Annotated in this window: 32 protein-coding genes and 1 pseudogene; 11 read left to right on the top strand and 22 right to left on the bottom strand. The window is 59.1% G+C overall.

Going from position 1 to position 43,061, the window contains the following annotated elements; all coding sequences use genetic code 11:
• Window positions 1–270: 270 nt before the first annotated feature.
• The 9 genes from hutH (F8N21_RS22400) to hutC all read right to left on the bottom strand — a co-directional run bounded on the left by hutH (F8N21_RS22400) (window position 271) and on the right by hutC (window position 11,620).
• Window positions 271–1,803, bottom strand: a complete 1,533-nt coding sequence (gene hutH, locus F8N21_RS22400; RefSeq protein ID WP_150644192.1) for a histidine ammonia-lyase — start codon at window positions 1,801–1,803, stop codon at window positions 271–273.
• Window positions 1,804–1,926: 123 nt separating this feature from the next.
• Window positions 1,927–3,450 (bottom strand): histidine ammonia-lyase, encoded by a 1,524-nt coding sequence (gene hutH, locus F8N21_RS22395; RefSeq protein ID WP_150644191.1) that lies wholly within the window; start codon window positions 3,448–3,450, stop codon window positions 1,927–1,929.
• Window positions 3,451–3,651: 201 nt separating this feature from the next.
• The gene (locus F8N21_RS22385) at window positions 3,652–4,482 is read right to left on the bottom strand and encodes a quaternary amine ABC transporter ATP-binding protein (RefSeq protein ID WP_150644190.1); all 831 of its coding nucleotides are present in this window, start codon (window positions 4,480–4,482) and stop codon (window positions 3,652–3,654) included.
• Window positions 4,479–5,330 carry an ABC transporter permease gene (locus F8N21_RS22380; RefSeq protein ID WP_150644189.1) on the bottom strand — a complete coding sequence of 284 codons (852 nt, stop codon included), beginning with the start codon at window positions 5,328–5,330 and terminating at the stop codon, window positions 4,479–4,481. The genes F8N21_RS22385 and F8N21_RS22380 overlap by 4 nt, the downstream gene beginning before the upstream one ends.
• 71 nt (window positions 5,331–5,401) lie before the next feature.
• Entirely contained in the window at window positions 5,402–6,370 is a 969-nt protein-coding gene (locus F8N21_RS22375) for an ABC transporter substrate-binding protein (protein ID WP_150644188.1), read from the bottom strand.
• A 69-nt stretch (window positions 6,371–6,439) separates the two neighbouring features.
• The gene (locus tag F8N21_RS22370; RefSeq protein ID WP_150644187.1) at window positions 6,440–7,912 is read right to left on the bottom strand and encodes a purine-cytosine permease family protein; all 1,473 of its coding nucleotides are present in this window, start codon (window positions 7,910–7,912) and stop codon (window positions 6,440–6,442) included.
• A gap of 166 nt (window positions 7,913–8,078) precedes the next feature.
• Window positions 8,079–9,758: a urocanate hydratase gene (gene hutU, locus F8N21_RS22365; protein WP_150644186.1), complete on the bottom strand. Its 1,680-nt coding sequence runs from the start codon at window positions 9,756–9,758 to the stop codon at window positions 8,079–8,081.
• A 511-nt stretch (window positions 9,759–10,269) separates the two neighbouring features.
• Entirely contained in the window at window positions 10,270–10,842 is a 573-nt protein-coding gene (locus tag F8N21_RS22360) for a HutD family protein (protein ID WP_150644185.1), read from the bottom strand.
• A gap of 67 nt (window positions 10,843–10,909) precedes the next feature.
• On the bottom strand, window positions 10,910–11,620 hold the full coding sequence (gene hutC, locus F8N21_RS22355) for a histidine utilization repressor (protein WP_191624378.1): 711 nt from the start codon (window positions 11,618–11,620) through the stop codon (window positions 10,910–10,912).
• Window positions 11,621–11,765: 145 nt separating this feature from the next.
• On the opposite strand from hutC, the gene F8N21_RS22350 reads away from it, so the two are divergent.
• A complete protein-coding gene (locus tag F8N21_RS22350; protein ID WP_150644183.1) occupies window positions 11,766–13,130 on the top strand; it encodes a formimidoylglutamate deiminase in 1,365 nt (454 codons plus the stop codon).
• Window positions 13,131–13,231: 101 nt separating this feature from the next.
• On the opposite strand, the gene F8N21_RS22345 is transcribed toward F8N21_RS22350, so the two are convergent.
• Complete coding sequence (locus tag F8N21_RS22345) at window positions 13,232–13,801, bottom strand: lipocalin family protein (RefSeq protein WP_150644182.1); 570 nt, start codon at window positions 13,799–13,801, stop codon at window positions 13,232–13,234.
• 35 nt (window positions 13,802–13,836) lie between these two features.
• A complete protein-coding gene (locus F8N21_RS22340) occupies window positions 13,837–14,091 on the bottom strand; it encodes an outer membrane protein assembly factor BamE (protein WP_150644181.1) in 255 nt (84 codons plus the stop codon).
• Window positions 14,092–14,374: 283 nt separating this feature from the next.
• Between F8N21_RS22340 and F8N21_RS22335 the strand changes: the two genes are divergently transcribed.
• The 3 genes from F8N21_RS22335 to F8N21_RS22325 all read left to right on the top strand — a co-directional run bounded on the left by F8N21_RS22335 (window position 14,375) and on the right by F8N21_RS22325 (window position 16,965).
• Window positions 14,375–16,267: a methyl-accepting chemotaxis protein gene (locus F8N21_RS22335; RefSeq protein ID WP_224788270.1), complete on the top strand. Its 1,893-nt coding sequence runs from the start codon at window positions 14,375–14,377 to the stop codon at window positions 16,265–16,267.
• 96 nt (window positions 16,268–16,363) lie between these two features.
• A complete protein-coding gene (locus F8N21_RS22330; protein ID WP_150644179.1) occupies window positions 16,364–16,636 on the top strand; it encodes a type II toxin-antitoxin system Phd/YefM family antitoxin in 273 nt (90 codons plus the stop codon).
• Complete coding sequence (locus tag F8N21_RS22325) at window positions 16,633–16,965, top strand: type II toxin-antitoxin system RelE/ParE family toxin (protein WP_150644178.1); 333 nt, start codon at window positions 16,633–16,635, stop codon at window positions 16,963–16,965. The genes F8N21_RS22330 and F8N21_RS22325 overlap by 4 nt, the downstream gene beginning before the upstream one ends.
• Window positions 16,966–16,978: 13 nt before the next feature.
• Here F8N21_RS22325 and F8N21_RS22320 read toward each other — a convergent pair whose 3' ends face one another.
• The 5 genes from F8N21_RS22320 to F8N21_RS22300 all read right to left on the bottom strand — a co-directional run bounded on the left by F8N21_RS22320 (window position 16,979) and on the right by F8N21_RS22300 (window position 26,525).
• Window positions 16,979–17,581 carry a DUF924 family protein gene (locus F8N21_RS22320; RefSeq protein WP_150644177.1) on the bottom strand — a complete coding sequence of 201 codons (603 nt, stop codon included), beginning with the start codon at window positions 17,579–17,581 and terminating at the stop codon, window positions 16,979–16,981.
• 4 nt (window positions 17,582–17,585) lie between these two features.
• Window positions 17,586–18,596: a class 1 fructose-bisphosphatase gene (locus F8N21_RS22315; protein ID WP_150644176.1), complete on the bottom strand. Its 1,011-nt coding sequence runs from the start codon at window positions 18,594–18,596 to the stop codon at window positions 17,586–17,588.
• 300 nt (window positions 18,597–18,896) lie between these two features.
• The gene (locus F8N21_RS22310) at window positions 18,897–20,270 is read right to left on the bottom strand and encodes a DUF3999 domain-containing protein (protein WP_150644175.1); all 1,374 of its coding nucleotides are present in this window, start codon (window positions 20,268–20,270) and stop codon (window positions 18,897–18,899) included.
• Window positions 20,267–23,878 (bottom strand): DUF2339 domain-containing protein, encoded by a 3,612-nt coding sequence (locus F8N21_RS22305; protein ID WP_150644174.1) that lies wholly within the window; start codon window positions 23,876–23,878, stop codon window positions 20,267–20,269. Before F8N21_RS22305 ends, F8N21_RS22310 begins: the two co-directional genes overlap by 4 nt.
• A 196-nt stretch (window positions 23,879–24,074) precedes the next feature.
• Window positions 24,075–26,525, bottom strand: a complete 2,451-nt coding sequence (locus tag F8N21_RS22300) for a glycogen/starch/alpha-glucan phosphorylase (protein WP_150644173.1) — start codon at window positions 26,523–26,525, stop codon at window positions 24,075–24,077.
• Window positions 26,526–26,790: 265 nt separating this feature from the next.
• On the opposite strand from F8N21_RS22300, the gene F8N21_RS22295 reads away from it, so the two are divergent.
• Window positions 26,791–27,231 (top strand): YkgJ family cysteine cluster protein, encoded by a 441-nt coding sequence (locus F8N21_RS22295; RefSeq protein WP_149416955.1) that lies wholly within the window; start codon window positions 26,791–26,793, stop codon window positions 27,229–27,231.
• 160 nt (window positions 27,232–27,391) lie between these two features.
• On the opposite strand, the gene typA is transcribed toward F8N21_RS22295, so the two are convergent.
• Window positions 27,392–29,212, bottom strand: coding sequence for a translational GTPase TypA (gene typA, locus F8N21_RS22290; protein WP_150644172.1), 1,821 nt, complete (start codon window positions 29,210–29,212; stop codon window positions 27,392–27,394).
• A 139-nt stretch (window positions 29,213–29,351) separates the two neighbouring features.
• On the bottom strand, window positions 29,352–30,806 hold the full coding sequence (thiI, locus tag F8N21_RS22285; protein ID WP_150644171.1) for a tRNA uracil 4-sulfurtransferase ThiI: 1,455 nt from the start codon (window positions 30,804–30,806) through the stop codon (window positions 29,352–29,354).
• A 331-nt stretch (window positions 30,807–31,137) separates the two neighbouring features.
• On the opposite strand from thiI, the gene glnA reads away from it, so the two are divergent.
• From glnA to ntrC, 5 genes are all read left to right on the top strand, one after another.
• Entirely contained in the window at window positions 31,138–32,544 is a 1,407-nt protein-coding gene (glnA, locus tag F8N21_RS22275) for a glutamate--ammonia ligase (protein WP_150644170.1), read from the top strand.
• A gap of 376 nt (window positions 32,545–32,920) precedes the next feature.
• Window positions 32,921–33,439, top strand: coding sequence for a DUF4124 domain-containing protein (locus F8N21_RS22270; protein ID WP_150644169.1), 519 nt, complete (start codon window positions 32,921–32,923; stop codon window positions 33,437–33,439).
• Window positions 33,436–34,065, top strand: coding sequence for a DUF4124 domain-containing protein (locus F8N21_RS22265; protein WP_150644168.1), 630 nt, complete (start codon window positions 33,436–33,438; stop codon window positions 34,063–34,065). Before F8N21_RS22270 ends, F8N21_RS22265 begins: the two co-directional genes overlap by 4 nt.
• Window positions 34,066–34,326: 261 nt before the next feature.
• On the top strand, window positions 34,327–35,412 hold the full coding sequence (glnL, locus tag F8N21_RS22260) for a nitrogen regulation protein NR(II) (RefSeq protein ID WP_150644167.1): 1,086 nt from the start codon (window positions 34,327–34,329) through the stop codon (window positions 35,410–35,412).
• Window positions 35,409–36,848, top strand: coding sequence for a nitrogen regulation protein NR(I) (gene ntrC / locus F8N21_RS22255; RefSeq protein ID WP_150644166.1), 1,440 nt, complete (start codon window positions 35,409–35,411; stop codon window positions 36,846–36,848). Before glnL ends, ntrC begins: the two co-directional genes overlap by 4 nt.
• Before the next feature lie 488 nt (window positions 36,849–37,336).
• Here ntrC and F8N21_RS22245 read toward each other — a convergent pair whose 3' ends face one another.
• The 3 genes from F8N21_RS22245 to F8N21_RS22235 all read right to left on the bottom strand — a co-directional run bounded on the left by F8N21_RS22245 (window position 37,337) and on the right by F8N21_RS22235 (window position 42,092).
• Window positions 37,337–41,011 carry a dermonecrotic toxin domain-containing protein gene (locus F8N21_RS22245; protein WP_412071660.1) on the bottom strand — a complete coding sequence of 1,225 codons (3,675 nt, stop codon included), beginning with the start codon at window positions 41,009–41,011 and terminating at the stop codon, window positions 37,337–37,339.
• Complete coding sequence (locus F8N21_RS22240; protein WP_150644163.1) at window positions 40,926–41,516, bottom strand: hypothetical protein; 591 nt, start codon at window positions 41,514–41,516, stop codon at window positions 40,926–40,928. Before F8N21_RS22240 ends, F8N21_RS22245 begins: the two co-directional genes overlap by 86 nt.
• Before the next feature lie 135 nt (window positions 41,517–41,651).
• The gene (locus F8N21_RS22235; RefSeq protein WP_150644162.1) at window positions 41,652–42,092 is read right to left on the bottom strand and encodes a hypothetical protein; all 441 of its coding nucleotides are present in this window, start codon (window positions 42,090–42,092) and stop codon (window positions 41,652–41,654) included.
• Here F8N21_RS22235 and F8N21_RS22230 point away from each other — a divergent pair.
• Entirely contained in the window at window positions 42,091–42,546 is a 456-nt protein-coding gene (locus tag F8N21_RS22230; RefSeq protein WP_150644161.1) for a tRNA (cytidine(34)-2'-O)-methyltransferase, read from the top strand. The two genes, F8N21_RS22235 and F8N21_RS22230, sit on opposite strands and share 2 nt — an antisense overlap.
• Before the next feature lie 92 nt (window positions 42,547–42,638).
• Here the strand turns inward: F8N21_RS22230 and F8N21_RS22225 are convergent.
• Window positions 42,639–43,061 (bottom strand): annotated as a pseudogene (locus F8N21_RS22225) (IS4 family transposase); the annotation flags it as partial.

Below are 43,061 nucleotides of genomic sequence, written 5' to 3'. Positions count from 1 at the left end.
CACCCTACCTGTGGCGAGGGGGCTTGCCCCCGCTGGGTCGCGAAGCGGCCCTAAAACCGGCTATCGCGGTTTTCCAGGTAGAACGCATCCGCCGGTTTTACGACTGCTGCGCAGCCGAGCGGGGCGGTGCGGCGTTCCGACAAGCCCCCTCGCCACAGTATTTGGCAGCCCTTAAAAGATGTGTAGATATCTATGCCCCCTTGGGGAGAGGGTTGGGGTGAGGGGTGGTTTTCGAACGCAACACTAATGTCACGCCAGCCCACCTCACAATCACAAGCTCGGCAGCAACTTCGCCAGCACCAACTCATTCAGGCAGCGCGAAGCCAGCAACTCGCTCGCGGCATTGATGTCCGGCGCAAAGAAACGGTCCTTCTCGTAAAACGGCACTTTGCTGCGCAGGATGCCGCGGGCTTCTTCAAGTTTGCTCGAAGTCTTCAGACCGTCGCGCAGGTCCAGGCCCTGGCAAGCGGCGAGCCATTCCACAGCGAGAACGCCACGGGTGTTTTCGGCCATTTCCCAGAGACGCTTGCCGGCGGCAGGCGCCATGGAAACGTGGTCTTCCTGGTTGGCGGAGGTCGGCAGGCTGTCCACCGAATGCGGATGCGACAGTGCCTTGTTTTCGCTGGCCAGGGCTGCAGCAGTCACCTGGGCGATCATGAAGCCGGAGTTGACCCCGCCATTGGCCACCAGGAACGGCGGCAATTGCGACATGTGCTTGTCCATCATCAGCGAGATGCGGCGTTCGCTCAGCGAGCCGATTTCAGCGATGGCCAATGCCATGTTGTCCGCGGCCATGGCGACGGGTTCGGCGTGGAAGTTACCGCCGGAGATCACGTCGCCTTCAGCAGCGAACACCAGCGGGTTATCCGACACGGCGTTGGCTTCGATGCTCAGCACTTCAGCCGCCTGACGGAACTGGGTCAGGCAGGCGCCCATGACTTGCGGCTGGCAGCGCAGGGAGTATGGGTCCTGGACCTTCTCGCAGTTCTGGTGAGAGTCGGAGACTTCGCTGCGCTCACCCAGCAGATCACGATAAGCCGCAGCGGCGTCGATCTGCCCGCGTTGACCGCGAGCATCGTGAATCCGCGCGTCGAACGGCGAGCGCGAGCCCAGTACCGCTTCAACGGTCAAGCCGCCACAGGTCACTGCCGCGGCGAACAGGTCTTCGCCTTCGAACAGGCCACGCAGAGCGTAGGCGGTGGAGACCTGGGTCCCGTTCAGCAAGGCCAGACCTTCTTTGGCCGCCAATGTCAGCGGTTGCAGACCGGCTTGTTTCAGGGCGCTCACCGCGTCCAGCCATTCACCTTTGTAGCGTGCCTTGCCTTCGCCCAGCAGCACCAGCGACATGTGGGCCAGTGGCGCCAGGTCGCCGGAAGCACCGACCGAACCTTTAAGCGGAATATGCGGGTAGACCTCGGCATTGATCAGTGCGATCAGCGCATCGATCACCTGACGGCGGATCCCGGAGAAACCACGGCTCAGGCTGTTGACCTTGAGCACCATGACCAGGCGCACCAGCGCGTCGCTGATCGGCTCGCCGACACCGGCGGCGTGAGACAGCACCAGGGAACGCTGGAGGTTTTCCAGGTCTTCGCTGGCGATGCGGGTCGAGGCCAGCAGGCCGAAGCCGGTGTTGATGCCATAGGCAGTGCGGTTTTCAGCGAGGATCTGTTCCACACAGGCCACACTGGCTTCGATCTGCGCCGAGGCGCTGTCGTCGAGGCTGATTGTTACCGGCTGCTGGTAGACGGTCCGCAGCTGGGCAAGGGTCAGTTGGCCGGGAATCAAGTTTAGCGCAGTCACTTTTATGCTCCTTTTGAGAGTTTTATTAACTAGCCAGTCGCTCCGGATGATTCCGTTGTCCGTCGCTGCCCGCTTTGTGAGGGGGGTGGCGCCTTGGCACGCTGGCTTTTGTGGAAACAGGTTTCAGTGCAAATTCGGTAATGCTTTGTGCAGCAAGTGCGGGTCTTTGAGTACCGACGCGGCGCTGGCGATATCCGGCGCCAGCCAGCGGTCCTGGTCATAGGCCGCAACGCGCTCGCGCAGCAGTCGCCAGGCGATGTCGGTGCCGGCACCGAAGCGCTGTGCTTTCAGGAACTCGAAGGCCTGGGCCGCCAGCAGGTATTCAATGGCGAGGATCTGCGTGCAGTTTTCCAGCGCCTGATGCAGCTTCAGCGCGGCGTTGGTGCCCATGCTCAAGTGGTCTTCCTGCAGGCCCGAGGTGACGTAGTTATCGAGCACCGCCGGTTGCGCCAACTGGCGGTTTTGCGCGCAGAGCGAGGCGGCGACGTACTGGACGATCATCATCCCGGAGTTGACCCCGGGGTTGCTCACCAGAAACGCCGGCAAGCCGCTGACATGCGGGTTGATCAAACGGTCCAGGCGACGCTCGGCAATCGAACCGATTTCCGCCATGGCGATGGCCAGCAGATCCGCCGCCAAGGCCACCGATTGCCCGTGAGGGTTAGCCTGGGACATCACCCGGAAGTTCTCCGGCGTACCCAACAGCAACGGGTTATCGGTCACCGCGTTGAGTTCGATTTCGATCTGCCGCGTGGCGTGTTCGAGCTGATCTCGGGCCGCACCGTGCACTTGTGGAATCGAACGAATACTCAAGGCATCCTGAGTACGGATGCCTTTGCTGCTGGCGATCACTTCGCTGCCATCGAGCAGGCCGCGCAGGTTGATACCCACTTGCTGCATGCCCGGATGGGGTTTGAGGGCGATGATTTGCGCGTCGAAGGCGTCGATCTGACCACGCAGGGCTTCGAAACTCATGGCGCTGATCACGTCGGCCCACTGAATCAAGCGGCTAGCGTCGGCCAGGGCCAGGCAGCTCAGGCCGCTCATGCACGGCGTGCCATTGACCAGGCACAGACCGTCTTTCGCGCCGAGTTGCACCGGCTTCAGGCCTTCTTCAGCCAAGGCTTGCTCAGCGCTGACGATCTGCCCGCGATAACTGACCTGGCCGACACCGAGCAGGCTGATGCCGATATGCGCCATGTGGGTCAGGTAACCGACCGAACCCTGGGACGGCACTTGCGGGGTGATGCCATGGTTGAGCAAGGCCAGCAGCGCCTCGACCACCTGCCGATGCAGGCCGGATTTGCCCTGACTGAAGTTGATGATCGCCGCGCACATGATCGCCCGCGTCTGTTCGTCGGTCAGTGGAGCGCCGACGCCACAAGCGTGGCTGAGCAAGGTATTGCGCGACAACTGGCTCAATTGTTCGCCTTGCAGCGAGACATTGCACAACGCGCCCAGGCCGGTGTTGACGCCATAAGCGCGTTCACCGCTGACGACGATGCGCTGGACGATGGCCTGGGCATTGTCGATCCGCGCCCAGGTCTGAGGCGACAGTTCAAGCACAGCACCCTGCCGGGCGACTGCGACCACATCCTGCCAACGCAAGGGTGCATCGGCGATAACGATTTTTTCAGCTTGGGACATCTGAAGCCTCACACAAATTTTGTTGACGAGTTACACCTGTGGCGAGGGGGCTTGCCCCCGTTCGACCGCGAAGCGGTCGCAAAACATACCCGCGGGTTTTGCCTGACACACCTCAACTGCAGGTTTTGGGGCTGCTTCGCAGCCCAGCGGGGGCAAGCCCCCTCGCCACAATGGATATGCGTCTTCCAGAAGGACTCATTCTCAAACCACCGCAGCCCGCCGCTGGACGAAACGATCCACATACTCGTCGGCAGGCGAATGGAGGATCTCTTTCGGCGTACCGACCTGGATCAACCGGCCATCCTTGAGAATCGCAATGCGGTTACCAATGCGCACGGCTTCGTCGAGGTCGTGAGTGATGAACACGATGGTCTTGTGCAGGGTCTTTTGCAGCTCGAGCAACTGGTCTTGCATCTCGGCGCGGATCAGCGGATCGAGGGCACTGAAAGCTTCGTCCATCAAGATGATGTCAGTGTCCGCCGCCAGCGCACGGGCCAGGCCGACCCGTTGACGCATACCGCCAGACAGCTGATGCGGGTATTTGTTTTCGTAGCCTTTGAGGCCCACGGTATTGATCCAGTGCAGCGCACGTTCGGCGCACACTTCCTTGGTCTCGCCACGAACCTTCAGGCCGTAGGCGACGTTGTCCAGCACCGTCTTGTGGGGCAACAGGCCGAAGCTCTGGAACACCATGCTGATCTTGTGCCGACGGAATTCGCGCAGGGCTTCCATGTCGTATTGCAGGATGTCCACGCCGTCCACCAGGATCGCCCCGCTGGTCGGGTCGATCAGGCGGTTGAAGTGGCGAACCAGGGTCGATTTGCCAGAACCGGACAGGCCCATGATCACGAAGATCTCGCCAGTGCCGATGGACAGCGACAGGTCATTCACGCCGACCACGCAGCCGGTTTCGGCCAGTACCTGATCCTTGCTCTTGTTCTGGCGAATCATCTCCAGGGCATCCTTGGATCGGGCGCCGAAAATCTTGAAGACGTTTTTGACTTCGATCTTGCTGATGGCTGCGTTACTCATTTGTTCACCTCATGCCGTGGCCGACCGTAGGCCTGAGTAATGCGGTCGATGACCACTGCGAGAATCACGATCGCCAGACCGGCTTCCAGGCCGCGACCGACGTTGAGGGTCTGGATACCGACCAGGACATCTTCGCCCAGGCCACGGGCACCGATCATCGAGGCAATCACCACCATCGACAGGGCCATCATGGTGGTCTGGTTGATCCCGGCCATGATGCTCGGCAGGGCCAGCGGCAGTTGCACGCCAAACAGTTGCTGCATGCGGTTGGCGCCGAACGCGTTGATCGCTTCCATGACTTCGTTGTCAACCTGACGAATACCCAGATCCGTCAAACGAATCAGCGGCGGCGCGGCGTAGATCACCGTGGCGAAAATCGCCGGAACCTTGCCCAGGCCAAACAGCATCAGCACCGGAATCAGGTACACGAAGCTCGGCATGGTCTGCATGATGTCCAGCAGCGGCATCAGGAACGAACGCAGGCGATTGCTGCGCGCCGAAAGAATGCCCAACGGAATGCCGATCAATACCGAGATCACCGTCGCCACCATCATCAGCGCCAACGTCTGCATAAGCTTGTCCCAGAGCCCAACCGCGCCCACCAGGAACAACAAACCGACGATCACTGTGGTGGTCAGCACTTTACGGGTGGCGTGCCAGGCGATGCCGGCGACAATCGCCAGCATCAACCACCAGGGCGCCGCGCGCAGCAAGCCTTCGAGGTTGACGATGGCCCACAGCAGGGTGTCAGAGATCTGCCGGAACACATCACCGTAGTTGGTGACCAGCGAATCGACCCAACTGTTGACCCAGTCGGCGATAGAGAATGTGAAATTTTCGGGAAACATAAGGGTGCTCTCGATCAAGTGGTTGAGGTGAAGCTCCCGGCTGACCTCAGGGCCAACCGGAAAATCTCAACCTACAAAGCCGCGTCGATTTTCCTGGCTGCGTCGTCGCTCACCCACGCATGCCAGACTTCAGGATGTTCCTTGAGGAAGATCTTCGCCAGCTTCGGCGATTCGATACGTTCCTTGGCCATGCGCCCCAGGTTCTGGTTGAGCAGGTCGATAGGCAGGTTGACCTTCTCAAGCACTGCGACAAGTTCCGGTGCTTGTTCGTGGAACGTCTTGGACAGGCCGACCTTGATGGTCACGCGCTTGTCCACGCCTGGTTTCTCTTCCAGTTTCACCAGATCCACCTGGCCCATTAACGGGGTTGGCGACCAGTAATAAAACAGGATCGGCTCACCGCGCTTGTAGCTGGAAAGAACGGCCGCATCCAGCGCCGGGCCGGTGCCTGGGCGGAAGTTGGTGTAGCTGCTTTCCAGGCCGTAGCTCTTGAGCATTTCGCTGTTGTCCAGTTCACAGGTCCAACCGGCCGGGCAGTTGTAGAAACGGCCCTTGGCGGGCTCTTCCTGATCCTTGAACACCGCAGAATATTTGCCCAGATCAGCGATGCTTTTCAGGTCCGGAGCCTTGGCTTCCAGTTTACGCTTGGCATCACCTTCAATCACATAACGTGGCACATACCAGCCTTCGATCGCACCGACGACTGGCGCGCCGACACCGACGACTTTGCCGGCCTTCTCGGCCTTGTTCCAGACTTCGCTGCGGCCTACCCACTCCTCGGCGAAAACCTGGATATCGTTACTGCTCAGGGCGTTTTCCATGGTGATGGAATTGCCGGGCAAGGTGTCGACCTTGCAGTCGTAACCCTTCTCCAGCACCAACTGCAGCACGTCAGTGAGCAGCATGCCGCTTTCCCAGTTCAGTCCGGCGAACTTCACCGGTTTTCCGGATTCGCACCAGCCGGCGGCCTGAGTGGCGCCAGCAGTGGCCAACAGGCCCATGGAAAGTAACGTGGTCAGCAGGGTCTTATGCATTTTCATTGTGTGACGCTCCTAAACATGAAATGGATTACGGCAGTCAAGAAGGCATCCAGCCCTGTCCACGTCCAATCAGGCCTGCGCCGCAGCGCGACCGGCCCCGCTTGTTTCAGGTTGTACAACGCTGTCCTGCTCGACCGGCAGAATCAGTTGATCGGGTACGGCGCCATGCCATTTTTTCGCGCACACGTAATACAGGGCTGCGGGGAGCACCAGACCGATGATCCAGGAAATATCCACACCACCCAGGGCTTCCACCAGCGGACCGGTATAGAACTTGGTGGAGATGAACGGCAGTTGCACCAGCACACCGAAGACATAGACGCTGATACCGAGGGGGTTCCAACGGCCGTAGCGACCGTTCGGATCGGCCAACGCCGGCACGTCATAGCGCTCGCGGGTGATGCAGTAGTAGTCCACCAGGTTGATCGCGCTCCATGGCGTAAAGAACGCCAGCAAGAACAGGATGAAGGACTTGAACGCACCGAGGAACGAATGCTGACCGAGCAACGCGATCAGGGTCGCAGTACCGACGATGACCAGCACGAAGACCAGACGCTGCAAGCGCGTGACCTGCAGGTGACCACGGAAACCGCTGATGATGGTCGCAATGCACATGAAGCTGCCGTAGGAATTCAGCGTGGAGATGGTGACCTTGCCGAACGCGATGCTGAAGTACAGCAGCGCAGCGGTGGCACCGGTACCACCCAAACCAACGATGTAGGCCACTTCGTGGCCGGCGAATTGCCCGTTGGCCGATGCGGCGGCAAACACGCCGAGGATCATCGCCACCTGTGCGCCAATGACCGAACCCGCGCCAGCGGCGAAAAAGGTTTTCACCGAGGAAATCTTGCTCGGCAGATAGCGCGAATAGTCAGCCACGTAGGGACCAAAGGCGATCTGCCAGGATGCCGCGAGCGACACCGAGAGCAGGAAGCTGCTCCAGCTGAAGTGGCGGATTTGCAGGAGTGCGCCAATGTCAGTCTGGCTCATCAGGCGACTGAACAGGTAGACAAAGGCAATCACACCAATGACGCTGGCGACACGGCCAATGAAATGGATCACCCGATAACCGAGCACCGTGACCAGCACGATGACACTGGCGAAGATGAGGATACCGACGCTGTCGCTGACGCCAAACAACTGGCCCAGCGCCTGGCCGGAAAGCACGGTTCCCGTTGCGGTGAAGCCGAGGTACATCAAACAGACCAGCACGATCGGGATGGCCGCGCCATAAACACCGAACTGTACCCGGCTGGAGATCATCTGCGGCAGGCCAAGCTTGGGCCCTTGCGCCGCATGCAACGCCATCACGCCACCGCCGATCAGTTGGCCGATCAGCAAACCGATCAACGACCAGAACACATCCCCGCCGAGTACCACCGCCAAGGCACCGGTGACAATCGCGGTGATTTGCAGGTTGGCACCCAGCCACAGGGTGAACTGGCTGAACAGACGACCGTGTCTTTCCGCTTCCGGGATGTAGTCGATCGAACGCTTTTCGATCAACGGCTTGCTGCTTGCACGATCGCCATTAACAGCCATGATTCAACCTCTGTGGATTGTTCTTCGGTGTTGGTTTATTCCCGTAGGAGCTGCCGCAGGCTGCGATCTTTTAGCGTCATCAAGGACGCCGAAAATCAAAAGATCGCAGCCTGCGGCAGCTCCTACAGGTTTTGCGTTGGGCCGTCCGTCAAGGGCGGCCGATTTCTCAGCCAGTAATCATCGGCAGGTTCAAACCCTGCTCCTTGGCGCAGTCGATCGCAATCTGGTAACCGGCATCGGCATGACGCATGACACCGGTGGCCGGGTCGTTGTGCAGTACACGAGCAATACGCTCGGCCGCTTCGTCAGTACCGTCGCAGACAATCACCATGCCCGAGTGCTGGGAGAAGCCCATGCCGACGCCGCCGCCGTGGTGCAGGGAAACCCAGGTCGCGCCACTGGCGGTGTTAAGCAGAGCGTTGAGCAGTGGCCAGTCGGACACGGCATCGGAACCGTCCTGCATGGACTCGGTTTCGCGGTTCGGGCTGGCCACGGAACCGGAGTCCAGGTGGTCGCGACCGATCACGATCGGCGCCGACAACTCACCGCTACGGACCATTTCGTTGAACGCCAGACCGAGCTTGGCGCGCAGACCCAGGCCAACCCAGCAGATACGTGCCGGCAGACCCTGGAAGCTGATGCGCTCGCGCGCCATGTCCAGCCAGTTGTGCAGGTGCGCGTCGTCCGGGATCAGTTCTTTTACTTTTGCGTCAGTCTTGTAGATGTCTTGCGGATCGCCCGACAGTGCAGCCCAGCGGAATGGACCGATGCCGCGGCAGAACAGCGGACGGATGTAAGCCGGTACGAAACCCGGGAAGTCGAATGCGTTTTCCACGCCTTCTTCTTGCGCCATCTGACGGATGTTGTTGCCGTAGTCGAAGGTTGGAATGCCCATTTTCTGGAAGTCGAGCATGGCCTTGACGTGCACGGCCATCGATTGCTTGGCGGCTTTCACCACGGCGGCTGGTTCGGTCTTGGCGCGGGCGCGGTATTGCTCCCAGGTCCAGCCAGCCGGCAGGTAACCGTTGAGTGGGTCGTGGGCGCTGGTCTGGTCGGTGACCATGTCCGGGCGCACGCCGCGCTTGACCAGTTCCGGCAAAATTTCAGCCGCGTTGCCTAGCAAGGCGATAGAAATCGCTTTGCCTTCCTTGGTGTATTTGGCGATACGCGCCAGAGCGTCGTCGAGGTCGGTGGCTTGCTCATCGACATAACGGCTGTTCAAGCGGAAATCGATACTGACCTGTTGGCATTCGATGTTCAGCGAGCAAGCGCCGGCCAGAGTTGCGGCCAATGGCTGAGCGCCGCCCATGCCGCCGAGGCCTGCGGTCAGGACCCAACGACCTTTCAGGTCATCGTTATAGTGCTGACGACCGGCTTCGACGAAGGTTTCGTAGGTGCCTTGGACGATGCCCTGGCTGCCGATATAGATCCAGCTGCCGGCGGTCATCTGGCCGTACATGGCCAGGCCCTTGGCATCCAGTTCGTTGAAGTGCTCCCAGCTCGCCCAGTGTGGCACCAGGTTGGAGTTGGCGATCAGCACGCGCGGTGCGTTGCTGTGGGTCTTGAACACGCCGACCGGCTTGCCGGATTGCACCAGCAGGGTCTCGTCGTCATTCAGGTTGGTCAGGCTTTCGACAATCTTGTCGTAGCATTCCCAGTTACGCGCGGCACGCCCGATACCACCGTAAACCACCAGCTCTTTAGGGTTCTCGGCAACTTCCGGGTCGAGGTTGTTCATCAACATCCGCAACGGCGCTTCAGTCAGCCAGCTCTTGGCGGTCAGCTTGTTGCCGCGAGCAGCGCGGATTTCAACGTCACGGTATTTCGTCGGTTTATTCTCAGTCACGAAAAAAACTCCTCAGCAATCAATCCAAACCAACCCAGGCAGTGGGCGAGCAAGCCAACATGCAAACAGTGCACACCGGCGAATCAGTGGACGATGGTCGAGTCTTCGTGACTCATACGCATACGTCTTTACTTGTACATACAAGCATATGCAATCAAACGGCCAACTTGCGGGCGAGGCGTTCAAAAAAGATTTGAAATGAGCTGGAAGCCGCCTGGATCAAGGGCTTTGAGACGGAAGGAAATTTTTTGCGAGTTTTTTTGAAGGGGAAGCAGTTGTTACCGAAACGTGGTTTTGCGCCTCGCTGGGGCGTTCGGTAACAATTTGAGAGATGTTGGTGCGCGATGGGGAACGGTTAAAGGGGGTTGGTTTGCGCACGGGAGAATTGGATGGCAAAAAAAGATCGCAGCCTGCGGCAGCTCCTACGGGATCGGCGTACACCTCTCATAGTCGAGGGGAACGCGATCTGTGTAGGAGCTGCCGCAGGCTGCGATCTTTTGGCAATGCCTGATCAGACCACTGTCAGCTCAATCACACAGCACTGGCCAGCGACGGCAACTTCCAGCAACCCACTGTTACCCTCGAGCTGCAGGCAGTCATGCAGCCCCAGTACTTCGGGTGCACCGTCGCCCAATTCAACCTGCACCTGCAGCGCCACACTGAAAACCAGCAGCGTACTCGCCGAACTGAAAAACCGCTGCTCGCCCTCAAGCCACTGCAACCGCGCGCTATAGCGGTCCGGCGCATAGATCAGGTTGAAATCACGAATCGCACCGCCAAGCAGCGTGCAGGAAACCTGGCTCTCGCCGCTGAATGCAAACGGGTCCAGCGGTAACAGGGGCCGTGTGTCCTGGCCATCGATCGTCAAGGTCATGCCTGCGCCTTGCAGCACGGTGATGACCCGCTGGTAGCCGGCGAAGGTGGAAAACCCGCCCGACTCGCCGATATCGGCAATCGACAGCCGCCAGCCAAATCCATCCAGGCCGGTACCGGCATCGCGGGTGATTTCTTCGGTGCTGCCGCCACCGTTTTTCCACGGCATGCGCGGATAGTTGGCCGCGCGCAAAACGTTGAACTGAGTCATGTAATGTCTCTTTATTTGTGTCTCTTTATTTGTGGCTCTTTATTTATGGCTCTTTATTTATGGCTCTTTATTTGTGAAACCGCCCTTCCAGACGATGACGGGAACCGGGGTGAATCAAGCGTGCGGCGGTTACCGGCTGACGCCCGGACCAGGTCCGGCGACGAATCAGCAGGCACGGCTCACCGCGCTCGATCTGCAGCAACTTGCATTCTTCCGGCTCGGCCAGAATCGCCTCAACCACATGCTCGCCTTCAGTCAGCGGTGCAACCTGGGACAGATAGGCGTAGGGCGTCTGCAAGGTGAAGTCTTGTTTGAGGTAGTCCGGTGCTACCAACGCGTTGACGAAACGGTCTTCGATTTGCACCGGGATATCGTTCTCGAAATGCACGATCAACGAATGGAAAACCTTTTGCCCTTCGCGCATGTCCAGCGCGACAGCGCGCTCGGAACCGGCGGACTCTTCGCCGAGGGTGATCACCTTGCAGGTGTGGCGATGGCCACGGGAAGCGATCTCGTCGGCAATGTTGTGCACTTCGAACAGGGCAGACTGGCTCTTCGGTTCGGCGACGAACGTACCGACCCCCTGCATGCGCACCAGCAGACCGTCGGCAGTCATTTCGCGCAAGGCCCGATTGATGGTCATGCGACTGAAACCCAACTGGTTGACCAGTTCGCTTTCCGACGGCACGCGATAGTGCGGCGGCCAGTTTCCACTCTCGATTTGCTGAGTGATCATCTGTTTGACGCGGGCGTACAAGGGCGCCGGACTGTCACCCATTTGGGCAGCCAGCGGGGAGATGGCAGGGGGAGTCGGCACAGGAAATCCTTGTGAGTGAGTAAAGGTTGCTAGCTTGCCGGAGTTTACCGAGCAGGCAAACGTCTGTATATGTATATACAAATAACACACGATGGGGTGCTGAACCATGTCCGCCTTCTTTGCCGAACGCGCGCTACTGCCTAGTGGATGGGCCAACAATGTACGTCTTGAGGTCAGCGCCGATGGCTGGCTGACCCACATCCAGGCCGATGCCAGCGCCGATGGCGCCGAACGGTTGAATGGTCCGCTGCTGCCGGGCATGCCAAATTTGCATTCCCATGCATTCCAGCGGGCGATGGCCGGGCTCGCGGAAGTGGCCGGCAATCCGAATGACAGTTTCTGGACCTGGCGCGACTTGATGTATCGCCTCGTCGGAAAAATCAGTCCGGAACACCTCGGGATCATCGCCCGCCAGCTTTACATCGAAATGCTCAAGGCAGGCTATACCTCGGTCGCCGAATTCCATTACGTGCATCACGACACGAATGGCCAGGCCTATGCCGACCCGGCCGAGCTGTCGTTGCAGATCAGCCAGGCCGCCAGCGCTGCCGGGATCGGCCTGACCCTGCTGCCCGTGCTCTACAGCCACGCAGGCTTCGGTGGGCAAGCCCCGAATGAAGGCCAGCGACGTTTTATCAACAGCACCGAAAATTATCTGAAGTTGCAGGCGCGCTTGCAGCCGCTGCTGGCACAACAACCGGCGCAACAGTTGGGTTTGTGCTTCCACTCGTTGCGCGCGGTAACACCGCAACAGATCAGCGAAGTACTGGCAGCCAGCGATAAACAGTACCCGGTGCATATCCACATTGCCGAGCAGCAAAAGGAAGTCGACGACTGCCTGAGCTGGAGCGGTCGTCGTCCGCTGCAATGGCTGTACGAGAACACCGAGGTCGATCAGCGCTGGTGCCTGGTCCACGCGACCCACGCCAACCCCGAAGAAGTCACGCTGATGGCCAGGAGCAAAGCCATCGCCGGGCTGTGCCTGACCACTGAAGCCAACCTTGGCGACGGGATTTTCCCGGCGGTGGACTTCCTCGCTCAGGGCGGGCGGATGGGCATCGGCTCCGACAGCCATGTGTCACTGAGCGTGGTCGAAGAACTGCGCTGGCTGGAATATGGCCAACGTCTGCGCGATCAACGGCGCAATCGCTTGTATCGCGGCGATCAGCCGATGGTCGGGCGCACCCTGTATGACGCCGCGCTGGACGGTGGGGCCCAGGCTTTGGGCCAGCCGATTGGCGCTCTGGAAGTAGGTAAACGTGCCGACTGGCTGGTACTCGACGGCAACGATCCTTACCTGGCCACAGCAAATGGCGACGCGATTCTCAATCGTTGGCTATTTGCCGGTGGCGATCGCCAGGTGCGGGATGTGCTGGTCAACGGTCAATGGGTGATCCGCGACGGCCATCATACCGGGGAAGAGGACAGCAGCCGGGCGTTTACCCAGGTGTTGCGCGAGCTCTTGGGCTAAAAGCAAAAGATCGCGGCCTGGGGGCAGCTCCTACAAGGGATCCTGTGTACACACACATTCCGTAGGAGCTGCCGCAGGCTGCGATCTTTTCAGTCTCGCCGCTAATTCGAGGTCTTGGCCATCTTGGTATCCGACACTCGCCAGATCAGCCGCGTGGTGTCATACCCTTGCTGACGCGCCTTGCTCAGCAGCTCCTCACGGACTACCCCATTGACCTGTGGCGAACGTGACAGCAGCCACAGGTGCCGACGACTCGGGTCGCCGACAATCGCGGTCTTATAGTCGTCGCTGACGAACAACACCCAGTATTCGCCCTTGGCCACACCGGGCAGCAGGCGGGAAATCCAGTTATCGAATTCGACCCAGAGCTTGTCGGTCTTGCCGGGTATCTGCGGCGTTGCCGTGCCCCTGGCTTCTTCCCACTGCCAATCGGTGGTCAGGCAGCGGTTCAATACCGCAATATCGCCATCGGCCTTGAGGGTGTAATGGGCTTCGGATTGCGCGCAGTTGCGCTGGAAATACATCGGCAGACGGGCCAACTCGTACCAGGTCCCTTGGTAACGCTTGAGATTGACGCTGTTGACGGTCTTGGGCGCCAAAGGGTCATTGCCAGAGGTGGCACAGCCGGCCAATACCAGGCCGGCTAAAAGAACTATTACGAACCGCATCATTATTTTTCTCCCGTGGGCTCAAAGCCCCGGTCTTTTTACTTCAGGCCTTGCCCGGAAAACATCAACACTTTGTCACCGGCGTACTGCACGCTGATAAAGCTGTTCTTGTCGCCCCAGGTGCAACTGGACATACCCAGGGCGCCAGAACAATCGGATGGCTTGCCCAGCAAGGTTTCGACTTCGGTTTTGGGCATCCCGGTCTCAAGCTTCGAGTAGTTTTCCTGGTTTACCTTGCTGCACGCGGCCAGCAGCACGCAGAACGACAACAAGGCAAGAGATCGCAGCGACATGGTGAAACTCCTGGGGGGATGGGGAAGGCATGGCTGCCAACCAGAAGCTTAGAAGAGAAAATGCTCATCTGGTTCCCGAAGACATTGGCTATTTCTTGCACCGCCCATCCGTCAATTCCTCCTGAAATCAAGCTCTTTCCCGGGTTCAAGAGTATTTCGTCGACTTTTACCAAAAGAGCCTCATTTTTGGCGCTGGCCAGTCGACATAGAAAGCAGTGCAAAGCCCTTCACTGTGGCAAATTGACGCCCCCTCGCTGACCAGTCACTAGCGGTAGTTCATTTAATGACCAAAAACATGAAATTCAGCCACAAGATTCTGCTTGCAGCCGCTCTTGTGGTCGCCGTTGCGTTTGCCTGCTTCATCCTGTTCAACGACTATCGGCAGCGCCAGACCTTGCGCAGCAGCACTGAATCCTCAATGCAGGAACTCGGCAGCCTGACCACCAGCAACATCCAGACCTGGCTGGAAAGCCGCATGCAGCTGCTGCAATCGCTGGCACAGCAAATTGCCGTCGACGGCAGTACGCCTGACAGCCTGAAACGCGCCGTCGGCTTACCGGCCTATACCAGTAATTTCCAGCTCAGCTATTTTGGTGGCCAGGACGGCGTGATGTTCTCGGTCCCGGCCGGTAACCGCGCGGCAGACTACGACCCGCGCTCCCGTGGCTGGTACAAAACGGCCAACAGCGCTCGACAGACCATCGTCACCGAGCCATACATCGCCGCGTCTTCGGGCAAACTGGTGATCACCGTCGCCACGCCGGTGCAGCACCAGAACCAATTCATCGGTATAGCGGGTGCAGACATCGATCTGAGCAGCGTCAGCGCGATCATCAACTCGTTGAACTTCGGCGGCCATGGCCACGCCTTTATCGTCGGCGCCGACGGCAAGATCCTGATTCACCCGGACAGCAAACTGGTGCTCAAAAGCCTGGTCGACGCTTATCCCAACGGTGCCCCGAAAGTCCGCCCGGGCTTGCAGGAAGTTGAAGTGGACGGCAAATCGCAGTTCATTGCCTTCACCCACGTCAATGGTGTGCCGTCGGCGGACTGGTATGTGGCGCTGGTGCTCGACCAGGACAGCGCATTCTCGATGCTCAGCGAATTCCGCACTTCGGCAATCATTGCCATGCTCATCGCCGTAGCAATCATCATCGCGTTGCTGGGCCTGCTGATCCGCGTGCTGATGCAGCCACTGCTGACCATGGGCCGAGCGATGCACGATATCGCCGAAGGTGAAGGCGACCTGACCAGGCGCCTGACCATTCATGGCCACGACGAGTTCGGTGCGCTGGGTCTGTCCTTCAACCGTTTCGTCGAGCGGATTCACACCTCGATTCGTGAAGTGGCGTCGGCCACCGGCCAAGTCAACGAAGTGGCCTTGCGGGTGGTCAGCGCTTCCAACTCGTCGATGTTCAATTCCGATCAGCAGGCCTCGCGTACCAGCAGCGTCGCCGCGGCGATCAATCAACTGGGCGCCGCCGCCCAGGAAATCGCCCAGAACGCCGCCCTCGCCTCGCAGCACTCCAGCGACGCCCGCAGCCTGGCCGAAGATGGTCAACAGGTGGTGGATAAAACCATCGCCGCCATGCAGCAGCTGTCGGCCAAGATCAGTGATTCGTGCGGCAATATCGAGACACTGAACAGCAACACGGTGAACATCGGGCAGATCCTCGAAGTGATCACCAGCATCTCGCAACAGACCAACCTACTGGCGCTCAACGCCGCCATCGAAGCCGCCCGCGCCGGTGAAGCCGGACGCGGCTTTGCGGTGGTCGCCGATGAAGTGCGCAACCTTGCCCACCGCACCCAGGATTCGGCGCAGCAAGTGCAGAAGATGATCGAAGAGCTGCAAGTCGGCGCCCGCGAGGCAGTCCTCACCATGACCGACAGCCAGCGCCAGAGCGAAAGCAGCGTCGGCATCGCCAACCAGGCCGGTGAGCGCCTGAACAGCGTGACCCAGCGCATTGGTGAAATCGACGGCATGAACCAGTCGGTGGCTACCGCCACCGAGGAACAGACTGCAGTAGTCGAGTCAATCAACGTCGACATCACCGAGATCAACACCCTCAACCAGGAAGGCGTGGAAAACCTGCAATCGACCTTGCGGGCGTGCGCGGATCTCGAGCAGCAGGCGGCGCGGTTGAAGCAGTTGGTGGGGAGTTTCAGGATTTAAACTACAAATCGTACTTAAGTGCGCTTGTCTGGCAGAACTGACGCAGGACTGAATTAAGACTAAACTCAGTCCTGCTCATCCAGACGAGATCACACCATGAAGCTTTCATCCCAGATCAAACCCATCAGCTACTTGAAAAGCCATACAGCTGAAATCGTCAAGACCATCACCGAGAGTCGGGAGCCTTTGGTCATAACCCAAAACGGCGAAGCAAAGCTGGTGGTGATGGATGTAAAAAGTTTCGAAGAGCAGGAAGATACGATGGCGCTGCTAAAGCTACTCGCGATGGGCAATCGCGAGATCGACGAGGGCAAATTCAGAGATGCGGAGGATGTTTTTGCAGAACTGGATAAGGCCGATCATCAATGAGCTTTAAAGTCGTCATTCTTCAGTCCGCAGAAACAGACCTCAAAGAACTGCGTAGCTATATCACAAAACAATTCTCTGCCCAGACATGGCAAAGCACCTACGCCAATCTAAAGACAGCTATCCGACATTTGGGGCCACTGCCTTATGCAGGATCAATCCCCGAAGAGATCGAGAAGCTAAATCTCAGCCAGTACCGACAGATTTTGTCAGGGATGAACCGGATCATTTATGAGGTGCGGGACCAGACCGTCTTCATCCACATCATTGCCGACACCCGAAAAAACCTGCCAACACTGCTGATGAAACGGCTGCTGCAAGTGAATCCGTGAGTTTACGTAGTGCCTAGAACCCCGACCCCGGCTCTTTCAGAAACGCCAACTCTTCAGGCGTGGAAACCCGTCCGAGCGCTTCGTTGCGATGGGGAAAGCGGCCAAACCGGGCGATGACTTTCTGATGCTTTTCGGCATAGTCGAGATGACTGGCAAACACTGGCTGATCAGCCAACGGCTGTTCCGCCTGCAAGGCAGCAAATCGCGACACGCCTTCGTTTTGCACCGCGAGGTTCTCGCAATGTTCGAACACCAGGTAGATGAACGCTCGGCGCATGGCCGGCAACTGCCGATCGAAATCCGCAACAATCCCTTGAGCCACCAACGCTTGAGCACGCAGGTCACCCGAAAAGGCTTTGGGAGTATCGCGGTAGATCATTCGCGGCAATTGATCGAGCAACAGCACCAAGGCCAGCCAGCCTTGCGGGCATTGCGCCCACTCAGCCAATTCGCCGGCCAGTGCCTGCTCGACCCAGGCCCCGAAACGCTCACGCGCTTCGCGGTCCTGGCTGTCGCGCTTGCCGAACCACAGCCTGCCCTTGTCAGCCATTACCTCGGTGGGAGTCTCGGTCGAACCGAACCACCAATCGAGCAACGGCTGCCAGGGCGCGGACATGGGTTTATTCCTTGTGGTAAGCGGTGACGCGCTCGACTTCTTCTTTCGAGCCAAGGAACACCGCTACACGCTGGTGCAGACCTTCAGGCTGAATGTCGAGAATCCGCTGGTGGCCGTCGGTAGAAATACCGCCCGCCTGCTCGACCAGGAACGACATCGGGTTGGCCTCGTACATCAGGCGCAGTTTGCCCGGCTTGGACGGATCGCGGTTGTCGCGCGGGTACATGAACAGGCCACCACGGGTCAGGATGCGATGCACGTCGGCAACCATCGCGGCAATCCAGCGCATGTTGAAGTTCTTCTTCAGCGGGCCTTCCTCACCGGCCAGCAACTCGCTGACGTAGCGCTGTACCGGAGCTTCCCAGTGACGCTGGTTGGACATATTGATGGCAAATTCCTGGGTGCTTTCCGGGATCTTGATGTCTTCGTGGGTCAGCACGAAGCTGCCCATTTCACGGTCCAGGGTGAAGCCTTTGACGCCGTCGCCCAAAGTCAGCACCAGCATGGTTTGCGGGCCGTAAATGGCGTAGCCGGCAGCGACCTGTTCGGTACCCGGCTGCAGGAAAGCCTTCTCGCTGAGGGTTTCGTTCTGGCTCAGGTGCTCGTTCGGGCAACGCAGTACCGAAAAGATGGTGCCGACCGAAACGTTGACGTCGATGTTCGACGAACCGTCCAACGGGTCGAAAACCAGCAGGTAGGCGCCTTTAGGGTATTTGCCCGGGATCTGGTAGGCATTGTCCATTTCTTCGGACGCCATGCCGGCCAGGTGACCGCCCCATTCATTGGCTTCGAGCAGGATCTCGTTGGAAAGCACGTCGAGTTTTTTCTGCACTTCGCCTTGTACGTTTTCGGTGCCCATGCTGCCCAGAACACCACCCAGGGCGCCTTTGGAGACGGCGTGGCTGATTTCCTTGCAAGCACGCGCCACCACTTCGATCAGAAAACGCAGATCGGCAGGAGTGTTGTTGCTACGGGTCTGCTCAATCAAATAGCGACTCAAGGTAACGCGGGACATGGACGGCTCCGGAGAAAGTGGGGGGGGCTAAAAACCCGCGCAGTTTAACGCGAGTCGGGGCGACTTTCCTCTTATCAGACGTGATACGCCCCATAGAGTTCATGTATCGGGTTGAGCGTAGACCGAAACCGACCGAAGGTGGCGCAAGATCCCCGGCAGTTTCAAGCTCATTGCTGGCTTACAGAACGCTATCGCGAACAAGCTCGCTCCCACAGGTTTCGCGTCAGCCAGAAGATTGATGGCCGACACGGACTCCTGTGGGGGCGAGCTTGCTCGCGATTGGGTGCGCAGCGCCAAGTTTCAGATTTTCGCCACAGGTTTGCGCAACAGGCTGAACGCCATGGCCGCGAGGAAAACCACACCCAGCAGCAATACCGCCCACAAACCGATTTTCTTCCACTCGGTGCCCGCGATAATCGGTGGAGTCACCGTGGTCGGCTGGGAGACCAATGAACCACCGTGCACTTTTGCCTGACCCAAAGCCGCCAGACGCCCAGCACGGTAATCCGGAATCAAGGTCGGCAACGGCAGATTCGCCGCTTTCACCGCCGGGCTGCCCAGTGCCAGGGTAAAAGGCCCTGTACCGCGAGCCAGGAACACCAACTGCGTCGCCCGCACAGCAAAGTGTACGGCCGGGGCTTCAGCGCCCAGGCCTCCACCACGCTCGTCGACGACCAGTTTCAATTGCTGGACGGTCTGACCCGGCAGCTGCAATTCGTCCTGTACCACGTCCTGATCATTCTGGTTCAGGCGATAGAGCAATCCGCTATTCAACAGCTGCCACGCCTGGCTACTCTCGCGGCGGCCATACAAGGTAACGGGAGCAAGGCTGTTAGCCTGGTTCAGCTCGACCCGCAAGCGCTCGATGCTCAGGCCCGTTGGCAGTTGCCAGGTGTATTCGCCCGCCTTCACGCTACTCCCGGCCAGCGGCTGCGACCAGACCAAGGGTAGCGGCAGGCTGTTGATACTGGCGCTTTCCAATTGGGCTGCAGTGAGAATCGGCGCCGACTGCGGGGTGTCCCACAGCAAACGCAGATACCGCGCCGACAGCCCTGACAAACCGACCTCATGCTGCTCGATCTGCTCGTCGGCAAACGACAGGCGTGCCACCTGCCCTTCGCCCCACGATTGCCAATGCTGCAAATCGTCACTGGCTTCAATGCTGAAGCGTTGGAAGCCGTCCCGCTCGCTGGTCCAGTCGAGAATCAACTGCTGCAGGGGTGCCTTGATTGCGCTGGCATCGAGCAACCAGCCGCGCAGCACTTCCTCGCCGGCTTCAATCTGGCTGGAGGGCCGGACTTCAACCAAGGTGCCGTTTGCACTCGATTTCACCTGGATACTCGGGGTGGCATCGCTGGCATCCGTCGAGCTGTAGAGCGGAAACCATTTAACGTCGGTCAGGGCACGGTTTTCGCTGGTCTGCGCCTGCTCCCGGGCCAACGCGTAGGCTTGGGCTTCACCAGCAGCGTTGAACACCCGCACGTCGCCGAGATCGGTCTGACGTGCGTTCAGTTGCACCGCCAGCGGTAATTCAAGGCGGTACCACGGACCCTCGCCGCTCAGGGTCAACGGCATTTGGGTGGTGAAATCCCCCGGTTTCTCCTGGGCATTGGCCGACAGTGCCGCACACAACCCGACAGCCCCCAACCAACCCAGGCTCAGCTTCTGACTCAAGACGACACTCCCTCAGATTCATTGACCGGTTTTACAGTAGCCGGCCGGGTTTCGGCACGCTTGGGCGGCAGCGGCGCAAAATAGCCCACCACCAGTAGCAGCACCCCTACGCCGATAAACGATACGATCCGCGCCAGCCCGCCACGGTTACTCAACTCGACAAAAAACAGTTTGGCGACCACCACAGCGATCAATGCCGCGCCGATCAGCCAGACTTCGCGACGGTGACGCACATGGCCGCCGATCATCAGGCTCAAGGCAATCAGCGTCCAGACGATCGACAGCCCGGCCTGCACCAGCATCGACGGCAGCAGCGCGTCCAGCTCGAACGGCACACCGCCCCAATGGTGAGCGCTGCGCATCACCAATGCGGTGAAGAAGGCGAACAGCGAGACGCCAGCCACCAGTTGCGTGGCAGGTTCGGCATAGTCGGCGCGAATGGCCCATTGCGTGAGCGCACTACGCGACCAGGCATAAACCCCGAACAAGGCGAACAACAAACCCAGCTCCAGCGGGTTGAGCAGCGGCACATAGGGCAGCGGCTCGGCGGTACCGTCACTGGCAATGTTTGCCAGCCAGAACCAGCCGAGCATCAGCAATGCCAGTGGCAATGCCGCGTACACACGGTATTCACAGGAATAGCTCGATACCGGCCATGGCCAAGTGCGCGGTGCGGCCATCAGCATCAGGTACAGACTTGGCAGAATCGCCCAACCCAGCCAGCGCCAGGCATTGTAGTGCTCGGATAACCGCAGCAGGCCGTAACGCAGCTCCAGCGCCAGTACGCCAATCAGCAGCCAGCAACCCAGTACATGGGCGGTGCTCAAGGCCGCAGCAGGCAGCATTGGCGCCAAGCGCCGCAACGCGAAGAAATGCACGACAAACACCGCCGCCCACGCCAACCAGCCGAAATCGGCCGCAGGGTGATAACGAGTGTGCCAGGCCGCGACCAACACCAGACTCGCTGCCAACACCAGCAAGGTGCAGAGCAGACCCAGCGCCGACCATTTCAAGCGCAAGGCCGACAGGCACCACAGCACCCCACTCAGCGCCGCGACGCCGAGCAACCACGTAGCCTGCAGATCCGCCGGTGCAAAGCGCAACACTTCACTGAACAACGCCAGCGCCCACCAGGCCGCGCCCCACACCAGTAGCAGTTCGGACAAACGCTGCAAGCTCAAGGCATTGAAGGCCGTTGCATGACCGCCAGTCTGCAAGCGCCAGGCGCCGACCAGTGCCGCCAACCCGAGCACCATCGGCGTCCAGAACCCACCATGCGCCAGTGGCCGCAAGCCTTCGCTGGACAACGGCCCGAGCAGATCGGCCCCGGTAATCAGGAACGCCGCACCGCCAATCACCTGCAACAGCAAACCAAAGACAAAACTCACACGCTGTTGCATGTACAGGCTCAACCAGATGATCAACAGACCGCTGACGGCCCACACCGCGCTCGCCGTTTGCCATGGCAAGACAAACAACACCGCCAGGTTGATCAGCACCAGTCCCAGCAGCAACACCAGCGACAGGCCGCGCAGCAGCCGCAGGTCATTGCGCACCATGTCATCACGTGCCGCCAGCAACATGCCGCCGATTAACGCCAGGCCGATCAAGGATGCACTGAACAAACCGCTCCAGCCGGCACTGAACACCGCAGCGTCGCCCTGTGCGCCTTGCAGCCGCAGCAGGAACAACCCACCACCGAGCAATTGCACAGCGAAAGCGCTGAACAGGAACGTCCGCGATTGCAGGCGCAGGCCGACGAACAGGGTCGCCAACCCCGCCAGCGCCCAACTGATAGCAGTACCCGGGGTGAAGAAAAACAATGGCGCCAGCAAGTACAGGAATGCCAGACCGCCGCAGGCCAGCACCGGCAGCGCTTTACGCTCCCGGCTCGACGCTTGCTCGGGCAGGGCCTTGCGCAATTGATAGAAACTGAACAGCAAGGCTGCGCCCAGCATCAGCGCCCCCAACGGCGCCGCATCCAGCAAGCTGGTCTCGCCAACCCGCAACTCACTGAGGAACGCCAGTGCCGAACCTACTTGCAGCAACAAGGCAAACGTCCGCGCCAAAGGTCGCTGCTGACGCAGGCCGAGCCAGAAAATCCCCGCGCCTTCAACTGCCCAGGCCGCCGCCGTCCATCGCGCATCCAGCCCCAGCGGAATGGCCAGGGTGGCGAAAATCACCCCCAGCGCCAGACAGGTTTCCCCCAGTAACAGCGCTCGCCCACCGGTCAGCAATCGAGCCAGGCCCATGTAGACGATGCCCAGCACCAGCGCGCTGAACGCCGCAGCAAACTGCAGATGCTGGACCAGCGCGAACTGCAAGCCGAAGCCAACCAGTGGCGGGCCGAACAGCATAGTGCCGTCAACGTAATCGCCCTTGCGCGCTGACCAGTGCAGCAGCGCTTCGCGACTGGCGTCTTCTGGTGTGCCGCTCAGCTCCAGCAGCTTGCGCCTTGCGAACAACAGCCCGATTGCCAGGTACATCAGGAAGAACAGAATCAGGAACGGCTCGGTACTCCACAGCAGTTCCGGTGAGTAAGAGCGCAGTCCCCAGGCGAAGCCAATGCCGAAGGTGCCGATGAAACCGATCAGGTTGAGCAAGCGCCAGGCCTTGAACCAGGCGATCGCCAGGATGCCGGCGTTAAGCAAGGCGAAATAGCTGAACAACGCGACAGGGTTGCCAGCACCGGTGGAGGTCAGGATCGGCGCGGCAAAGCCACCGAGGGCCGCCGCCGCAGCCAGGCCCAGGGCATCCTGGGTGATCGCCAGAATCGCCGAGAACAGCGTGACCGCCACCAGCAATCCCAATGCCGCAGTCGGATCCAGCAGTGGATGCAGGCGCATGGCGGCGAACACCGTCAGGTACAGCACCGCGATCCCGGTGCCCTGCAGCATCAGCGCGTAGTTGCTGTTGCGCAGACGCAGCCACCACCCCAGCCCGAGCAAGCCCAGGGCACCAGCGGCAACCCCGGCGTAACGCAGCTCGATCGGCACCACCATGCCTTCGGTGGCATAGCGCAGCAGGAACGCCAACCCGAGAAATAACAGCACCACACCGACCCGCAGCACGGTGTTACCACCGAACAACCAGTTGCGCGCACTGCTCATGGCGCGTTCGATCGGGTTCGGTTCACGGGGGCCTGACGGTTTTCTCGGCTCGCTGGCAGCGGGCTCTGGCTTCCAGGCATCGACTGGCAATGTTCCGCTCGATTCCGCTGAGACGGCAAATTGCTCGCGTTCGAGCTCGGCCGGCCAATCCCAAACCAGTTCGGGAGCCGTACGCAAAGATGCCGAAGTCGGTTCCGGCGTTTCGTTCAAGACAATTTCGGGAGGGGAATAGGGTTGGACAGCTTCGCGGGTAGCGGTCGGTTCGGCAGCTCTGATTCCAGATTCTTCAAGCAGTGTCAGGCGTTGCTCGACAGCCGCTAAAGCCTTCTGCGCCAGTTCCAGCTGCTGGCGTTGCTGCACCACTTGCGAACTCAGACCTGCAAGGCGGATCGTCAGCCCGACACCGAGCCCGATCAGGGCCCCCAGCAAGGCATCGCTGAAGGACTCATCGAGCATCCAGCCCAGCACCAGCCCAATCAGCATGAACATCCATTGCATGGTCGATATCCCTAAGCGCAAGGGCCAACCGGAAAGGGTTGGCACAGCCCGAATCGCCAAGATCGCAGCCTTCGGCAGCTCCTACAACGACCGCGCTCACCAAAAATTTCTGTGAACACGGACCGTAGGAGCTGCCGCAGGCTGCGATCTTTCCCCGGACGCTAGTATATCGAGCCAGACAAACCGCGCCTAAAAGTTACTCCAGCGCCTTCCAGATATCCGTCGCGTACTCACGAATCGTCCGGTCGGACGAGAACCAACCCATACGGGCAGTGTTCAGCACCGCCGAGCGCCACCACTCTTTCGAGTCATGCCAGTGGGCTTCGACCCGGGCCTGAGCATTCCAGTAGGAGTCAAAGTCGGCGCAGACCAGGAAGCGGTCATGGTCGACCAGCGAATCGATCAACCCGGTGTAACGGGTCGGATCATCCGGCGAGAACACCCCGCTGCGAATCGCTTGCAACACGTCCCCGAGTCGATTGGAGGCGGCAATATCGGGCACGGCGCTGAACTCGGCGTTGAGTGTCCGCGCTTCGACCTGCTGGGCGCTGAGACCAAAGATAAACATATGCTCGGCGCCGATGCGCTCGCACATTTCCACGTTGGCTCCGTCCAGCGTGCCGATGGTCAGGGCGCCATTGAGCCCGAACTTCATGTTGCTGGTGCCTGACGCCTCGAAACCGGCGGTGGATATCTGCTCCGAGAGGTCGGCTGCGGGAATGATGCTCTCGGCCAGGCTCACGTTGTAATTGGGCAGGAACACCACCTTGAGCAAGCCGCGCACGGTCGGGTCGTTGTTCACGGTGCGCGCGATGTCATTGGCCAGTTTAATGATCAGCTTGGCCTGGTGATAACTGGCCGCGGCCTTGCCGCCGAAAATTTTCACCCTCGGCACCCAGTCGACTTCCGGCTCCGCGCGGATCGCCTGGTACAACGCCACGGTGTGCAGCAGGTTGAGCAACTGGCGCTTGTATTCGTGAATCCGTTTGACCTGCACGTCGAACATCGCCTCCGGATTGACCGTGATGCCCAACTGCTCCTGGATGATATTGGCCAGGGCTCTTTTGCTGTGCAGCCGCTGCTCGGCGAATTGCTTGCGGAACGCCGCCTTCTCGGCGAACGGCTCCAGGTCGATCAAGCGCTCTTCAACGTTATCCAGCAGCTTGGGACCCAACGCATCGACCAACATTGAGGTCAGTTCCGGATTGGCCTGGTACAACCAGCGGCGGAAAGTGATGCCGTTGGTCTTGTTGTTGATCCGCTCCGGGTAAAGCTTGTGCAGTTCGGAGAACACCGTGCTGCGCATCAATTGGGTATGCAGGCCGGAAACACCGTTGACGCTGTGGGAGCCGAGGAACGCCAGGTTGCCCATGCGCACCCGGCGGCCATTGTCTTCCTCGATCAGTGACACGGCGCGCAGCACGTCGAAATCGTGGATGCCCTTGGCCCGTAGAGAGTCGATGTGATGAGCGTTGATCAGGTAAATGATCTGCATGTGCCGCGGCAGCATCCGTTCCATCAGCCCTACCGGCCAGGTTTCCAGCGCTTCGGGCAGCAGCGTGTGGTTGGTGTAGGACAGCGTATCGACGGTGACCTGCCAGGCCGCATCCCAGGGGATGTCGTGCAAATCGAGCAACTGGCGCATCAGCTCGGCCACGGCAATCGAGGGGTGAGTATCGTTGAGCTGGATCGCGGCGTGGTCGCCCAGGCTCAGCACCGAGTCATGCATGTTCTTGTGTCGGCGCAACAAATCCTGCAACGACGCCGAAACGAAGAAATACTCCTGACGCAGCCGCAACTCCTGGCCGGCCTCGGTGCTGTCCGCGGGATAGAGCACGCGGGAAATACTTTCCGCCCGCGCCACTTCGGCCACGGCGCCCAGATGGTCGCCGGCATTGAAGCGCTCCAGGTGCAGGTCTTCCATGGCCCGCGCCCGCCACAGGCGCAGGGTGTTGACACTGGCACCGCGCCAGCCGACCACGGGCGTGTCGTAGGCCACTGCCCGTACGGTTTCCGCCGGCCACCAGACTTGCCTGGTCTTGCCGGTTTCATCCATCACGGTCTCGACACCGCCGCCAAAGCCGATCGGGTAGATCACCTCAGGCCGTTCGAATTCCCAAGGGTTGCCGAAGTCCAGCCAGTGTTCGGTCTGCTCCTGCTGCCAGCCGTCGACAATGGCCTGACGGAACAACCCGTGCTCATACCGAATACCGTAACCATGGCCAGCGATGCCGAGGGTCGACATGCTCTCCATGAAACACGCGGCCAATCGCCCAAGGCCGCCGTTACCCAGCGCCGCATCCGGCTCCAGCAGGCGGATGCGCTCAAGATCTACCCCCAGCTCGGTCATCGCCTCGCGCGCCACATCCAGCAGGCCGAGGTTGCTCAGGCTGTCGTAGAGCAGACGGCCGATCAAAAACTCCAGCGACAGGTAGTACACGCGCTTCTGGCCTTTGCGATAGATCTGCCGCGTATGGTCCATCCAGTGTTCGACCATATGGTCCCGCGCTGCCAAAGCAATGGCTTCGAACCAGTCATGGTCAAACGCGTGATCCGGGTCTTTACCCACTGCATAGGTCAATTTGGTCAAGACAGCGTCGCGAAATGCGGCCACCTCTGCTTCACGAACAAGTGGTTCCTGAGTCATCAATACAACCTCGAGCGAGATAGACGGCATGGAATTGTCTGAGCCTAGTCGGTCTGACACGAGGCAGAGGTTCCGGTTCGGCATTTTCTGCAATTACCCAGGTAAACATTTTCCTCCGGCCGATACGCCCTGAAAAGATGCAGATGCCGTGCCGTTCAGGTCAAAATCCCCTGGATTGGATAAAAAACCGGCAAATGGTTGTTCACACCTTCACCAACCCCGGTATCATCGCGCGCCCTGATACACCCCCTGGTAACAACAGATGATGAAGTCCAACCTGATCGCTGCCGCAGAGATCGATCGCCTCGATACCTGGGCCAAGTATTCTGCGCCGATGTGCGGTTCCTGCGTGTCCAGCTGCTGCACGCTGCCGGTCGAGGTCAAGATCAAGGATCTGATCCGTATTGGCATCGTCGATGAATTCGAGCGCGGCGAGCCCGCGAAGAACATCGCCAAGCGCCTGCAGAAGGAAGGGATCGTCGAGCGTTACAACCAGAAGTCCGAGATCTTCACCCTCCAGCGCATGAGCAACAACGATTGCCTGTACCTGGATCGTAAGAGTCGTCTGTGCACTATTTATGAAAAGCGTCCGGATACCTGCCGCAACCACCCGAAAATCGGGCCGCGGCCGGGGTATTGCGCCTATAAGCCGAAGGAAGTGGCGCGTGAGACGAGCAGTAGCCGTCGGACGCTGGAAAAGTTTTAACCTGAAAAGATCGCAGCCTTCGGCAGCTCCTACATAGGATTGATGTACACCCGTAGGAGCTGCCGAAGGCTGCGATCTTTTGATTTTTGCTCCAGACAACAAAAACGCCCCCGACCTTGCGGTCGGGGGCGTTTTTTTCAAGCGCTAACTAAGTCGTAACTCAGTTGCCGCTTTTCTTGGCAGCGCGGGTACGCTCGCTTTCGCCCAGGATCTTCTTGCGAAGACGGATGGACTTAGGCGTCACTTCACACAATTCGTCTTCTTGAACGAATTCCAGAGCTTGCTCCAGAGTGAAGCGGATAGGCGGAACCAGTGCGATGGTTTCGTCTTTACCGGAAGCACGCATGTTGTCGAGCTTCTTGCCTTTGGTTGGGTTGACGCCCAGGTCGTTGTCGCGGCTGTTGATGCCGACGATTTGACCTTCATACACGTCTTCGCCGTGGCCCAGGAACAGCTTGCCACGAGCCTGCAGGGTTTCCAGCGAGTAAGTCAGAGCCTTACCGGTAGCAACCGAAACCAGCACGCCGTTCTGACGGCCGGACATATCGCCGGACTTCATCACGTCGTAACGGTCGAAGATCGAGGTCAGGATGCCTGCACCGGAGGTCAGGGTCAGGAACTCGTTACGGAAACCGATCAAGCCACGAGCCGGGATGTTGTACTCAAGGCGAACGCGGCCTTTGCCATCCGGAACCATGTTGGTCAGGTCGCCCTTACGGATACCGATCTGTTCCATGATCGCGCCCTGGGATTCTTCCGGCAGATCGATGGTGACGTTTTCGTACGGTTCGTGTTTCACGCCGTCAACCAGACGGATGATCACTTCCGGACGACCAACGCCCATTTCGAAGCCTTCGCGACGCATGGTTTCGATCAGTACCGAGAGGTGCAGCTCACCACGGCCAGAGACTTTGAACTTGTCGGCGGTGTCGCCTTCTTCAACGCGCAGGGCGACGTTGAACAGCAGTTCCTTGTCCAGACGTTCCTTGATGTTACGGCTGGTGACGAACTTGCCTTCACGACCGCAGAACGGCGAATCGTTAACCTGGAAGGTCATGGAAACGGTAGGTTCGTCAACGGTCAGCGGCTTCATCGCTTCGACGTTCAGTGGGTCGCACAGAGTGTCGGAGATGAACAGCTGGTCGAAGCCGCTGATGCAGACGATGTCGCCGGCAGCTGCTTCATCAACGTCGATGCGGTGCAGACCGTGGTGACCCATCAGCTTGAGGATACGACCGTTACGGCGCTTGCCGTCAACGTCGATGGCCACAACTTGAGTGTTCGGCTTGACGCGACCACGAGCGATACGACCAACGCCGATAACACCCAGGAAGCTGTTGTAGTCCAGTGCCGAGATTTGCATCTGGAACGGGCCTTCACGGTCGACTTTTGGAGCCGGAACGTGGTCAACGATCGCCTGGTACAGCGGCGTCATGTCTTCCGCCATGGCGGTGTGTTCAAGACCGGCAATACCGTTCAGCGCGGAAGCGTAAACGACTTGGAAGTCCAGCTGCTCTTCAGTAGCGCCCAGGTTGTCGAACAGGTCGAAGATCTGATCCAGAACCCAGTCCGGACGTGCACCTGGACGGTCAACCTTGTTGATCACCACGATTGGACGCAGGCCAGCCTGGAAGGCCTTCTGGGTCACGAAACGGGTTTGCGGCATAGGGCCGTCTTGAGCGTCAACCAGCAGCAGAACGGAGTCAACCATCGACATTACGCGTTCTACTTCGCCGCCGAAGTCGGCGTGGCCCGGGGTATCCACGATGTTGATGTGGTAGCCGTTCCAGTTGATGGCGGTGTTTTTCGCCAGAATGGTAATACCGCGCTCTTTCTCCTGGTCGTTGGAGTCCATCACGCGCTCGTCGTTGAGCTCGTTGCGCTCCAGGGTGCCGGATTGACGCAAGAGTTTGTCTACCAGGGTGGTCTTACCATGGTCAACGTGAGCAATGATGGCGATGTTGCGTAGATTTTCGATCACTTGTGTATCTCGATCAGAGGATTCGGTGTGCTGACAGGTCGTGGCAGCGATTTTCAGTAGAGTCAGGCCTTGCCGTTAAAGCTTGACGGCGGCGTCGGGGGGCCGGTGACGCAGGCCACAGGCATACAGCCCCGGGCTCTTAGCTCGGTCGATAAACGCGCACATTGGCATGCCCCTCACTGAGCAAATGGTGGGCATGCAGGCGACTCATCACGCCTTTGTCGCAATACAGCAGGTACTGGCGAGTAGGGTCCAGTTCCTTGAAACGAGCGTTCAATGCATAAAACGGCATCGCTTGTACCTCGATGCCAGGCAGCGCCAGCGGCTCGTCTTCCTGAGCATCCGGGTGACGGATGTCGATCACGATCTGACCGGCCAGTGCTTCACTGACTTCTTCGACCTGCAAATCCTGGCCCAATTCATCGATAACCCGATCGATCGGCACCAGTTTGGCGTTCTCGAGCGCACGCTCGAGCACCGCCATATCGAACTGTTGTTCTTCATACTCCACGCGGTTGCGCTTGGCGTGGGTCTTGGGGTTGACCGAAATCACCCCGCAATATTCCGGCATGTGCTTGGCGAAATCGGCAGTGCCGATCTCGTTGGCCAGATCAATGATGTCCTGCTTGTGACTGGCGATCAGCGGGCGCAGCACCAGCTTCTCGGTTACGCAGTCGATTACCGAGAGATTCGGCAGCGTCTGGCTGGACACCTGGGAAATCGCTTCACCGGTAACCAGCGCATCGATTTCCAGTCGGTCGGCAATTCTTGAAGCCGCGCGCAACATCATACGCTTCAATACTACGCCCATATGACTGTTATCGACTTTACCGAGAATTTCTCCGAGCACTTCTTCGAACGGCACGCTGACGAACAGCACGCGTTGGGAGCTGCCGTACTTCTTCCAGATATAGTGCGCGACCTCCATCACGCCCAGCTCGTGGGCACGCCCGCCAAGATTGAAGAAGCAGAAGTGGCTCATCAACCCGCGACGCATGATCTGGTAGGCCGCCACCGTCGAATCGAAACCGCCGGACATCAGCACAAGCGTCTGTTCCAAGGCACCCAGCGGATAACCGCCGATGCTGTTGTGCTGGCTATGGATCACAAACAACCGTTGGTCGCGAATTTCCATCCGCACTTCGATTGCAGGCGTTTTTAAAGAGATTCCGGCGGCACCGCACTGACGACGCAGCTGGCTGCCGACGTATTTCTCGACTTCCATCGAGGTAAATGTGTGCTTGCCGGCGCGCTTGCAGCGCACGGAAAAGATCTTGCCCGACAAGGCATCGCCGAAGTGCTGCTTGCACTTGGCAACGATGTCGTCGAAGTCGCCCAACGGGTACTCATCGACCTGCAGGAAATGCGCGATGCCCGGCATGCAGCTCAGGCGATCCATCATGTCCTTCAAGGCTTTCGGCTCGCTGACACGGGTTTCCATCACGAGATTATCCCACACACCGTTCACCACCACAGCCGGGTCCAGATCGCGGAGCACGGCACGGATGTTCTTGGCCAACTGGCGGATGAAACGCATCCGTACCGGGCGGCTCTTGATGATGATCTCTGGGAAAACTTTTACGATTAGTTTCATGGAAACAGCGCGCGAAGGGCCAGCCGAAAAAGGGGGGCGCGGATTATAGCGGAAATTGCTCAAGGTTTAACCAGTTAATGTGCAGATGGTTTTGTGCGCACTGAAATAGGGCGATTATGCTTTTGCGCGCAACATTTCAGTGCGTAAAGTTTCCGGTTTTTCCCGCTTGTACCTTTATATGCGTGAGTTTGGGGCAAAAAACCCAAGTCGGGGCACTGGCATGCAATTTGCTCCCTTGTGAGGCAGGTTGCCTTGGCAGAGTATTCGCGCCGGCATCACCCACATTCTAAGGGCACTCCACTACTAGCCCGAAGCCACCCCGGAGGACACTATGTCGAAGTCGGTTCAACTCATCAAAGATCATGACGTCAAATGGATTGATCTGCGCTTCACTGACACCAAAGGCACTCAGCACCACGTGACCATGCCAGCTCGCGATGCGCTGGATGAAGCTTTCTTCGAAGAAGGCAAAATGTTCGACGGCTCCTCCATCGCTGGCTGGAAAGGCATCGAAGCCTCCGACATGATCCTGATGCCGGACGACTCAACTGCCGTTCTCGACCCGTTCACCGAAGAGCCGACCCTGATCCTGGTCTGCGACGTGATCGAACCTTCGACCATGCAAGGCTATGACCGTGACCCACGGGCCATCGCCAAGCGCGCCGAGGAATACCTGAAGTCCACCGGTATCGGCGACACCGTATTCGTAGGCCCGGAGCCAGAATTCTTCATCTTCGACGAAGTGAAGTTCAAATCCGACATCTCCGGTTCCATGTTCAAGATCTACTCCGAACAAGGTTCGTGGATGTCCGACCAGGACGTGGAAGGCGGCAACCGCGGCCACCGTCCAGGCGTCAAAGGCGGCTACTTCCCGGTTCCTCCGTTCGACCATGACCACGAAATCCGTACCTCCATGTGCAACGCCATGGAAGAAATGGGCCTGGTCATCGAAGTTCACCACCATGAAGTGGCGACTGCCGGCCAGAACGAAATCGGCGTCAAGTTCAACACCCTGGTAGCCAAGGCTGACGAAGTTCAAACCCTGAAATACTGCGTACACAACGTTGCTGACGCCTACGGCCGCACCGCGACCTTCATGCCTAAGCCGCTGTACGGCGATAACGGTTCGGGTATGCACGTTCACCTGTCCATCTCCAAAGATGGCAAGAACACCTTCGCTGGCGAAGGCTATGCCGGCCTGTCCGACACCGCCCTGTTCTTCATCGGCGGCATCATCAAGCACGGTAAGGCACTGAACGGCTTCACCAACCCGTCGACCAACTCCTACAAGCGTCTGGTTCCGGGCTTCGAAGCTCCAGTGATGCTGGCCTACTCGGCTCGCAACCGTTCCGCTTCGATCCGTATTCCTTACGTGTCCAGCCCTAAAGCTCGCCGTATCGAAGCTCGCTTCCCGGATCCGGCAGCTAACCCGTACCTGGGCTTCGCTGCACTGTTGATGGCTGGCCTGGACGGCATCCAGAACAAAATCCACCCAGGCGACGCAGCTGACAAAAACCTGTATGACCTGCCGCCTGAAGAGGCGAAAGAGATCCCACAAGTTTGCGGCAGCCTGAAAGAAGCCCTGGAAGAGCTGGACAAAGGTCGTGCATTCCTGACCAAAGGCGGCGTTTTCAGCGACGATTTCATCGACGCTTACATCGCTCTGAAAAGCGAAGAAGAAATCAAGGTTCGCACCTTCGTACACCCACTGGAATACGAGCTGTACTACAGCTGCTGATCCAGTAGCGCCTGCGCAAGCGGCGTAACAGAGGCCTCCTTCGGGAGGCCTTTTTTGTGGGCGGGGATTCGAGAGCTGGTGCAAATCTCCTTGCGGGAACGGACTTGTTGTGGCGAGGGGGCTTGCCCCGTTCGGCTGCGAAGCAGTCGTAAAACCATTCCGCGCGGTGTACCTGATATAACGCGATGGCTGGTTCTGGGGCCGCTTCGCGACCCAGCGCGGGCAAGCCCGCTCGCCACAGCCGCTTGTGTCTGGATCTGTGGCGTTTTGCGGATTTCAGCATGTTGTTTTTATGGCGGGATATTTAACGCCTTGGGCCAACCCACCCCCTTGGCCTATGCTGCACACCAATGCCTTTGTTTATCGGTCAACTCTTATGGGTCGTGGTTTGCTCTTGATGCTGCTTCTGATCGCCCTTCCGGCGACGGCGCAGATCTATAAGTACACCGACGCCAATGGCAACACCGCCTATAGCAATCAGCCGCCCGACGGCACCCGAAGCCAGCCTGTCGAATTGCCGCCCCTCAATAGCGTCGAGCGCCAGCAACCTGTCCTGCCACAAGTCAGCCCGGCACAAAGCGCCAGTGAGCAAGCCAGTAGTGCCGCCTACGAAGTACTGGAGTTGACCGGTTTACCCAGCGAAGAAGCCCTGCGCGCCAACAATGGCACCTTCACCGTGGGCGTTGCGCTGCAACCGCGCCTGCAGGGTGCGCATCGCCTGCGTCTCTTGCTGGACGGCCAGCCCTATGGCCAGCCGAGCAATGTTCCGCGCCTGCAACTGGTCAATATCGATCGAGGAGAGCACAGTCTCGCGGTGCAAGTGCTCGATGGAGAGACCGTTGTGCAACAAAGTCCGACTGCTAGCTTCACCGTGCAACGGGTGCATAAGCCTTGAGGCCTTCCACCGCTACCCTCGCGCTCTGCCTGCTGCTGATCGCCCTTCCGGTGGTGGCCGAGGTCTACACCTATATCGATGCCCAGAGGAATCGGGTCTTCACCGACCAACCGCAACCGGGTAATGCCAAACGAGTGCAATTGGCACCGGGCAATCGCATGTCAGCAAATCCGAGCAGAACCACTCCAGAGCCAGCCGCCAGGAAGACCCGGGACAAACCCCTTCTCCACTATCAGATGCTGCGTGTTCTGGTGCCGGATCCGGACGCCACGGTTCGTAGCACTGAGGGCGAGTTGATTGTCAGCGTTACCAATGAACCCGGTCTGCAACGCGGTCACCGCTATCGCTTGCTGCTGGACGGCCAGCCGACCGCTGCTCCAGGCCCCAGTCCGGTATTCGCCTTGAGCAATATCGACCGCGGCAGCCACCATCTGGCGGTGGAAATTCTCGATGAGCAAGGGCATATCGTCGAGCGAACCGCCAATCAGCCGTTCCATATGCTGCGCATGTCCCTGGCGCAGAAGCGCCAAGTCAAACCTTGCAGCCTTGTCGACTATGGCCAGCGTCCGGAATGCCCTTTGTCGGATAAACCTGAAGAAGAGAAAGGCATATTTTCATTCTTCTAAACGCCGCCCAGGCTTGCGCACTATATTGGTGCGATTAGTTGCACCCCGGTCACTTATCAACCCATTTTGGTTCGAAAATACCCGGCCCGGCTGGCAAAACGCTACGCAATCGAGCTTAAAACGCCCGTTTCAGGGGTTTAACGCTTCTTTTCGGAGCCTTGGTTTGGTTTTTGCATTTTCCTCGCATCAGCGCTTAATTCGCGCGCGCAATCCGGGACCGGTCCCGGATTGCTCCGCTTCAAAAGAGGTCAAAATTCACTCATGACCATCAGCGACGCACTGCACCGTTTGCTACTCGACAACCTGACCACCGCAACCATCCTGCTCAACGCCGAGCTGCGCCTTGAGTACATGAACCCGGCGGCGGAAATGCTGCTGGCCATCAGCGGCCAGCGCAGTCATGGGCAATTTATCAGTGAGCTGTTCACCGAATCGGCCGAAGCCCTGAGTTCCTTGCGCCAGGCTGTCGAGCAGGCACACCCGTTCACCAAACGTGAAGCGATGCTCACCGCCCTGACCGGCCAGACCCTGACCGTGGATTACGCGGTGACGCCGATCCTCAGCGATGGCGCCACCCTGCTGCTGCTGGAAGTCCATCCCCGTGACCGTTTGCTGCGGATCACCAAGGAAGAGGCCCAGCTGTCCAAGCAGGAAACCAGCAAGATGCTGGTTCGCGGCCTGGCCCACGAGATCAAGAACCCCCTAGGCGGGATTCGCGGCGCTGCCCAGTTACTGGCTCGCGAACTGCCGGAAGACAGCCTCAGGGACTATACCAACGTCATCATCGAAGAGGCCGATCGCCTGCGTAACCTGGTGGATCGCATGCTCGGCTCGAATAAGCTGCCATCGCTGGCCATGACCAATATCCATGAAGTGCTCGAACGCGTGGGCAGCCTGGTGGAGGCCGAAAGCCAGGGCTGCATCACTTTGGTGCGCGACTACGACCCGAGCATTCCCGACGTATTGATCGACCGCGAACAGATGATCCAGGCGGTGCTCAACATCGTGCGCAACGCCATGCAGGCCATCAGCAGCCAGAACGAGCTGCGTCTGGGCCGGATCAGCCTGCGCACCCGGGCGATGCGCCAGTTCACCATCGGCCATGTGCGCCATCGGCTGGTGACCAAGATCGAAATCATCGACAACGGGCCGGGGATTCCCGCCGAACTGCAGGAAACCATCTTCTTTCCAATGGTCAGCGGCCGTCCGGACGGTACCGGGCTGGGCCTGGCCATTACTCAGAACATTATCAGCCAGCACCAGGGCCTGATCGAATGTGACAGCCATCCAGGCCATACCACGTTCTCGATCTTTCTGCCACTGGAACAAGGAGCCCCATCGACATGAGCCGTAGTGAAACCGTGTGGATCGTCGATGACGACCGTTCTATCCGTTGGGTTCTGGAAAAGGCCTTGCAACAGGAAGGCATGACCACGCAAAGCTTCGACAGCGCCGATGGCGTGATGAGCCGCCTGGCTCGCCAGCAGCCGGACGTGATCATCTCCGACATCCGCATGCCGGGCGCCAGTGGTCTGGACCTGTTGGCACGGATTCGCGAACAGCACCCGCGCTTGCCAGTGATCATCATGACTGCTCACTCCGACCTGGACAGCGCTGTCGCGTCCTATCAGGGCGGCGCTTTCGAGTACCTGCCCAAGCCATTCGATGTCGACGAAGCCGTGTCCCTGGTCAAGCGCGCCAACCAGCACGCGCAGGAACAGCAAGGCCTGCTGGAAGTGGTGCCCGCCCTGACCCGCACCCCGGAAATCATTGGCGAAGCGCCGGCGATGCAGGAAGTGTTCCGGGCTATCGGGCGGCTCAGCCACTCGAACATCACGGTATTGATCAACGGCGAATCCGGTACTGGTAAAGAGCTGGTGGCCCACGCCCTGCACCGCCACAGCCCGCGGGCGGCATCACCGTTCATCGCCTTGAACATGGCGGCGATTCCCAAGGACTTGATGGAGTCCGAGCTGTTTGGCCATGAAAAAGGCGCATTCACCGGTGCCGCCAACCTGCGTCGCGGACGTTTCGAGCAAGCCGATGGCGGCACGCTATTTCTCGACGAGATCGGCGACATGCCGGCCGACACCCAGACGCGTCTGTTGCGAGTACTGGCCGATGGCGAGTTTTATCGGGTGGGCGGCCACACCCCGGTCAAGGTCGATGTGCGGATCATCGCCGCGACTCACCAGAATCTGGAAACCCTGGTTCATGCCGGGAAATTCCGTGAGGATTTGTTCCATCGCCTGAATGTGATCCGCATCCATATCCCGCGGATGTCCGATCGTCGCGAAGACATTCCGACCCTGGCCAAGCATTTCCTCGCCCGCGCCGCGCAAGAACTGGCAGTCGAGCCGAAGCTGCTGAAAAGCGAAACCGAGGAATACCTGAAAAACCTGCCGTGGCCGGGCAACGTGCGCCAACTGGAGAACACCTGCCGCTGGATCACCGTGATGGCTTCGGGTCGCGAAGTGCATATCAGCGACCTGCCGCCGGAGCTGCTGAACCTGCCACAGGACTCAGCACCGGTGACCAACTGGGAGCAAGCGTTACGTCAATGGGCCGATCAGGCACTGGCACGGGGCCAATCGAACCTGCTCGACAGCGCGGTACCAAGCTTCGAGCGGATCATGATCGAAACCGCCCTCAAACACACCGCCGGCCGCCGCCGCGACGCCGCCGTGCTGCTGGGCTGGGGCCGCAACACCTTGACCCGCAAGATCAAGGAGCTGGGGATGAAAGTCGATGGCGCAGAGGATGATGAGAGTGATGAAGGTTAAGGACTGATCCACTAGACAATGTTGTTCTTTAGATCCATTCGCGGGCAAGTCGGAGCGGCGGTGCGGCGATCCGACTTGCCCGCGAAGCTTTTTGTGCACCGCAATGGTGTGCGTGCACTGCCTCAATGCGTCGCGAACTGCGATCGAGCAGGGATCGATATCTGAAAATCCTTGTTTTTATCTCCGCAATCAAAATCTACAGAAACGCCAAAGCCCCGTAACACGGGCTTCACAGAGATGTGGCAAAGCTTTTCTGGACGGTTTTTAAAAAACTGGCACGGCCTCTGCAATAGCTTAATCACTACCCAGTTTCGGGGACCTTGGTACAGGCAGGCCGGGGATTCCCCTCTTTTACACCCGGGGCTCATCACGCTCACAGCGACGAGCTCCATCCCGTTTTGGGGACCTTGGTACAGGCAGGCCGAGAATCCCCTTCTTTACACCCTGGCTTCATGGCGCGGGCAGCCCGCGCCACGCAACCACCCAATTCATTCCAATCTTGGACGCTTCGGCAGCATGAACGATGGCTGGGGCATACTTTTCCAGGCATCGTATTGCCTGATGGCGATTTCGAACTCTTCCAGCAGCACTGCCGGGCTTTTCGAGCCATTGGCGGCCAGACTGATCAAATGGTGCTGAAGACGCTCATCCGCACGGGCAACGCCCTCCAGAACCTCCCAGACCCGCCGCTGCAAATCCTCTCGTTCAACCAGGTACTCGGGAGTCTGCCCCAGGGTCTTGAACCGCTCGGCGAACATCGCGGTTTTCGGATCACCCGCCAGCCTGGCCCAGAGAGCGGCTCTGGGTTTCATCTGTTGCTCCGGCAAACCTTGCAACCAATCGGCGGGTTGCTGGACGTCAGGGGCGTTGCTGTTGCGCCACAGGTCGATACCGGTTCGCCGGCGGTGGGCAATCAGCCGCTGCAGAGTGTCCCGGTCAGTGATCGGATTGAAGTCCAGGATGACGTTTCGCCCACTCGGTATTTTCCCTGTCTCACTCAGCAGCGATTGCTGCAATACCGACTCTGGAACTCGGGAAATCTGGTTGCCACTGAGGTCCAGCAACTTCAGGTAAGGAGTGTGGGCTATGCCGACCGGACACGAGGTGATCCGAGTGTCAGACAGACTCAACTTTTGCAACTCCGACAAGCCCAGCACCGACGGCGGCCTGCCCAACGGGTTACTATCCAACGATAGCTCCCGTAAATGAATCAGGTTCGAGAAGCTGCCGGCATTGGCTGGTGTCAGCACCAACTCGGCGTTATAAATCTTCAGGGTTCTCAGCCCGGTCATCGTCATGATCGCGGCAGGCAACTCGTTGAGGCTGACCCGACTCAATTCCAGCGTCTGAAGCTCAGGGAAAGCCTCGAGGAACTGCACCAAGCCATCGCACTCACCTGATATTTCCAGTGACGCGACCCCGCTGAACCTCATGCCCAAGGTCGGCAATCCGTACAATCTACCAGGAGAAATCCTGGTCAGATCTAACCTGAAGCCCACCATCTGGCCATCCAGATAGATTTTTTCCGACTCGTCACCCTGCCATTTGAAACGCTTCTTGAGTACGGTCGCTAGCGTACGTCGGTACTCTCGCTCGGTGCCCAACCACTCTTCAATTCGCTCATCGTTGATCGCTTCGAGTTCTTCATCACTGAGGTCCTCATCGAGTTCATCCTCGGACAACGTCAGACCGTCCACGGCTTCCATATCTGCCTCGACTTGCCCCTCCCAATCCCTGAGACCGGTCTCCAGCCGTTCGAACTCAGCCTTCAAGCGATCCAGTTCGCGTACCGCTCCAACCCCGAAGCGATGCAGGAACTCATCGGCCTGGGCATCGGTGAAGTATGGATAAAACTCTTTTACCGATAGCCTCGAGATCACCCGGGTCAATTCCTCACCGCTAACTGGAACGGGCGCGCCGCCGCCCTTCAGCCCTCCATCATCCGGGTCGTAGAACGGGCTTCGCAGCTCCTGGCGACGCAGCACGGTAGCCAGCTCCTGACGCGGCAGGGCCTGCTGGCGAATCTTGAATTTGAAATTGAGCAAGCCATCATCGGCATGCAAGCGCAGCGCGGCCAGCTCGGTGTCCGGCAGGGCATGCAGCACTGCGTCGGCAAAATTTTCAGCGGCGTGCGCTGGCTGGCCGAACGTGTCGAAAGCCTGGTAGCGGTTGCCCATTTTGACCAGACAGCGCCATTGTGGCGCACCTTTGGCGCCTATGCGGTCCAGCACATTGCCGTTGAATGAACCCTCCCGCACCTCGATACACACATTCCGGGTCCAGCCGGGCATTCGCTCCACGGTATGCAGCAGCAACGTATCGCTATCAACATTGCTGACCGAATCCAAAAACAGCCCTTCATAGGCTCGTGCCAAGCGCACGCTGCGTTCGTATTCCTGGGCCCTGGTTTCCAGTCGCAGCATCAGTTGCTTGGTTTCTTCGAGGGTCAGGTTTTGGCTGGCAGTCAGATTTTCCCGGATCAGCATCTGTTCGAGCACGGCATTCGGCAGGTCTGGGTGTTCCTGACGAAGGGTCAGGAGTAGCTCACTATCGGTCTTTTGCAGCGCAAGGTAACGCTGTTTGAACAGGTCGGTGCGCTGACGCTGGGCGATAGACCCCAATTTCTTGCGCAGTAACTGCACGCGTGTGTCGAGATCCGGTAGCAGGCTCTTGGCGCTCAACTGGTCAGCCAGCAGCGCTCGCATTTCCTCGGTATCAAGACGTCTGACCACTGCTTGCAGCAACCCATCGCCTTGTTGAACGACGATCGGCCTGACTGAGGCGCGGCCTCGGAATTCCCAGACAATACGTTCCTTGTCCATCAGCCGCAGCCCGACGTCCGCCGGCCAATCCTTGTCGCGAGTCAACCACTGCACAAGCGTCGAGTCGACCTGTGCGTGTTGGCCACTGCTTAGTCGCTCAATGAGCGTTTGCAAATCCTGATCAATCTTGAAACGGCTGATGGTGTCCGCCAGTATCCCCCGAGGGGCCCGATGCTCGGCGTGCAAAAGGCGCAAGCCGTTGTCGTCGATCCCGCTGACTTTTCGGACCTGCTCTAAGGTTTCCTCGGAAAAAGACTCGACAGAAGGTCCGATACAGCGCATCAATCGGGGTCGGCTCCACTCAGCAAGTGGTAGGTCGACACTCCCACCCGGAGCCGGGGAGACGCCAGGGCCAGGATCGATCGGCGCCGGCTCGACGATGACCGGTTCCGGCAGCTTCTCACCGGGGCTTGGCACATTAATGTCAGGTTTACCGCCGCCAACTTCGAATGCCAGGGGCAAGGCGTTAAGCAGACCGAACACCGTACGAGTCAAGCCTTCCTTTCGATGCTCGGGATCTTCGGCGTCCACGATCTCGTTGATCCCGTAAGCAGCCTCTATCAGGCCGGCCAAGGCGAGCAATCCCTCACCACCGGGAAAGAACAGCGCCAGCGCGCCCCATTGATTGAGCCACCTGACTGTGGGCTCGACCACAGCGCTCAGGTTGGCTCGATTGACATCAGCATCGTCACGGATGATTTCCTCCGCGGTCGCCAACGAAGCCTGCTTCATCACCATAACCAGTTCGGCGAATGGATCGATGGTTCTCGGTTCGCCGGCCAGGTTGATGTAACTGGCCGGGTCCCAGTAGCCATCGTCGTTGAAGAAACCGGCATTTCGCGTCAGATGATGCTGGAGCGGGTAAATTGCCATGCCATCCAGCGCGGTCAGAACTCCGGCGTGAAAGGTCCCGTCTTCACGATCATCCTTGGAGAAATGCGCGACCAGGGCGACCTTTTTGAGCGGATCCCTGGCCTGTTGCACCACCCAGCTCTTCAAGGCCTTGAGATCAGCAAACTCATGCAACGGTGAAGAGTTGCCCGGAATATAGAGCAAGGTCAGCCCGCTGCTGCGATGCCGGAATACCCAGAGATCCTGTGCGGTATAGCGATAAAGCATCAGGCGAAAGGTGTCGACCTCATCCATTGGCCGAGTACTGTGCTCCAGTTGGGCATTATTGATGAAGTCGAACTTAATCTGATTGTCGCCCAGACCAGCCGACAATAGTGCCAACTGCAAGCCTTCAAGGGACAGGCTACCCTCGTTTTCCTGCAGGAATGCCGCCATGACAAACGCAGTTTTGACCGAGGTACGCAAACCGTAGGGTTTGGCCGCCCTGATCGCCTCGTCCGTGGGCCAGGCTTGAGCCAGATAGGTTTTGTAAAGGGACTTGAAGTCGAACGGCAATTTGCGTTTCAGGCCCATAGGTTTGCGGATCACTCTGACGATAGATGCCTTCGTAATCCTCATGATTGCCATTGCCTTCATAGGCGAACTCATCGACATGTTCGACGATCTTCACCGTCTGCCCGATCGCTGGCGGGGTGTAAAAGCCGAAGGCAGTTTCGCCAAAACGGTCATCGGCCACAGCCTGGTAATCGCCCAGCAGGGCCTGGACCAGAGACTGTGTACTGCGAACGCGGCCCTGCTGTACACCGTCGATCGCGGGATGGCCGTGATAGTTGTAGTCGAGGGTCGCCAGTTGCGTGGTCAGGGGGGCGATGTCGGCACCCCACTTGTCCCGGATCAGCTGCGCACCGTAGACACTGGGGGACAATGGCACCCCGGCTTTCAAGGCCTGGTTCAGCGGCTCGCGGCCAGCTCCGGTAATAATGGTGTCAGTCATTGTGCAATTCCGTTTGCAGTCAAGGTACTGACAGCTTATGTGTCAGTACCAGTAAGCAGTGCCGGAAAACACGCGGTAGATCAAGGAAACCTCTGAGACAGCCGTAAGATAAAGTCCCTGCCGGCAATCGGCTTTCTATTCTTCGCGCAAACGAATCTCCACCCGCCAGCGGTTGTCAACCTCACCACCCGCCCACTCGCCACGCAACGACCGGGCCGCCACCACATTCAGCAACAGCCCCCCATCGCTCGACCGCACCCGCCAGTTCGCGTCCTTGCCATTGACCTTCAACTGCCCCTTCTGCGCTCTGCCCGTCGCCTCGAACAGTAAAGCCACGGCGCCGTCGATGTGTTCGCCATGCAGCTTGGGCTCATTGTTGAACCACAGCACCAAGCCATCCGTGACGACATCCACCTGTTGCAGTTCGGTCGGTTCTGGCGCGGTCAGGCGGCCGATCATCAGGCCGACCATTACGCCGACTATCACCAGCGAGAAAAACATCCGCCGCAATAGCTTCGGCCGCGGATCTGCTTCAGGCGTAGAATGCACGCCATCTTTACCTTCGGAGCCGTGCATGTTTCACGTCATCCTTTTTCAACCAGAAATTCCGCCGAATACCGGCAACGTTATCAGGCTGTGCGCCAACAGTGGCTGTCACCTGCATTTGATCGAGCCGCTGGGCTTCGAGATGGATGATAAACGCCTGCGCCGGGCCGGCCTCGACTACCACGAGTATGCCACCCTGCAACGCCATGCGGACCTCGCCAGCTGCCTGGAAAGTCTCGGCCACCCACGCTTGTTCGCGTTCACCACCAAGGGCTCGCGACCGTTCCACGATGCAAGCTTCGCCGAGGGCGATGCCTTCCTGTTCGGCCCGGAAAGCCGTGGCCTGCCGGCCGAAGTACTGGACGCCCTGCCAACCGAGCAACGCCTGCGCCTGCCGATGCGCGAAGGCTGCCGCAGCTTGAATCTGTCCAACACAGTCGCGGTAGCGGTCTATGAGGGCTGGCGGCAACTGGGCTTCAAATAGTCGGGCGACAAACGGCATAATTGGCCGACGCGACAATCTGGCGTAGGAGCTGCCGCAGGCTGCGATCTTTTTCGCCTTCAAGATCAGCCCTTTCAAGGTCTTTTCCCTTTATGGGCCTTAAGCACCCGATCCGTAGACACATGAGCATGCGCAGCCTTTCCCTCCAGCCACTCCTTGGATCTGGCGATTTTGGGACCGCGTATGCTTTTTGCGACCTGCTTGGGTTTGATATTCCTGGCCAGCGCCAACAGACGCTCTGCCAGAGTCTCTGAGGTCGTTTGGAGTGATAGGTAATCCGAGGGCAACGCGATCTGCATGCCCTCATAGCCACTGCGCACTTGCACCGCCAGATGGAAGGTCGAAGCTTCCCAGCCTTCAGCCTGCGTTTCGCGATGAGCCTGCTCCACACTACGTTTGAGAACGGCCAAAACGTTGTAGGCCAAGATCGCCGAGGCAAAGCCCAGCAAGGCCGCCCGGGGTGAACCAAGGCTTTCGATTTCACTGTCCAGCACCGA

The organism is Pseudomonas fluorescens, from assembly GCF_902497895.1.
Lineage (GTDB): Bacteria > Pseudomonadota > Gammaproteobacteria > Pseudomonadales > Pseudomonadaceae > Aquipseudomonas > Aquipseudomonas fluorescens_BP.
This window is presented reverse-complemented; position numbering and strand designations above follow the sequence as displayed.

Excerpts from the sequence above, each read along its gene's own strand:
- glnA (WP_150644170.1), top strand. The coding sequence starts at position 31,138 with ATGTCGAAGTCGGTTCAACTCATCAAAGATCATGACGTCAAATGGATT.
- F8N21_RS22345 (WP_150644182.1), bottom strand. The coding sequence starts at position 13,801 with ATGATGCGGTTCGTAATAGTTCTTTTAGCCGGCCTGGTATTGGCCGGC.
- ntrC (WP_150644166.1), top strand. The coding sequence starts at position 35,409 with ATGAGCCGTAGTGAAACCGTGTGGATCGTCGATGACGACCGTTCTATC.
- glnL (WP_150644167.1), top strand. The coding sequence starts at position 34,327 with ATGACCATCAGCGACGCACTGCACCGTTTGCTACTCGACAACCTGACC.
- F8N21_RS22340 (WP_150644181.1), bottom strand. The coding sequence starts at position 14,091 with ATGTCGCTGCGATCTCTTGCCTTGTTGTCGTTCTGCGTGCTGCTGGCC.
- F8N21_RS22360 (WP_150644185.1), bottom strand. The coding sequence starts at position 10,842 with ATGACTCAGTTCAACGTTTTGCGCGCGGCCAACTATCCGCGCATGCCG.
- F8N21_RS22235 (WP_150644162.1), bottom strand. The coding sequence starts at position 42,092 with ATGCACGGCTCCGAAGGTAAAGATGGCGTGCATTCTACGCCTGAAGCA.
- F8N21_RS22380 (WP_150644189.1), bottom strand. The coding sequence starts at position 5,330 with ATGTTTCCCGAAAATTTCACATTCTCTATCGCCGACTGGGTCAACAGT.
- F8N21_RS22335 (WP_224788270.1), top strand. The coding sequence starts at position 14,375 with ATGACCAAAAACATGAAATTCAGCCACAAGATTCTGCTTGCAGCCGCT.
- F8N21_RS22270 (WP_150644169.1), top strand. The coding sequence starts at position 32,921 with ATGGGTCGTGGTTTGCTCTTGATGCTGCTTCTGATCGCCCTTCCGGCG.
- F8N21_RS22385 (WP_150644190.1), bottom strand. The coding sequence starts at position 4,482 with ATGAGTAACGCAGCCATCAGCAAGATCGAAGTCAAAAACGTCTTCAAG.
- F8N21_RS22230 (WP_150644161.1), top strand. The coding sequence starts at position 42,091 with ATGTTTCACGTCATCCTTTTTCAACCAGAAATTCCGCCGAATACCGGC.
- F8N21_RS22305 (WP_150644174.1), bottom strand. The coding sequence starts at position 23,878 with ATGCAATGGATGTTCATGCTGATTGGGCTGGTGCTGGGCTGGATGCTC.
- F8N21_RS22325 (WP_150644178.1), top strand. The coding sequence starts at position 16,633 with ATGAGCTTTAAAGTCGTCATTCTTCAGTCCGCAGAAACAGACCTCAAA.
- hutC (WP_191624378.1), bottom strand. The coding sequence starts at position 11,620 with ATGGGTGACAGTCCGGCGCCCTTGTACGCCCGCGTCAAACAGATGATC.
- F8N21_RS22315 (WP_150644176.1), bottom strand. The coding sequence starts at position 18,596 with ATGTCCCGCGTTACCTTGAGTCGCTATTTGATTGAGCAGACCCGTAGC.
- F8N21_RS22375 (WP_150644188.1), bottom strand. The coding sequence starts at position 6,370 with ATGAAAATGCATAAGACCCTGCTGACCACGTTACTTTCCATGGGCCTG.
- F8N21_RS22370 (WP_150644187.1), bottom strand. The coding sequence starts at position 7,912 with ATGGCTGTTAATGGCGATCGTGCAAGCAGCAAGCCGTTGATCGAAAAG.
- F8N21_RS22330 (WP_150644179.1), top strand. The coding sequence starts at position 16,364 with ATGAAGCTTTCATCCCAGATCAAACCCATCAGCTACTTGAAAAGCCAT.
- thiI (WP_150644171.1), bottom strand. The coding sequence starts at position 30,806 with ATGAAACTAATCGTAAAAGTTTTCCCAGAGATCATCATCAAGAGCCGC.
- F8N21_RS22320 (WP_150644177.1), bottom strand. The coding sequence starts at position 17,581 with ATGTCCGCGCCCTGGCAGCCGTTGCTCGATTGGTGGTTCGGTTCGACC.
- F8N21_RS22240 (WP_150644163.1), bottom strand. The coding sequence starts at position 41,516 with ATGACTGACACCATTATTACCGGAGCTGGCCGCGAGCCGCTGAACCAG.
- F8N21_RS22350 (WP_150644183.1), top strand. The coding sequence starts at position 11,766 with ATGTCCGCCTTCTTTGCCGAACGCGCGCTACTGCCTAGTGGATGGGCC.
- F8N21_RS22295 (WP_149416955.1), top strand. The coding sequence starts at position 26,791 with ATGAAGTCCAACCTGATCGCTGCCGCAGAGATCGATCGCCTCGATACC.
- F8N21_RS22300 (WP_150644173.1), bottom strand. The coding sequence starts at position 26,525 with ATGACTCAGGAACCACTTGTTCGTGAAGCAGAGGTGGCCGCATTTCGC.
- hutH (WP_150644191.1), bottom strand. The coding sequence starts at position 3,450 with ATGTCCCAAGCTGAAAAAATCGTTATCGCCGATGCACCCTTGCGTTGG.